Below are 57,671 nucleotides of genomic sequence, written 5' to 3'. Positions count from 1 at the left end.
CTGGGTCGAAGGTGAGCTGGTGGGAAGCCTGTTCGGCGGGGCCGAGGGCCTCGGCGCGCAGGGCGACCGCACGGACCCGGGCCCGCTGCAGACCGAGCGTCTCGTACAGCCCGTACGCCGTCCCGGTCAGCGCCGCGGAGTGCGCGGTCGGCTCCTTCAGGGTGCGGCTGCGGGTGGTGGAGGCGGGGCTCCCCCCGCTCGGGCCTGTTCGGGAGCGGGGGCCGGCGTAGCGCACGGTGAGGGTCAGGGCGCCGCAGACCTTGCCCGCCGCGCGCAGCCGGACGCCCAGTTCCCCGGCGGCAGAGAGCAGGGCGCGGCGGTGCCGGTCGGAGTCCAGCTCGTCGCGTTCGAAGCGGCGTTCCGCGGCCAGCGACCGTGACACGGAGTTCGGCACCACCCGGCCGCGGTCCACACCGTTCGCCTTCTCGTGCAGCTCCCGGCCCGCCTTCGCGCCGACCAGGCGCTGGAGCGTGGACAGGGGTGCGGCGGCGACCCGCCCGAGGGTGTCGAGGCCGTACTCGCACAGGGTCCGGGCGGTCGCCGTGCCGACCCCGGGCAGCGCGGTGACGGGCTGCCCGGCGAGGAACTCGCGCACCTCGCCCTCGGGGACCGCACAGGTCACCCCGGGCAGGGCGACCCGCAGGGCCGTCCGGGCCGTCAGCGGGCCGGGGCCGGCGCCGATCACGCAGTCGACTCCGTGCAGCGCGAGCGCCCGTACCCGGATCACCGACGCCAGCTCCACCGCGTCGCGCCCGAAGTAGCGTTCGGCGCCCCGCAGATCGGCCAGCGCCCCGTCCGGCGGCAGGGCCTCGACGACCGGTGTGAACTCCTCCAGCAACCCGAGCAGCGCCGGCAGGGCGGCCTCGCGCGCCGGAGGGAGCTGGAAACGTACGCAGAGGATGGTCATCCCGCGCTCCCCGGACTCTGGTGCCACAACTTCCTTCCCACCGCGGGCCCTTCGCCCGCGGGGCGCAGATCGGCCCAGGGGTGCATCTCGTACCCCGTGGGCATGCGGAGGCGCCGCTGCTCCCCCGCGTCCCGGGCGGCCGAGCCCGCCGGCGCGGGCAGCCCGTCCGAACCGGCGAGCCGGCTGCGCGCCGGGCCGTCGCCGTCGTCGGCGCCCGCGTCCGGGGCGCCGCCCGGTGCGGCCAGCCGGGCCGCGACCCCTTCCAGCCCCTCTTCCCGGCGCACCTCCAGCAGTTCGGCGAGGTTCCAGGCGGCCGAGCCCACCACGCTGAGGCTGCGCGGGCCGCGCCGCTGCACCACCCCGCGCACCAGCAGCAGCCAGGAGTGGAAGACGGTGTGGGCGCAGGCGTCGTGGGAGTCCTCGAAGAAGGCCAGGTCGACCAGGCCGGTGCCGTCGTCCAGAGTGCTGAAGACGACCCGCTTGCCGGACCGGATCGGCGGGGTCTGGGTGGCCGCCTTGGCACCCGCGACCAGCACGGTCTCCCCGTGCCGCGCCTCCCGCAACCGCCGGGCCGAGACCACGCCCAGCTCGGCGAGGAAGTCGCCGTGGTCGTCCATCAGATGGCGCGAGGCGTCCATGGACAGCACGCCCAGCTCGGCGCTGAGCCGCTCGGCGGAGGTCAGGTCGGGCAGGCCGGCCGGGGCGGTCTTGCGCCCGCCCGCCAGCGGGAGCTGGCCGCCGCCCGCGCCGCGCCCGCCCCGGTGCAGCTCGGTCAGGTGCAATTGCAGGTCACGGCGGTTGGCGCCGAAGGCGTCCAGCGCGCCGACCTGGGCGAGCCGCCCGGCCAGCGGCCTGCTCGGGCGCGCCCGCTCCCAGAAGTCCAGCAGCGAGGCGTACGGCTGCCCGTCCGCGATCCGTGCCGCCTCGGCCTCGCTGATGCCGTGCACGTCGGAGAGAGCGAGCCGCAGCCCCCAACGCCCTGGAGAATCCGCCGTATCGGACACCAGTTCGATACAGTGGGCGACGCCCGACCTGTTCACGTCCAGCGGCAGGATCGGCACCCCGCGCCGTCGTGCGTCCGCCAACAGCAGCCGCTTGGGGTACATCCCGGGGTCGTGCGTGAGCAGCCCGGCATAGAAGGCGGCCGGGTGGTGCGCCTTCAGCCACGCCGACTGGTACGTCGGGACGGCGAAGGCGACCGCGTGCGCCTTGCAGAAGCCGTAGGACCCGAAGGCCTCGACGATCTCCCAGGTCCGCTGAATCGTTTCTGCGTCATATCCCCTCGCCGCCGCGTGCTGCGCGAACCACACCCTGATCCGCCCCTGCGACTCCGGGTCGGACAGCCCGCGCCGCACCCGGTCCGCCTCGCCGCGCCCACAGCCCGTCATGATCGCGACGATGTCGATGATCTGCTCGTGGAAGACGACGACGCCGTAGGTGTCCCGCAGCGCTTCCTCCAGATCCGGGTGCGGACACCGGACCGGCGCCCGTCCGTGCCGGGCCTCGATGAACGGCCGCACCATGTCGGCGGCGACCGGCCCCGGACGGAAGAGGGAGATGTCGACGACCAGGTCGTGGAAGGTGGCCGGCTGCAGCCGCCCCACCAGGTCCCGCTGGCCCGGCGACTCGATCTGGAAGCACCCCAGCGTCTCGGTGGACCGGATGAGCCGGTACGTCGCCGGGTCGCCCTCCTCGACCGCGTCCAGGTCGATCCGCTCCCCCGTCGCCCGCTCCACCTCCGCCACCGCGTGCGCCATCGCCGACTGCATCCGCACGCCCAGCACGTCCAGCTTGAGCAGCCCCAGGTCCTCGACGTCGTCCTTGTCGAACTGGGCCATCGGGAACCCCTCGCCGCTGGTCGGCACGACCGGCGTGCGGGAGAGCAGGGAGGCGTCGGACAGGAGCACCCCGCACGGGTGCATGGCAACTCCGCGCGGGAGGGCGTCGAGGGCCTCGACCAGCTCCCACAGCCGCCCGTACCTCTCCTTCTCCCCTGCCAGCGCCTGGAGTTCGGGCAGCTCCTCCAGGGCCGCGCGGGCGTCCCTCGCCCGGATGTGCGGGAAGGACTTGGCGACGCGGTCGATCTCGGCCGGGTCCATGGACAGGGCCGCGCCGACGTCCCGGATCGCGTGGCGGACCCGGTACGTCTCCGGCATCGCGACCGTCGCCACCCGCTCGGCCCCGAAGCGGCCGATGATCGCGCGGTAGACCTCCAGCCGGCGCGCGGACTCCACGTCGACGTCGATGTCGGGCAGCACGACCCGCTCCCTGGACAGGAAGCGCTCCATCAGCAGCCCGTGCTCCAGGGGGTCGGCGTGGGCGATGCCGAGGAGGTGGTTGACGAGGGAACCCGCGCCCGAGCCGCGCGCGGCGATCCGGATGCCCATCTCCCGCACGTCGTCCACGACCTGGGCCACCGTCAGGAAGTAGGAGGCGAATCCGTGGTGGGCGATGATGTCGAGCTCGTCGTGCATCCGCTCCCAGTACGACCGCGCCTTCGCGGACCGGTCGTAGCCGCGCAGCACCATCCCCGCCGCCGCCCGCGAGGCCAGTGTCCGCTGGGCGGTGCGCCGGTCCGCGCCGACGAGACGCGGCTCGGGGAAGTGGACGGCGCCCATGCCCAGGTCGTCCTCGGGGTCGACCAGGCACTCGGCGGCCGCGGCCCGGGTCTGTTCCAGCAGCCGGTGGGCGACGTCCCGCCGGAAGCCCGCGGCCTCCACGATCCGCTCCGCCGCCCCGAGCATGGCCCCTGCGTCCCTGAGCCAGGCCTCGCCCGAGTCCAGCTCCTTGGCGGGGTCGACGGGGACCAGCCGGCGGGCCGCGTCCAGGACGTCGGCGACCGGGCCCTGCCCGGGGTCGGCGTACCGGACGGCGTTGCTGAGCACGGGCCGGATCCGCTGTTCGGCGGCGAAGCCGACGGTGCGGGCGGCCAGCCGCAGGGAACCGGGACCGGTGCCGGTGCGCCCGTGCCAGACGGCCTCCAGCCGCAGGGCGTCGCCGTACGCCTCGCGCCAGGGGGCGAGAAGCCTCACGGCCCGGTCCGGACGGCCCGCGGCGAGCGCGCGGCCGACGTCGGAGACGGGGCCGAGCAGGACGGTCAGACCGTCGCCGTGGTTGTCGGCCCAGGGCAGCGACGGAAGGCCCGCGCCGTCTCCGCCCGCGCGCGCGTGCGCCGCCGTGACCAGTCGGCACAGGTCGGCCCAGCCCCGGGCGCCGTCGCGGGCGAGGAAGGTGACACGGGGCGCCGACTCGTCGACGAAGGCTCCGCCGCGCACCGGAGTGCGGCGGCGGTCCCGCCGTACGGACGCGTCGCCCTGCGGTCGCTCGGGCGCCGTCACCGCCAGGTCCGCTCCGAACAGCGGGCGCACGCCCGCCTTCGCACAGGCCTTGGCGAAGCGGACCGTGCCCGCGAGGGTGTCGCGGTCGGTGAGGGCGAGGGCGTCCATGCCCCGCTCCGAGGCGCGCTCGGCCAGCCGCTCCGGATGCGAGGCCCCGTACCGCAGGGAGAACCCGGAGGCGGTGTGCAGATGCGTGAAGCCGGCCATCCGCACCTCCCGAATCGAACCCGAATCGAACATCAGTTCACTACTCTCCCACCCCCACCATAGACCAAATCCCGAACGTATGTACGACAGCCGTTCGGCCGCCCCCCACCTGCGGAAACACCCCGCGCCCCGGACCGTGGGGACATGACGCAGAGCGCCGGCGCCGACGCGCCCCGCGGCCCTTTCCGCGGCTCCTTCCTCGACGAGGTGAAGGACGCCGTCACTCCGCGGGCCACGCTGCTGGTCGTCGGCGTGGTCGCCCTCCATCTGCTCTTCATCGCCTCCTACGTGGGAGCGCTGCACGACCCCAGACCCAAGGACGTGCCCTTCGGGGTCGTCGCGCCCCAGGCCGTCGCCCGGCAGACGGCGACCCTGCTGGAGCGGCTGCCCGGCGGCCCCCTGGACCCGCGGGTCGTGGCCGACACCGCGACGGCCCGCGAGCAGATCCTCGAACGGAAGATCGACGGCGCCCTGGTCGTCGGCCCGGCGGGCGGCGCCGACACCCTCCTGGTGGCCACCGGCGGCGGCAAGGTGCTGGCCGCCACCCTGGCGACGCTCACCACCACCCTGGAGAAGTCCCGGGCACGCACCCTGCGGACCGTCGACGTGGTCCCGGCCGCCAAGGAGGACGCCAACGGGCTGTCGTCGTTCTATCTGACCGTCGGCTGGTGCGTGGGCGGCTACCTCTGCGCCTCGATCATGGTCATCAGCTCGGGCGCCGGCCGCTCCACCCCGCGGCGCGCGGCGATCCGGCTGCTCGCCATGGCCGTCGTCGGGATCGTCGGCGGACTCGGCGGCGCCCTGATCGTCGGGCCGGTCCTGGACGCCCTGCCGGGCGGCGTCGCGGCCTACTGGGGGCTCGGCGCGCTGACCGTCTTCGCCGTCGGCGCGGCCACGCTCGCCTTCCAGGGCGTCTTCGGGCTCGCCGGCATCGGGCTGGTCATCCTGCTCGTGGTGATCCTGGGCAACCCGAGCGCGGGCGGCGCCCTGCCGCCTCCGCTGCTCCCGCCGTTCTGGAAGGCGATCGGCCCGGCGCTGCCGCCCGGCGCGGGGACCTGGGCGGCGCGCTCGATCGCCTACTTCGAGGGCAACGGCATGACCGCGTCCCTGCTGGTGCTGTCCGCGTGGGCGGCCGGGGGCGTCGTCGTCACCCTGCTGGCCTCGGTCCTGCGGACGCACCGCGCGCAGAGCACGCCGTGACGCGCGGCGGCCGGACGCGGGCAGCGAGGAGCCCCCGCACGGCGGTTCGCGTGCGGGGGCCCGGGGCGAGCTAGAAGACGCTGACGCCGTAGGCGTTCAGGGCCTCCACCACCGGCTGGAAGAAGGTGGTGCCGCCGGAGCTGCAGTTGCCGCTGCCACCGGAGGTCAGGCCGTAGGCGACGCCGCTGGTCGAGTACAGCGCGCCGCCGGAGTCACCGCCCTCGGCGCAGACGGTGGTCTGGATCATGCCGTAGACGACGTCGCCGCCGCCGTAGTTGACGGTCGCGTTCAGCGCGGTGACGCGGCCGCTGTGGATGCCGGTGGTCGAGCCGTCACGGTAGACCGTCGCGCCGACGCTGGGCGTCCCCGCGCTGGTGATGTCCGTGTTGCCCGCGGTGCCGGACTTGGTGACGGAGGTGTTGGTGTAGCGGACCAGCGCATAGTCGTTCGTCGGGAAGCTGTAGCCGACGTTCGTGCCCAGGGTGCTCGTCTGCCCGGAGTTGGAGTACCAGGTCGAGGCGACCTCGCCGCAGTGCCCTGCGGTGAGGAAGTAGTAGGTGCTGCCGCTGCGGACGTTGAAGCCGAGCGAGCAGCGGTAGCCGCCGCCGTAGATGGCGTCGCCGCCGGCGATGAGCTTGGTGATCTTGCCCGGGGTGTGCTTGATCGTGAGCGCGCCGGCGTTGCGGCCCGCCTCCTGCCTGATCTTCGCGATCTCGGACTCGGAGACCGTGCTGTCGACGGTGACCACCAGTCGGTTGGTCTTGGCGTCGACCGCCCAGGCGGTGCCCGGGACGTCCGCCTTGAGCACCGAGGCGTCGGCGCTCTTGAGTTCGGCCGCGCTGAAGGTGGTGTCGTCCGCCGCGCTCGCGTGGGGGATCGCGAGGGCGGCCGCGGCAACGAGTCCGGTGGCGACGGCGGTCAGCCGGATCCGTCTCGAGACGCCGCTCATGGTGGTGGGGGTGGTGCGCTTGATCCTCACGTTTCGTTCCCTCCTAGGGGAAGTCGGGGGCCCGTCGTGTGGGGTCGGGGCCCGTGAGGCGCAGCCAGGACCGACGTTCGTCCGGATTGCGGACACGCCGTGGCCCTGACAAGCGCTGAGGGGGAGTATTCGGCCGAACGGCCGGTAGACGCAAGGGCGCCTTTCAGCCGTCAACCAGTGAGGGGACTACGGGAGTCGAACCCTCTCGCAGTCCTCTTTCCCCAGCTCAGACCGGGTTGCGCTCCTCTTCCTCGACCGCCACGTCCCATGTCTTCCCGGCAGAGGCGGCTGACGGACCGAAGTACCGGCAATGGTGCACGGAGGCAGTACGGCCGCGTCGAGGACCACCGCCGTGCGCCCGTCCGCGTCCGGTCCGCTGCCGCCTGCCGGTCTGCGCGGACAGGCTCCGGACTCGCGCCGGGCCCCGCCCGGGGCGACCCGCGCCATGACGATCCGCCTCGGGCTCCCTCACCTCAGCTTCTTCAGCTCCCTCGGGCTCCCGTCACCCTCGCGCCGCCACCGCCCGATGACCGGGCGCGGCCCGGAACCCGATCACCAGATCCATCAAGGCGCCCAGCACATCCCGCACGGACCCCCGCTCCCGCGCGTCGCACTCGAGCACGGGAACGTCCGCGCCCAATCCCAACGCCTCCCTGACGTCGTCCAGTTCGAACCGCTCCGCCCCGTCGAAGCGGTTGACGGCGAGAACGAACGGCGCGCCCTGCGCCTCGAAGTAGTCGAGAGCCGGGTAGCACTCCTCGATGCGCCGGGTGTCCGCGAGGACGACCGTTCCCAGCGCGCCCTCCACCAGGTCGTCCCACAGGAACGAGAAGCGGTCCTGCCCCGGCGTCCCGAACAGGTACAGCGCGATGGCGGGATCGAGCCTGATGCGCCCGAAGTCGAGCGCGACGGTGGTCGCCGTCTTGGACTCGACGCCGTCGAGCGAGTCGACGCCCACCGACACCTGGGTGATCGGCGCCTCCGTGTCCAGCGGCTCGATCTCGGAGACGGCGGCGATGAAGGTGGTCTTGCCCACCCCGAGCCCCCCGCTCACGACGATCTTCACGGCGAGCGGCACGGTCTGGTCAGAACGCCCGGGCATGGTCCGTGGTCCTTTCGAGCATCCGCATCTTGGCGGGAGATACGTCGCGCGGACCCCCGGCGCTCACCGCACCGGCGGCCGCCACGGACGGCGAGCGTCCCCGCACGGCATGTGACGGCGCGTCAGCAGGAGCAGTCGCAGTCGCAGCACTCGCAGCACGAACACCCGTCGCAGCAGTCGCAGCAGCCGCCGTCACAGCCGCCGCAGTCGCCGCAGTCGTTGCACAGGCCCTCGCGCTTCTTCCTCGACCAGGGACCCTCGAACTCGTCGGCGCAGCACGCCTTGCAGGTGCAGCACAGTCCGATCGCGACCGCGCAGCCGGCCAGGAAGCCCCGCTTCCGCGGCCGGGGCGGCTCACCGCCGTAGGGATTGCCGTACGGATTGCCCGGCGTGTTCGGAGCGTGGGGATCCGCCGGGTTCCGCGGCGCGTAGGGCCCGGTCGGCGGCCCGAACGCCCCCTCGGCGCCGAGCGCGCCCTCGGGCCCGTGGGCGTGCCCGCACGAACTCGTTCCGAACGCCCGGTCCACCGACCGTCCCAGTTCGTGCGCGAGCAGCAGATGCGCCAGCCTGCCCTCCACGAACTCGACGTCCCGCAGGGCGAGCCGGATGCCGTGCAGGGCGTCGTCGGCGAGCCGGCGGGCCTCGGCGAGCGAGGTCCCCGTGGCCGTCAGCGGGTTCCAGGCGCCGGCCGCCGCGTCCGCGGCCCGGTCCTCGACGGCGTCCAGCAGATGCGCCAGCCGTCCGAAGAGGCGGCCGGCCTCGGCGAGCGGCACGGCGTTGGCCGGCCGGCCCGCCAGGACCGCGGTGTGCGCGAAGGCGGCGGCGGTGGCGGTCTCGGTCGGCTCGGTGACGGTCAGCAGCGGAGTGCCCGGACCGGCGAGCGCCTCGATGCCGACCTGCCGGTCCACGGCGTCGACGAGGACGGCGGTGTCGAACCCCACGGCCGCTCCGCCGCGTTCCCCGGCCCGCCCCCAGCTCGCCGCGACCCGACGCGCGGCGACGGCGACCGGCCGCCGCGCCAGCACCCCGTCCCCGTCGGCGACATGGTCACGCACCTTGGCGGAGGCGAGGACCAGCGAGACGGCGGCCGCGAGCCGTGCGCCCTCGCCCTGGGCGACGGAAGCGGTGCGCATGCCCCGCAGCGGGCACGGCCCCGCCGTGCGCCGCCACCCGTCGGCGGCGACGCGCTCGGCCTGAGCCTCCGTCAGGACCGATATGAGCAGACCGTCGTAATTGGTGACGACCCGCGCGAACTGCCCGTGGTCGCCGCGCAGCGCGAGACACAGCCCGCACAGGTGGGCCATCCACTGGGTCTTGAGACTCTCTCCGAGCCGATGGCTGCACGGCCTGACGATTCCGAACACGACAACCCCCGTCGTCCTTGGGACATTGAGCTGCCGCATGCTATCGACCGATTGTCATGGCGGATCGGGGGCACTCGGTTCACCCGGACGCACCGTCCGTCACCCGTCCGCCACAAAGAATCATATTTCACTCACAGTCAGCAGTCCTATGCGGTGCGACCCTTGGGAGACGCGGGCTCTCGACGTATTAGCTGTGCACCAGTACCGTCACAAACCCCCCGCGCGGCGTCTATCCACTTGGCGCGACATCCGCATCATGGACGACCATGGGGAATGCGGAAAGCAGAAAGACCGCTGTGAGAGGAGGCGTCCATGGGATCGGTGCGCAAGGCGAGTGCCTGGCTTGGCCTCGTCGACGACAACGATGACGAGCGTTACTACGACGACGACTATTCCGAGGGGACCGACTCGCAGGACGCCTGGGTCACCGACCCGCGCGTGAAGGTGGCGGCGGACACGGCCGAGGAGAAGGGCCGCCGCATCGGCACCGTCACCCCGGACAGCTTCCGGGACGCGCGGGCGATCGGCGAACTGTTCCGCGAGGGCGTGCCGGTCATCATGAACCTCACCGCCATGGAGGCCGCCGACGCCAAGCGCGTCGTCGACTTCGCGGCAGGGCTGATCTTCGGCCTGCGGGGTTCGATCGAGCGGGTGTCCACCCGGGTGTTCCTGCTGACCCCCGCCAACACGGAGATCGTGAACGGGGACCCGTCCGCGCGTCGGACGGACGGTTTCTTCAACCAGAGCTGAGGCAGGGCCGCTCGTCGGCCCTGCCTCGGCCCCCGGGCCGGGTCAGCGGAAGGCGTCGAGTCCGGTGAGCGCCTTGCCCAGCACGAGCTGGTGCATCTCGACGGTGCCCTCGTAGGTGAGGACCGACTCGAGGTTGGTCGCGTGCCGCATGACGGGGTATTCGAGCGAGATCCCATTGGCGCCGAGGACGGTGCGCGCGGTCCGGCAGATCTCGATCGCCTCCCGCACGTTGTTGAGCTTGCCGAAGCTGACCTGCTCGGGACGCAGGCGGCCGGCGTCCATGCGCCGCCCCAGATGGTGGGCGAGCAGAATCCCTTTGTGCAACTCCACCGCCATGTCGGCGAGCTTGGCCTGCGTGAGCTGGAACCCCCCGATGGGCCGCCCGAACTGCTCCCGGGTCTTCGCGTACTCGACGGCGGTCTCGAAGCACGACCGGGCCGCGCCCATCGCGCCCCAGACGATTCCGTAACGGGCGTGGGACAGACAGCTGAGCGGGCCGCGCAGCCCGGTGACCTCCGGCAGCACCGCGTCGGCCGGCAACCGCACGTCGTCGAGCACGAGTTCGCTGGTCACGCTGGCCCGCAGGGACCACTTGTGCTTGATCTCCGGCGCGGAGAAACCGGGGCTGTCGGCGGGTACCACGAACCCCCGGATCCCCTCCTCGGTCTGCGCCCACACGATGGCGACCCCGGCGACCGACCCGTTGGTGATCCACATCTTCCGCCCGTCGAGCACCCAGTCCGAGCCGTCCCGCTTGGCGTACGTCCGCATGCCGGCCGGGTCGGACCCGTGGTCGGGCTCGGTGAGCCCGAAGCACCCGATGACCTCACCGGCGGCCATGCGGGGCAGCCACTCCCGCTTCTGCTCCTCGGAGCCGAACCGGTGGACGGCGTACATGGCCAGGGACCCCTGCACGGAGACGAGCGAGCGGATCCCGGAGTCGGCCGCCTCCAGCTCCAGACAGGCGAGCCCGTACTGCACGGCGCTCGCGCCGGCGCACCCGTACCCGCTGAGCGACATCCCGAGCGCGCCGATCCCGCCGAGCTCCCGGGCGAGCTCCCGGATGACCGGCAGCTCCCCGCTCTCGTACCACTCGGCGACGTACGGCAGCACCCGGTCCGCCGCCCAGTCGCGCACGGTGTCCCGGATCGCCAGGTCCTCGGCGTCCAGCAGATCGTCGATGCCGAGCGGATCGGCGGGGTCGAACGGGGGCAACTTCGAGGACGCGGACATAGGGCAGCCTCCGACAGAAACCAAAAACTAGCACCGCTAGTAAAATTCTCCCGCCCGACCCTATGATCCGTCGGCCCACACGTCCAGTACCACCCGCGCAGTACCACCCGCGACGTGGACCGCGGGCCCGGCGCACGGCGGCCGCACCGAGAACCTCGCCCGGACCGCACACAGCGAGCCTGCCCCCCGGACCACCGGTGCCGGGCACGGGCGGCCGCGCAACGGGCGGGCGGACGGGCAACAGGCACGGACGGCAGGCAGCGGACGGCCGGGCGGCGGGCGGCGGGCAGCGGGCGGCAGGCGGCAGACACGGACGGCCAGGCTGCAGGCGGCGGGCGACAGGCAGGCCGCCGGGCCGTACGCACAAGCCGCGGACGGCGACGACGCATCACCCCCACGGGCAACGCCCCTGCGCCCATCGCCACGGGCAGCACGCAGGCGGGACGGGAGAGCGACCGGCAGGCCGCGGGTCACCGGGGGAAGGCTCAGGCGGAGACGCGGGACTCCACGACTTCCCGAGGCGCCGGAACCCCCACCCCCGCCGGAGGCGCCTCGCACTGCATGACCCGCGGCAACCGCAACGCCATCACCGCTCCCAGCAGCAGCAACCCCGCGCTCACCAGCAACGTGACATGCAGCCCGTGCACGAAACTGTCCTTCGCGGCCCGCCGCAGTGCCGCCCCGGCCGGCCCGCCCAGTCGGCCGGCCACGCCGTAGGCCTCGCCCAGCGAATGCCCCGCGGCCGCCGACGCCGACGCCGGCACACCGGGCACGGAGGACAGTCCGGGAGCGTACGCCGCGTTCATCACACTCCCCAGGAGCGCGATCCCGATCCCCGCCCCCAGCTGGTACGACGTCTCGCCGATCGCCGCCGCCCCGCCCGCCTGCTCCTGCGGAGCCTCGCTCAGCATCGACTCGTACGCCGCGAACAACGTCGTCTCCAGACCGAACCCGAGCAGCAGGAACCCGATCAGCAGCAGCCCCGCGTTGTCCGACCCGCCCATCGCGGTCAGCACCAGCACGGCCACCGCCGTGAGCCCGAACCCCCCGCACACCATCCGCCGCGGCCCGAACCCCCGCAGCAGCCGCGCCCCCGCCAGCCCCGCCGCCATCGCGGAGAAGGTCAGCGGCAGGAGCCGCAGCCCCGTCTCCAGGGGAGACAGCCCGAGCACGAGCTGCAGGTACTGAGCCGCGATCAGCTCGAGACCGACCAGCGCCAGCATGGCCAGCACGATGCATCCCACCGACGTGCTGAACGCCGGCCGCGCGAACATCCCCAGGTCCACCAGGGGGTGCGTGCGGCGCCGCTGACGTCGTACGAAGAGGACGATCAGCACCGCGCCCACTACCAGCGGCACCACGGTGAACGGCCCCGGCTCCCCGCCGCCCAGCTGCTTCACGCCGAGCACGACGCCGAAGAGTCCCGCCGCGGCCATCAGCGCGCCGACCACGTCCCAGGGACCGTCCCCCGCCCCGCGCGACTCGGGCAGCAGCAGCCGGCCCACCGGCAGGCTGACCAGCATCAGCGGGATGTTGACGAGGAAGACCGAGCCCCACCAGAAGTGTTCGAGGAGGAAGCCGCCGAGCAGCGGGCCGATCGCCGCGCCGACCGCTGCCACCGCGCTCCAGATGCCTACCGCCAGCGCGCGCTCACGCCGGTCCGGGAACACCTGCCGCAGGATCGACAGCGTCGCGGGCATGATCATCGCACCGCCCACCCCCAGCAGCGCCCGCGCCATGATCAGCGTCTGCGCGCTTCCGGCGAACGCCGCCAGCGCGGAGGCGACGCCGAACAGGGCGTATCCGAGGAGCAGGATCCGTCTGCGGCCGACCCTGTCGCCGAGCGTGCCGAACAGGATCAGCAACGAGGCGCAGACCAGCGGATAGGTGTCGACGATCCAGAGCAGCTCGATCGCGCCGGGCCGCAGGTCCTCGGTGACGGCGGGCACCGCCACGTGCAGCACGGTCGCGTCGACGGCGACCAGGAGCAGGCTGACGCACAGCACCACCAGGACGACCCAGCGGTTGGCACCGGCCTGGGCCGTCCTCCGGCGCAGCCCAGCGGCGGCCGTGGTCGTCCCGGACATGTACGTACCTCCCAGGTGATCCCTCGGTCCGGCGGGTTCGCGGGGTGGGGGCTCCCCGCGACTCGGCCGGAGAGGAGCGGTGATCTCCGGCCCGCGCAAACGAACACGAGTGACACGCAGCGTACGCGAGTTCGCGCGGGGGCCACGTGGCGGACATCTCACCGTTCACGAGCGGCCCCTGTGGCGTACGCCACTCCGCCCCCGGCTTCCCACCCCGCCCGCCCTCTCCCGCCTCCGCCCCACGCCCCCGCTCCCCACCCCACCGCACGCCCGCCCGTACCCCTGCCGCCCCCACAGCCCCTGCCCGTCCTCCGTCCCGCACCCACCCCGCACTCCCATGCCGCACCCCGCCCCCGGTCACACTCCGCATCCCCTCCGGCACGCCCCCCGTCGCACTCGGCGGTCCCGGGCTCCGGGCGCCCGTCGATAATCGAGCCCGTGACCGATCTCCAGACCCGCGTGAGGCCCCCCGGCTCCGCGTCCCCGCGCCGGGCGGCGCCCGCCCTGCTGGGGTACGCGGCCGTGCGCGCCCTGGGCCTGCTCGGCCTCGTCCTGTGGAGCGCCGCGCGCGACAAGAGCGCGTACACGCTGCTCACCGCCCGCTGGGACGCCCTCTGGTACGCCAGGGTCGCCGAGCTGGGATACGGCTACGAGGTCCGTCTGCCGAACGGGGACGTGCACTCCGACCTGGCCTTCTTCCCGCTGCTGCCCTGGCTGGAGAAGCTGCTGCACGCGGCCACCCCGCTGTCGTACGCGGACGCCGGTTTCGTCGTGTCCCTGCTCGCCTCGCTCGCGGCGGCCTGGGGGATCTTCGCGGTCGCCGACCACGTCCACGGACGGCGGGCCGGCGTGTGCGCGGTGCTGGTGTGGGCCGTCCTGCCGGTCGGGATCGTGCAGTCGATGGCGTACAGCGAGTCGCTGTTCACCGCGCTGGCCGCCTGGTCGCTGTACTCGGTGCTCACCGGCCGGTGGCTGACCGCGGGAGCCCTGGCGTCACTGTCCGGCCTGACCCGCCCGGTGGGGCTCGCGGTGGTCGCGGCGGTGTGGGCGGCCGGCGCGGCGTCGCTCCTCCGTGACCGTGCGGCGGTCCCGGAGGGCTCGACGGCGACCGGCGCGGAGTCGCTTCTCGCTGACCGTGCGGCGGCCTCCGAGGTCTCGATCGCGGGAACCCGCAGCACAGCGCCCGCGTCCGGCGCGCACACCCGCAAACGCGCCCCCGGTCCTTCCAGCGAAGCCCTCGCGGGGCGCGAACGGAATGCCGTGCACCCCCGCTTCACTCCGCACGCCCTCGCCATACTCCTCGCACCCCTCGGTGCCGCCGGGTACGTCCTGTGGGTCGGGCACCGCACGGGCCGCGGCCCCCTCGGCTATCTCGACGTGCAGGCGGGCTGGCGCAACGGCTTCGACGGCGGTTACGCCTTCGCCCGGTTCGTCGCCGGCAAGTTCACGTCGCTCCCCTCCGCCCTCGCCGGCCTCGGACTGATCGTCGGCGTCGTCCTGCTGCTGTGGCTGTACGCCGTCTGCGTACGGCAGGGCCAGCCGCTGCCGCTGCTGGTGTACGGCGGCGCGGTCCTCGCGCTCGCCCTGTGCGCGTCCAGCTACTTCGGCTCGAAGCCGCGGCTGCTCCTGCCGGCCTTCCCACTGCTGCTGCCGCCCGCCCTGGCCCTGTCCCGGCTGCGCACGAGCAGGGCGGCGCTGGTCGTGGGGTGCGCGGCGACGGCCTCGGCCGTGTACGGGGCGTGGTGGCTGAACGGCTCCGGCCCCCCGTGAGTGATGTCCGGCTTTTCAGTGAAACATTTCATCGGTTCCCTAAAACTATCCCCAGGAATGATCAAAAGAATTGAAGGGAACAGCGTTCGACGATTAGTGATTCCATGGGGATAAACTGCGTTCTGAGAGCAATCCCACATCACATCGTCATCACAAACCAGCGGATTCGGCAGGGTTTCGAGCTCACTCGCTGTAACGTCGTTTGGGTGCGTACCGAACGAAACCCCACCCGTCTGGACCGGGTGTTCGCCAGGCTCGACCGTGAGCCGGAACGACCGGCCCACATCGATGTGCCGAAGATGAGCAGGCACCGGGTCGCCCTGTTGCTGGCGACCCTGGCCTTCTATCTGGCGATCGTATGGCTCGTGGTGATCACGTCGTGGCTGGTCCGCCTCGACTGGCAGGTCATGTTCTTCCGGCCTTACCAGCAGTGGCCTGAGATCCACGCCTTCCTCGACTACTACGTGGTCCTCGGCCAGCGCGGCCCGACCGCCGTGATGGTCGCCGCCTGGCTCGGCTGGAGATCCTGGCGGCAGCACACCCTGCGCCCGCTGCTCACCCTGGGCGCCTCGCTGCTGCTGCTGAACATCACCGTCGGCGCGGCGAAGCTCGGCATGGGCCGGCTGGGGCCGCACTACGCGACCACCATCGGATCGAACGAGATGGGCCTGGGCGGCGATATATTCCCCAGCGGCCACACCGCCAACGCGGTCGTGACCTGGGGAATCCTGGCGTATCTGGCCTCCACGCCGAGGGCCCGGCGCTGGCTGTCCGCCGTGTCCGCGGTCGTCTCCCTGGGCGTCGGCCTGACCACCGTCTACCTCGGTACGCACTGGTTGAGCGACGTGGTGCTCGGCTGGGCCGCCGGGCTGCTGATCCTGCTGGCGCTGCCCTGGTGCGAGCCGCTGATCGCCCGCGCCGAGGTCTCGATCTTCGCGCTGCGCGACCGTCTGCGCGAGCGTCCCAGCCGTGCGGTCGCCGCTCCGGCCCCGGTGCCCTCCACCCCCGTCGCGGCGCACGTGGCGCTCGCACAGGTCCCCGCGGCCCAGGAGGAGGCCGCCACGGTGCGCGAACCGGTCTCCCCGGCCCGCGTGCCGCGCTCGCCCGCCTACCTGGCCCCGGGCCCGCACACGACCCGTTCCGAGCGCACCCCCGTCACCCCGGTCGGCAGCCGCCGTCCGCCGCACGCCGACCGCCTCCCGCGCGGCGCGGCGGCCTCGGCGGCCCGCCCCCTCGCCGGCGGCTGACCACGACGGACGCCGCCGCACGACCGCGGGCCCCCGGTACGCACCCCGGCCCCGCACCCGAAGGCCCCGGTTCCCCCCTTCCGGAACCGGGGCCTTCACCGTGCCCATACCTGTATCGCACCCCGCTCACGTGGCTGTATCGCGCCCGCCCGCGTCCCCGCTCACGGCCCGCCAGGCCCCGCTCACGTCCCCGGCACGCCCCGGTCGCGTCCCCGGCACGCCCCGGTCGCGTCCGTGGCGCGGACGCGTCCGTACCGGCGCCGTGCGGGCCGTCGCGGCCGTCTCAGCCCTTCCAGGCACGGGCGACGCGGCCGTCCCGCACCTCGAGGTTCAGCCGCCCGAAGCGGTACTCCATGGTGACGATCGTCCCGGGGGCCAGCGACCGCACCGTCGACCACCCCCGTTCGCGCGCGAGCCGCTCGGCCTGCCCGGCCTCCAGGCCGACATAGCCGTCCGGACTGTCCTGGGGCTCCGCCGGCGGAGTCGTGTTCGGTGCCATGTCCCCACGCTAGGCCCCGACGCGCCCGGGGAACACCGAACGGGGGATGCGGAACCAGCCGGTCACACTTCTGTCACAGGATCCCGACACGCGTTTCAACCGCCGTACGGCCATCCGTGCACAGCGGACCGTCACACGTACGAGCGGTTTCGAAGGCCTTATCCACATGTTCGAACGCAATTCGCGGCACCCGTCCGAGTGCCGCGAATAAACCGCCGGAAAGAGGTCGGGAACACGTTCCGGGAGACCGATTGATTTCGTTTCCGCCCGACCGCCGAAAGCTGACGGCCCATAGGAAATACACGGCTCCTCCACATGCCCCCCGTGCGGACACGGCGGCCCCGGCCGGTCGTCTCACCGGGCGGGGCCGCCGTGTCGCCGGGCCGGAACGGTCAGAGCGTGAGGCGCTGCCCGGGGACGATCAGGTCGGGGTCGCCGCCGATGACGGCCTGGTTGCCGGCGTAGACCCGCTGCCAGGTCATCCCGTTGCGGGCCGCGATGGCGCTCAGGGTGTCGCCCTGGCGGACGGTGTAGTCGCCGCGGGACGTGCCGCGCGAGGTCTGGCCCGTCGAGCGCTCCGGCGCGGCGGAGGAGCGCGTCCTCGACGACCCGGACCCGGACGACTCCGTGGAGCCGGATCCGGACTTCGTGGAGTTCTCGTACGTCGTGCGGTTCTTGTACTTCCGGCTGTCCGAGGAGGCCGAGGAGTCCGACTTCGAGGAGCCCGACCCGTCCGAGCCGGACGCGGCGGAGGAGGACCGGCCGGCCCCCGGCGCGCTGCCGGCCGCTCCCGCGCGCGCCGAGCAGGTCGGCCACGCACCCCACCCCTGGGAGTTCTGCACCTTGGTGGCCACGGAGATCTGCTGTGCCTTACTGGCCTTGTCGGCGGTCGACGCGTAGGCGGCCCCGCCGTACGCGCGCCAGGTGCCGGCGGAGAACTGCAACCCGCCGTAGTACCCGTTGCCGGTGTTGATGTGCCAGTTGCCGCCGCTCTCGCACTGGGCGATGCGGTCCCACACCCCGCTGTCGGCCGCCACCGCGTCACCGGTGGCGGAGAGCAGCCCGAGAGGGGCGAGAAGAACCGCCCCGGCGAGGACCGCCGTCTTGCGCGACGACTTGCGGTTGTGGTGATCGGCACATTCGGACATGTAGATCCCTCTCTACGTACCCGGGCTCCCCCTGACCGGAGCGCGGCGGCCGCGCAGGGACGCGGTCGGCGCGCTCCGCCCCGTCCGTCGGCGGTCGTGCTGCGCGCTGTCTGGTTCTGCGCGGCCGGCGGACGTTCCCGAGCGGTGCTCGTTGCACACGGCGGAGCAATCTATGGACCTGACGCCCCGTTATCAACCAACTCGCCATTGACGCAGGCCAGTTAACAGTTACCTTGGGTAGCGGCTGTTTCAAGCCACCCATTTCGTCCCTGCTTTTCGTGATGTGTCGACCTCGCCACCGCCCCTCCTGTGAGTCAGCTCACCGCCTCAACTGTCGTGACCTCCCCGTTACTTGACGTGGAGTGTTCGATTCCGCACACAGGGTGACCCTCCGTGCGAGGCGGTTCGATTCCGTTCGCTCTGCAGCGTGACTCCCGCCACAGATCGCCCGTTGTCATCTTCATGAGCCGGGGCCCACCCGGACCACGAGCCGGAGCATCCGGCCTCGCCCACGCACCGCATCCGAGGGAGCCACCCGTGCCGCGCATGCTCGACGTCAGCGACGAGGTACGCGCCGAGATCGGCGACGAAGAAGCCGACCGGCTGCTCGCCGGAGACAACGCCCCGGGCAGTTACGACTGCACGTCCTGCCGCACCCCGGGCGACTCCGAGAACGAGCACACCAGCACCGTCCTGTTCATCGGGGACGAGACCGCCGTCCTGGCCTTCGCCCACGCCACCTGCCTGCCCTCCCAGGTCGTCCAGGTGACCGAGGCGCAACTGCAGGGCGCGGTGCGCTCCATCAGCGGCGACACCGTAGACCTGGACGCCGGCAAGGTCGTGCCCGAGCAGGCGGTGCTCGGCGTCACGAGCGGACTCGTCCTGATCGCCGGGGAGTTGCACCCCGCCCTGGTCGTCGAGCCGACCGCGCCCATCGTGCGGCCCGGCACGACCGGCGCCGGCGACGACTTCCTGCCGCTCCTCATCGAGCAGGGCTTCATGCCGCTGAGCGAACTGACCGAGGTGCCGCCGGTACAGCACGGCTGGTCCGTGCTGCTGGCGATGGGGCAGCTGCACGCCGTGCTGCAGCCGTCGTCCCACGGCGGTCAGCCCGTCGCCTGGTGGCAGGCGCACCAGCCGCTGCAGGTGACGGAGGGATGGCGGGCCGCGGCCAACAAGCACCAGCAGGTGCTGATGTTCGCGGCCCCGGTGGGCTCCATCGGACGCCAGCCCCGGGAGGACCTCCTGCGGGACGCGCTGGACAAGGCCGCCGCGAACGGGCACCTGGTCGGTGCGGCCCTCCCCCTCGCGGGGACCTGAGTCCGCCCCGGCGGCGGGGCCGGGAGCCGCACGGCATGGCCCGGCGCCGCAGTTGTCCGGTGCGCGCAGCGACCGGGGGCGGGGCAGGCGGCCGTCGTCCATGGCCGGCACCACGGAGCCGCGCTCCACGGCGCCACCGCCCTCCTCCGCGGCGGAGGCCCGTGGTGCCGCATCCCTTCCCGTGCCGCGTCGTTTGGACATACGTGCACACCTACGACGTTCCCCGCCGCCCGCCCTACCAGTCGATCCCGTCCGCTCGACCGGCTCGGGACTCCCAGAGCGGCCCCTCGGCCACGCCGATCTACGACGCGCTCTACGCGGAGTACGTCAAGACGTTCCGTTCACTGCCGGGCGACCGCAGCGGCGAGGAGGAACTGGGGTTCACCGCCTTCGGGAACATCCCGTACCGCACGGGCTCGTACACGGTGCCGCGCCCGGGGTCGTTCAGCAGCTCGTACAGCGCCTACAGCGCGGGGGCGCAGAGCGCGCGGCACGGGACCGGGCAGCAGTCCCAGTGGCAGCGGGTCGGACCGATCGGTCAGCAGCAGCCCGGGCCCACCACGATGCACCACGTCCCGGCGGCCCTTCCGCCTGCTCCCCGAAGGACCCGCTGAGCGGCTCCGCACACGGCTGGAGGGCGGCGCCCGCACCGGGCGCCGCCCTCCAGCCGTGTCGTCACTTCTTCTTGTTGCCGCCGCGCTTCTCGCGCACCCGGACCGAGATGTGGATCGGCGTGCCCTCGAAGCCGAACTCCTCGCGCAGCCGGCGCTCGATGAAGCGCCGGTAACCCGCCTCGATGAAGCCGGACGCGAAGAACACGAACCGCGGGGGCTTGGTGCCGGCCTGGGTGCCGAAGAGGATGCGCGGCTGCTTGCCGCCCCGGACGGGGTGCGGGTGGGCCGCGACCAGCTCGCCGAGGAAGGCGTTCAGGCGGCCCGTCGGAACGCGGGTCTCCCAGCCTGCCAGGGCGGCCTCGATCGCCGGGACCAGCTTCTCCATGTGCCGCCCGGTGCGCGCCGAGACGTTCACCCGCGGCGCCCACGCCACCTGCGCGAACTCGGTCTCGATCTCCCGCTCCAGGTAGTAGCGGCGCTCCTCGTCGAGGGTGTCCCACTTGTTGTAGGCGATGACCAGCGCGCGCCCGGCGTCCACGGCCATCGTCACGATGCGCTGGTCCTGTACCGAGATCGACTCGGAGGCGTCGATCAGGATGACCGCCACCTCGGCCTTCTCCACGGCCGCGGCGGTGCGCAGCGAGGCGTAGTAGTCGGCGCCCTGCTGGAGGTGGACGCGCTTGCGGATGCCCGCCGTGTCGACGAACTTCCAGGTGACGCCGCCGAGTTCGATCAGCTCGTCGACCGGGTCACGGGTGGTGCCCGCGATCTCGTTGACGACGACGCGCTCCTCGTTCGCCACCTTGTTCAGCAGCGAGGACTTGCCGACGTTCGGGCGGCCGATGAGCGCGATGCGGCGCGGGCCGCCGACCGCGGCGCCGAAGGTCTGCGCGGGCGCCTCCGGCAGGGCCTCCAGGACGGCGTCCAGCATGTCGCCGGTCCCCCGGCCGTGCAGGGCGGAGATCGGGTGCGGCTCGCCGAGGCCGAGGGACCACAGGTAGGCCGCGTCGGCCTCCGCGCTCGGGCCGTCGACCTTGTTGGCGGCCAGCACGACGGGCTTGCCCGCCTTGCGCAGCAGCCGGACGACCGCCTCGTCGGTGTCGGTCGCGCCGACCTTGGCGTCGACGACGAAGACGACGGCGTCGGCGGCCTCGATCGCGTACTCGGCCTGCGCGGCCACGGAGGCGTCGATGCCGAGGACGTCCTGCTCCCAGCCGCCGGTGTCGACGAGCTTGAAGCGGCGGCCGGACCATTCGGCCTCGTAGGTCACACGGTCGCGGGTCACGCCCGGCTTGTCCTCGACGACGGCCTCGCGGCGGCCGATGATCCGGTTCACCAGAGTCGACTTGCCGACGTTGGGGCGGCCGACGACGGCGAGCACGGGAAGCGGCCCGTGGCCGGCCTCCTCGATGGCGCCCTCGACGTCCTCGACGTCGAAGCCCTCGACCGCGGCGAGCTCCATGAACTCCGCGTACTCGGCGTCACCGAGCGCCCCGTGGTCGTGCTCGAAGGAGTCCGAGCCGTCGGGCTGGATGTGGTCGTTCATGAAGTCCGTACCTCGTCGTTCATTCGTGGTGATCGGTGGAGCACCCGTTCTGTCCGGGTTGATCCACTACTCGGTTGTTCAGTGTCGCTCAGCGTCCCGTCAGGCGCCTGGCGTTTTCCAGGTGCGCGGCGAGCTGCTTCTGAATGCGTTCGGTGGCCTCGTCCAGGGCCTTGCGGGTGCGCCGTCCGCTGCCGTCGCCCGCCTCGAACGCGTCTCCGAAGACGACGTCGACGCGGGAGCGCAGCGGGGGCAGTGCCTTTATCAACCGTCCTCGGCGCTCCGTGCTTCCCAGCACGGCGACGGGCACGATCGGCGCCCCGCCGCGCACGGCGAAGTAGGCGAGCCCGGCGCGCAGGGCGGCGAAGTCGCCGTCGCCCCGGGTGCCCTCCGGGAAGATGCCGAGGACGCCGCCGTTGTCCAGCACACCCAGCGCGCGGGTGATGGCCGTGCGGTCGGTGGTGTCCCGGTCGACCTTGAGCTGGCCGATGCCGGTCAGGAAGGGGTCCAGCGGGCCGATGAACGCTTCCTTCTTGATCAGGAAGTGCGTCGGCCGGGGCGCCACGCCCATCACCATCGGGCCGTCGATGTTGTGCGCGTGGTTGATCGCGAAGATCAGCGGGCCGCTCACCGGCACCTTCCAGGCGCCGAGCACGCGCGGCCTGAACAGCCCGTACATCAGGCCGACGCCGATGCGCCGCCCGACCTCGGCACCCCGCTCCGAGGGCACGGTCGTCGTCGAGGTCACCGCGCGGCCCGCTTCTCCTCGACGAGGGTGACGACGCACTCGATGACCTGGGTCAGCGTCAGGGCGGTGGTGTCCACCTCGACGGCGTCGTCCGCCTTGGCGAGCGGGGAGGTCTTGCGGGAGGAGTCCGCGGCGTCGCGCTTGATCAGGGCCTCACGGGTGCTGTTCACGTCCGCGCCCTTCAGCTCGCCGCTGCGGCGGGCGGCGCGGGCCTCAGGGGAGGCCGTGAGGAAGATCTTCAGGTCGGCGTCGGGCAGCACGGTCGTGCCGATGTCCCGCCCCTCGACGACGATGCCCTGGTCCGCGGCAGCGGCCAGCGAGCGCTGCAGCTCGGTGATCCGGGCCCGCACCTCGGGCACCGCGCTCACCGCGCTGACCTTGGAGGTGACCTCCTGGGTGCGGATCGGTCCGGCCACGTCGACGCCGTCGACCGTGATGGTCGGGTGGGCCGGGTCGGTGCCGGAGACGATCTCGGGCTTGTCGGTGACGGCCGCGATCGCGGAGGGGTCCTCGATGTCGATCCCGTTGTTCACCATCCACCAGGTGATCGCCCGGTACTGGGCGCCGGTGTCCAGGTAGCTCAGGCCGAGGCGGCCGGCCACGGCCTTGGACGTGCTCGACTTGCCGGTGCCGGACGGACCGTCGATGGCGACGATCACGGGCTGGGCGGCGCCGTTTTCCACGGAGGGACACCTTCCTGGTGCGAGGCGGTGGAGGTACGGGGCGCGACTGTGCCCCGTACCAGGTTACCGGCCGCTCGTCACTCGTCCGGCCGCACGGGGGACGCCCGGCCGGCCTCGGCCCCCCGCAGGCCCCGGCAGAGGCCCTCCGGCGCCTCCCGCTTCGGGTTTCCCCACGGCCGGAACGGGCCCCGAGGCGGCGGCCCGCGGCGTCTCGCGCCTACTGACGGATCGCCCAGCCCCGTTCCCGCAACGCCGCCGAGAGGACCGGCGCCGACTTCGGCTCGACCATCAGCTGCACCAGGCCCGCCTGCTGCCCCGTCGCATGCTCGATGCGGACGTCCTCGACGTTGACGCCCGCCTGCCCGGCGTCGGCGAAGATGCGGGCCAGCTGCCCCGGCTGGTCGTCGATCAGCACCGCGACGACCTCGTAGACGCGCGGAGCCGCTCCGTGCTTGCCGGGGACGCGGACCTGGCCCGCGTTGCCGCGGCGCAGGACGTCCTCGACGCCGCCGGCGCCCTCGCGCCGCTTCGCATCGTCGGAGGACTGCAGGGCGCGCAGGGCCTGGACGGTCTCCTCCAGGTCGGCGGCGACGTCGGTGAGCAGGTCGGCGACCGGTCCGGGGTTCGCGGAGAGGATGTCGATCCACATCCGGGGGTCGGAGGCGGCGATCCGGGTGACGTCCCGGATGCCCTGTCCGCACAACCGCACGGCGGCCTCGTCGGCGTGCTCCAGACGCGCCGCGACCATGCTGGAGACCAGGTGGGGCATGTGGGAGACGAGCGCCACGGCGCGGTCGTGGGCGTCGGCGTCCATCACCACCGGGACGGCACGGCAGTGCGAGACCAGTTCCAGTGCGAGGTTCAGCACCTCGGTGTCGGTGTCCCGGGTCGGCGTCAGCACCCAGGGGCGGCCCTCGAAGAGGTCGCCGGTCGCCGCCAGCGGCCCCGACTTCTCGCGGCCCGACATGGGGTGCGTGCCGATGTACGCCGACAGGTCGAGGCCGAGCGCCTCCAGCTCCCGCCGAGGGCCGCCCTTGACGCTGGCCACGTCGAGGTACCCGCGGGCCACCCCCCGGCGCATCGCGTCCGCGAGCACGGCGGCGACATGGGCGGGCGGGGCGGCCACGATCGCGAGGTCGACCGGGCCCTCGGGCTCCTCGTCGGAGCCTGCGCCCAGCGCGGCCGCCGTGCGGGCCTGCTCGCGGTCGTGGTCGGCGAGGTGCACGGCGACGCCCCGCTGGGCCAGGGCCAGGGCGGCGGAGGTGCCGATCAGCCCGGTTCCGATGACCAGCGCGCTCCTCACTGGGCGATGTCCTTGCGCAGGGCGGCCGCGGCGCCGAGGTAGACATGGCTGATGTCGGCGCGCGGGCGGTCGGACTCCACATGGGCGAGGATGCGCACGACCCGCGGCATGGCGCCCGCGATGTCCAGCTCCTGGGCGCAGATCAGGGGCACGTCGACGATGCCGAGCTTGCGGGCCGCGGCCGCCGGGAAGTCGCTGTGCAGGTCGGGCGTGGCCGTGAACCAGATGCTGATCAGGTCGTCGGCGCTGAGCGAGTTGCGCTCCAGGACGGCGGTGAGCAGAGCGCCCACCTGCTCGTCCATGTGGCCGGCCTCGTCCCGCTCGAGTTGGACGGCTCCCCGGACCGCTCGTACCGCCACGGCGCTGCTCCTCGCTGAAGTGTGCTGACGCAGGTGCTCGGCTACGGCACTTGCCGCATCCAGCCTAGTCAGCCCGCGCCGGTCCGGTGCGCGCCGCCCGCGTGCCGAGACGGCGGCGCCCCCGGACGTCCTTCACGACGGGTGCGGCCCGCGCCGGGGCCGGCGTCGGCCGCGATGCTCTTCGCCCGGTCCGGCTCGTCTCGGCGCTGATGCGGTACGGGAAGCTGCCCGCCCCCGCGTGGTCCGCCGCGCCGCACCGCCGGCCGGGCCGGGCCGCCTTTCCGATGGCGGCCCCGGTTGCGGTGCACCGCCCGCACGCGCTTGGGTGGCAGACGTACGGAACACGAGTGATGGGGCACCCCCGTCCTTGCCTGCTTCTCCCGGGGCTTGCTTCTTCCGGGGCTCGCTCCCGGGGCTTGCTTCTTCTCGGGTGCGTTCAGTGCCAAGATGCTGCTGCCCGGCCGGGAGCGACGCCCGGGACGGCTGCTGCCTCGCGTAGGCGGACCCTCTTCGCCGTTCTGACGGTGGTCCGGCTCGCCTGACGCCCTCTGGTTCTTCCGCACGTTCGGAGTGACGACATGACCCTCCCCCCGGCACGACGCACGACACGACGCACGGTTCTTTTGGCGACGGGCGGCGCGGCAGCGGCGCTCACCGCGGCCTGCGGCAAGTACGGCGACAGCGGCTCGTCCTCGTCCGACAGGTCCTCGAACGCCGGCGCCGGCCAGGAGCTGGCGAAGACGGCCGACATCCCCGTCGGCGGCGGCAGGATCTTCGCCGACCGGAAGGTTGTCGTCACCCAGCCGGCGAAGGGCGACTTCAAGGCGTTCTCCGCGATCTGCACGCACCTGGGCTGCACGGTCGGCAGTGTCGCCGACGGCATCATCCACTGCCCCTGTCACGGGAGCGAGTTCCGCATCACGGACGGCTCGGTGGCCGGCGGCCCGGCGCCCAGGCCGCTCCCCGCCGAGAAGATCACGGTCGAGCGCGGCTCGATCAGCCTGGCCTGAGCGCCCGCCGGGTCACCGGCTCACTGGTCCCACAGGGCCCCGAGCGTCACCAGTTCGCCCTGGTACTCGATCCGGTCCGCCCATTCCGACGGCCAGGCGTCGGCTCCGGCGTACGCGCCCGCGAACGCGCCCGCCAGACAGGCGATGGAGTCGGAGTCCCCGGACGAGCAGGCGGCCCGGCGCAGCACGGTCAGCGGCTCGTCGGGGAAGAGCAGGAAGCACAGCAGGCCGGCGGCCAGGGCCTCCTCGGCGATCCACCCCTGCCCGGCCGCGAGACAGGGGTCCGTCTCGGGCGACGGGTGGCGCAGCGTCTCCTGGAGACGTCCCAGCACGGCCAGGCACTCGTCCCAGCCGCGCGCGATGAAGTGCTCCGCACTGGGGTCCTGGCTGCGGGTCCACAGATCGCCGAGCCAGCGCTCGTGGTAGCGGGAGCGGTTGTCGAGGGCGTACGAGCGCAGCAGCCCGACCAGGGCGGCCGGGTCGGCCCCCTGGACGAGGAGGCGTACGGCGTGGGCGGTGAGGTCGGAGGCGGCGAGCGCGGTGGGGTGTCCGTGGGTGAGGGCGGACTGGAGCTGGGCCGCCCCGGCCCGCTGCTCGTCGCTGAGGCCGGGGACGAGACCGATCGGCGCGACGCGCATATTGGCGCCGCAGCCCTTGGAGCCGATCTGGGCGGCGTCCTGCCACAGGCGCCGCTCGTCCTCGAGGAGGTCGCAGGCGGTCATGCAGGTGCGGCCCGGCGCCCGGTTGTTGTCCGGCGACCGGTACCAGTCCACGAACTCCTCCCGCAGCGGCCGCAGCAGCGACGTCGGCACGAGGAGCCCGCGGTCCATGGCGGTCCGCAGGGCGCGCCCCAGCGCGAGGGTCATCTGGGTGTCGTCGGAGACGAAGGCGCGCTCGGGCAGGTCCATCTCCCGCCAGGGCCCGCACTTGGCGAGGATCGAGGGGACGTCGTTGAACTCGGTGGGGAACCCGAGCGCGTCCCCGAGCGCGAGGCCCAGCAGGGACCCGGTGGCGCGCTTTCTGACGGTGGTCGTGGTGGTCATGCGGATCGTCCTTCCCGGGGCGGTCGCAGCAGGGGCGGGTGGAGTGCGGTGGCGGGGCCCGCGCGGTAGAGGGCGGCGGGCTTGCCCCGGCCGCCGGTCAGGCGCGCGCCACCGGGCACGGGCTCGACGAAGCCGGGGGTGGCGAGCACCTTGCGGCGGAAGTTGGGCCGGTCGAGGCCGGTCCCCCACACGGTCTCGTAGACCTGCTGGAGCTCGCCGAGGGTGAACTCGGGCGGGCAGAAGGCGGTCGCGAGGCAGGTGCGCTCGAGGTCGGCGCCGATCCGGTCGTGGGCGTCGGCCAGGATCCGGTCATGGTCGAAGGCGAGCGGCCCGACGTCCTCGTACGGCTGCCAGCGCGCCTGGAGGGCGTCGCCGCCGCCGGTGGGCTCGGGGGCGTGGGGCAGCAGGGCGGCGAAGGCGACGGAGACGACCCGCATCCGGGGGTCGCGGCCGGGCTCGCTGTAGGTGCGCAGCTGCTCCAGGTGGAGTCCGGAGACGTCCTTCAGGCCGGTCTCCTCGGCCAGTTCGCGCCGGGCGGCGGTCTCCGCGGACTCGTCCGGCAGCACGAAGCCGCCGGGCAGCGCCCAGCGGCCGGCATAGGGCTCCTGGCCGCGCTCGACGAGCAGGACGTGCAGGGCGCCCGCGCGGAGCGTGAGGACGGCGAGGTCGACGGTGACGGCGAAGGGCTCGTAGGCGTACTTGTCATAGGCGTGCCGGTCGTGGCCCCGCATGACAGCCACCCCCTTTTTATAGTCATCACGACTATAAAAAGGGGGTGGCCGCGCGCACAAGCCCTGGGAGGCTCAGAAGTGGAGCCTCAGGAGTTCCTAGAGGTCGACTTCCTTCATCAGCATGCCGACCTCGGTGTTGGACAGCCGGCGCAGCCAGCCCGACTTCTGGTCGCCCAGGGTGATCGGCCCGAAGGCGACGCGCACCAGCTTGTCGACCGGGAAGCCGGCCTCGGCCAGCATCCGGCGCACGATGTGCTTGCGGCCCTCGTGCAGGGTCACCTCGACCAGGTAGTTCTTGCCGGTCTGCTCGACGACGCGGAAGTGGTCCGCCTTCGCGTAGCCGTCCTCCAGCTGGATGCCGTCCTTGAGCTTCTTGCCCAGGTCGCGCGGGATCGGGCCGACGATGTGCGCGAGGTAGACCTTCTTCACGCCGTACTTGGGGTGGGTCAGCCGGTGGGCGAGCTCGCCGTGGTTGGTGAGCAGGATGACGCCCTCGGTCTCGGTGTCGAGCCGGCCCACGTGGAACAGCCGCGTCTCACGGTTGGTGACGTAGTCGCCGAGACACTGACGGCCCTCGTTGTCCTCCATCGTGGAGACGACGCCGGCCGGCTTGTTCAGCGAGAAGAACTGGTACGACTGTGTCGCGACGGTCAGGCCGTCGACCTTGACCTCGTCCTTCTCCGGGTCGACCCGCTTGCCCTGCTCCAGGACGATCTCGCCGTTGACCTCGACGCGCGCCTGCTCGATCAGCTCCTCGCAGGCCCGCCGGGAGCCGTAGCCCGCGCGCGCGAGGATCTTCTGCAGCCGCTCGCCCTCCTGCTCGGCGCCCGGGAAGGTCTTGGGCAGCTTGACGTCCTTCTTGCCCGCGTAGCGCTCGCGGTTGCGCTCCTCCGCCCTCGCCTCGTACTCCCGGGAGGTCGCCGGGACGGAACGGCCGCGCCCGGTGCCCTGACCCTGCTTGGGGCCGCCCTTGGCGCCGCCGCGCGCGGACGCGCCCCGACCGGACTTCGGACCCTCGTGGGTGCCGCCGGGGCCGACGTCGTAGCGCCGCTCCTCGGGGCGGGGGTTCTTCGGCCGCCCGCCCTGCTTGTCGTCGCGGGCGTTCCCGGCGCCGCGGTGGTTACCGCGGCCGCCGCTGCTCCCGCCGCGGCCGCCGCTGTTGCCACCACGGCTCCCGCCGTTGTTTCCGCTGCTGTTCCTGCCGCTGCTGCTTCGCATCAAAGTTCCGTCTTGTCGTCTGCGTCCTCGGAATCCGGAGCGTCCGGATCGAACGACGGCACGCCCTCCTGGGTCTCGGCCTCGATCGCCGCCGCCTCCGGAAGGAAGGGCGCGAGCTCCGGGAGCTCGTCCAGACCGCGCAGGCCCATCCGCTCCAGAAAGTAGTTCGTCGTCACGTACAGGATCGCACCTGTTTCGGGTTCCGCGCCCGCCTCCTCCACCAGACCGCGCTGGAGCAGGGTGCGCATCACACCGTCGCAGTTCACCCCGCGCACCGCGGAGACCCTGCTGCGGCTGACCGGCTGGCGGTAGGCGACGACCGCGAGGGTCTCCAGCGCCGCCTGGGTGAGCCGGGTCTGCTGGCCGTCCAGGACGAAGCCCTCGACGGCCGCCGCGTACTCGGGGCGGGTGTAGAACCGCCAGCCGCCCGCGACGAGCCTGAGCTCGAAGCCGCGCCCCTGCACGGTGTACTCGTCGGCCAGCTCGCGCAGCGCGTCGGCGACCTGCCGCCGGGGCCGCTGGAGGATCTTCGCGAGATGCTCCTCGGTCGCGGGCTCGTCGACGACCATCAGGACGGCCTCCAGGGCCGGCTTCAGATCCAGCGCGGCTACGGTCTCCTCGCTCACTTCCGCGTCTCCTTCCCGGGCTCCTCCGGCGGCCGGTCGAACTCGTCGGTGACCGTCGGCTGCGCGTTCCCGTCCCCGCCGGTCCAGCGCACCAGCAGCTCGCCCAGCGCGGTCTCCTGGTCCAGGGCGACGGCCTTCTCGCGGTAGAGCTCCAGCAGCGCGAGGAAACGGGCCACCACGGTGAGGGTGTCGTCGGTGTCCTCGACCAGCGACCGGAAGCTGGCCTCGCCGAGCTCCCGCAGCCGGGCGACGACGATCCCGGCCTGCTCCTGCACGCTCACCAGCGGTGCGTGGATGTGGTCGACGTACACCTGCGGCTTGGCCCTGGGCTGCATCGCCTTGACCGCGAGCTTCGCGAACCCTTCCGCGCCGATGCTGATGACCACCTCGGGCAGCAGCGCGGCGTGGTGCGGTTCGAGGCCGACGGTACGGGGGTAGCGGCGGCCCTCGCTCTCCAGCCGGTGCGCGAGGATGTCGGCGATCTGCTTGTAGGCCCGGTACTGGAGCAGGCGGGCGAAGAGCAGGTCGCGGGCCTCGAGCAGCGCGAGGTCGGCCTCGTCCTCGACCTCGGCGGCGGGCAGCAGCCGGGCCGCCTTCAGATCGAGGAGCGTGGCGGCCACGACGAGGAACTCGGTCGTCTGGTCGAGGTCCCAGTCGGGGCCCATGGCCCGGATGTGGGCCATGAACTCGTCGGTGACCTTCGACAGCGCGACCTCGGTGACGTCCAGCTTGTGCTTGGAGATCAGCTGGAGGAGCAGGTCGAAGGGCCCCTCGAAGTTCGCGAGCCTGACCTTGAAGACTCCGTCGGGCGCGTCCTGCGGCACGGGACCGGACTCCGGGACAGCCGCCTTCGCGGCTTCCCCGCCGGCGACCGTGTCCGCGGCCGCTCCGACGGCCCCCGACGCCACCGCATCCGTGCCCGCCGCTTCCGGTCCCGTGGCGCCCCGATCCGCTGCCCCGGCATCCCGGGCATCCCCGCCCGGGGCTTTGGGCCCCGCCGCGGCCGGCTCACGGGCCTTCGGCCCCGGCCCGCCCGGGGGCGCCGGTGCGGGCGCCTCGGGCGTCGGTCCGCGCGACGGCCCCGATCCCGGTCCGCGCCCCAGCGCACGCCTGCGACCGGCTGAGCCGCCGGAGACAGGTGGGGAGGCGTCGTTCGAGGTCATCGCCCTCGCAGGCTACCGCTACCGCCCGCGAAGTCGTCGGACGAGGATGCTGGCGTCCCCGCGGCTCTCCAGGTCGGCGAGGACCACGGCGACCGCCTCGCGGACGATGCGCCCCCGGTCCACGGCCAGTCCGTGCTCGCCGCGGAGCACCAGACGGGCGTGCTCCAGGTCCATGAGCTCCTCGGCGGAGACATAAACGGTGATCTTCTCGTCGTGACGCTCGCGCCCGCTGGGCCGGCGAGCCGCCGCCCGCCCGCGCTTGCGCGACTGGCCGTCGTCCGGAGCGCCCGTGGCAGAACCTTCCTGCGCACCCTGACGCTCCCCCGGGCCGCCCCTGGTGCGGGACTCCCCGGCGTCGGCCGCCGCGTGCTCGGCGCCCCCGCCGTCGCCGCCCTGCGCGGGCACGGCCTGCGGCGCGTGCTCCGCGCCGGCGGCCGCCGCCCCGTCGCTCTCGCCGGCCGGCGCCGGCACCCGGGCCTCGCCGCCTGCGGGACGCCGGGGCGCGGACGGCTGAAGCGCCGTTCCCCCTGTCGTACGGAAGAGTTCGTCGGCCCCCGGCAGACTCACTCGGCGTGACACCGGGCGAGCACCTCCCTGGCGAGCTGACGGTAGGCGGCGGCGCCGACGGAGTTGGAGGCGTACGTGGTGATCGGCTCACCGGCGACCGTGGTCTCCGGGAAGCGGACCGTGCGCCCGATGACCGTGTGGTAGACGTGGTCGTCGAAGGCCTCGACGACCCGCGCGAGCACCTCACGGCTGTGCACGGTGCGCGAGTCGTACATGGTCGCCAGGATCCCGTCGAGCTCCAGCTCCGGGTTGAGCCGCTCCTGGACCTTCTCGATCGTCTCGGTCAGCAGCGCGACACCGCGCAGCGCGAAGAACTCGCACTCGAGCGGCACTATCACCTTGTGGGCGGCCGTGAGGGCGTTGACGGTGAGCAGGCCGAGCGAGGGCTGACAGTCGATGACGATGTAGTCGTAGTCGTCCATCAGCGGCTTGAGCGCACGCTGGAGCGTGGACTCGCGCGCGACCTCGGAGACCAGCTGGACCTCGGCGGCCGACAGGTCGATGTTGCTGGGCAGCAGGTCCATGTTGGGGACCGCCGTCTTGAGGAGCACCTCGTCCGCCGCCATGCCCCGCTCCATGAGCAGGTTGTAGACGGTGAGGTCGAGCTCCATCGGGTTGACGCCGAGACCGACCGACAGCGCGCCCTGCGGGTCGAAGTCCACGAGCAGTACCCGCCGGCCGTACTCCGCGAGCGCGGCACCCAGGTTGATGGTCGACGTCGTCTTGCCCACGCCGCCCTTCTGGTTGCACATCGCGATGATCTTCGCGGGGCCGTGCTCGGTCAGCGGGCCCGGGATCGGGAAGTACGGCAGCGGGCGTCCGGTCGGACCGACGCGCTCACGGCGCTGTCGGGCCGCGTCGGGCGCGAGCGTGGCCGCGTATTCCGGGTCCGGCTCGTACTCGGCATCGGGATCGTAGAAGTGCCCGTCGGGCAGTTCGTCGTAGTCGGCGAAGTGGTTGTGGGGCGCGCCACTTCCGTCGCCGGCCATGGCGTTCACGTGATGGCCATCCATGCTCTGGTGTGCTGACAGAGCCATACGGGGGCTGCGCTGGCTCTGGTGGGCTGCGAAGGTTCGGACAGCGACGGAGCCGACAGCCTCGAGCCCCGCGGAATCCGGGTCCCGCGTAGGCATTCCTGGTTGACCACCCCCGGGAGCAAATGTCGACTCATTCACAAGTCGTCTTACCTCCTTGGTGACCAGGAAACTTCTAGACAAGGTCAGCGTGGCACCATGCCGACGGTTGGCGACTCTATGGCGTGTCGGGCGTCCGCAGCAACACAATCCGCCGTACCCGGCCCGATGTGTCGGCAATGAAACATCCCTCTGTCAAGGGCGTACGGCCGTCGCACGGCAGGTCCCACCGGTGCGCGAATCGGTCGAAGAGTTACGTTCGAGGCGAGTTGACCGAGAGCCGCAAAGTGACCATACACACATCCGGCCGGACCTTGTCGGCAAGGTCCGGCCGGGTGGACGCGGTTGACGCGCCTTGTTGACGTATCGCCTTTACGGAAGGGCGACTTGGCCTCCCGGTGACCCCGGGAGCCGCCCCGCTCAGCCGAGCAGGGAGTCGAGCTCCACGTGCTCCAGGCCGTGCGCCTCGGCGACCTCGCGGTAAACGACCTTGCCGTCATGGGTGTTGAGGCCCTTGGCCAGCGCCGGGTCGCGGCGCAGCGCCTCCACCCAGCCCTTGTCGGCCAGTTCGACGATGTAGGGCAGCGTGGCGTTGGTGAGCGCGTAGGTGGAGGTGTTGGGGACCGCGCCGGGCATGTTGGCGACGCAGTAGAACACCGAGTTGTGGACCGGGAAGGTCGGTTCGGCGTGCGTGGTCGGACGGGAGTCCTCGAAGCAGCCGCCCTGGTCGATCGCGATGTCGACAAGGACACTTCCGGGCTTCATCCGGGACACCAGCTCGTTGGTCACCAGCTTCGGGGCCTTGGCGCCCGGGATGAGGACGGCGCCGATGACGAGGTCAGCCTCCAGGCAGGCCTTCTCCAGCTCGAAGGCGTTGGAGACGACCGTCTGGATCTTCGTGCCGAAGATCTTGTCGGCTTCCTTGAGCTTGTTGATGTCCTTGTCGAGCAGCGTCACGTGGAAGCCCATGCCGATCGCGATCTGCGCCGCGTTCCAGCCGGAGACGCCTCCGCCGATGACGACCGCCTTGGCGGCCAGCACGCCCGGGACCCCGCCCGGAAGCACACCGCGGCCGCCGTTGGCGCGCATCAGGTGGTAGGCGCCGACCTGGGGGGCCAGCCGGCCCGCGACCTCGGACATCGGGGCGAGCAGCGGCAGCGCCCGGCTGGGCAGCTCGACGGTCTCGTAGGCGATGGCGGTGGTGCCGGACTCGACCAGGGCGTCCGTGCACTCCTTGGACGCGGCCAGGTGCAGGTAGGTGAAGAGCGTCTGGTCCTTGCGGAGGCGGTGGTACTCCTCGGCGATGGGCTCCTTGACCTTCAGCAGAAGGTCGGCCGTGGCCCACACCTCGTCGGCGGTCTCCAGAATCTGCGCGCCGGCGGCCACGTACTCCTCGTCCGTGATGGACGAGCCGACGCCGGCGGCTCGCTCGACGACGACCTGGTGGCCGTGGCGCACGAGCTCGTGCACACCGGCGGGGGTGATGGCCACCCGGAACTCGTTGTTCTTGACCTCGCGGGGGATGCCGACCTTCACGTCGATCACGGTCCTTGGCTCAGAGGGTGTGGGGGTACAGCGAAGACATTCCCGAAGTACAGGGCACACCGGGACGCACCGCAGGAGAACGTGCGGCAGAGCCAGTCTAATGAAGGTGTTCCCGCTGTCTAGCCTTTCATTGCATCAACCTTCAGCGGATGTACTACGGATTTCGCAGGTGTTAGCGGCGTGTTCCGGCTGTGCGGGCCCCGTATCGCCGTCCGCGGGCTCCTCTTCCAGGATGCGCTCGGCCGCTCTCCGGTGCAGGCGGGCCGCCGCCGGGTCGCCCAAGCGCTCCAGGGTGTCGGCCAGCCGCAGCTGCACCGCGGCCTGCAGCCGGGTGTCCTCGGCACGGGTCGCCCACTCCACCGCCTCCTGGCAGGTGCGCAGCGAGTCCTCGGGGCGGCCCGCGTACTCCTGGACGCGGGCCAGCTCGCTCAACGCCCGTGCGTGCGCGGCCACATCGCCGTTCTTGCGGTGCCCCGCGGCGGCGGCCCGCCAGGCCCGCTGGGCCTCGCCGTAGCGCCCCGCGTAGGTGTGCGCGGTGGCGATGCGGCCGTACAGCCGCGCGGCGTCCGCGCGCTCGTCGCGGGCCAGGCGCTGGGCGAGGGCCCGGCCGAACCAGTCGGCCGCCCGCTCGTAGTCCCCGAGCTCCAGGTGCGCGCCGCCTACGGATTCCATCGCGCGGCCGATCGCGTACGGGTCGTTCGCCTCGCGTCCGGCGTCCAGTGCGGCCCGGTAGCGCACCAGGGCCTCCGCCGTGCGTCCCGTCCTGGCGTCGACGTCGGCCAGGTTCAGCAGGGCCGCCGCCTTCTCCCGGGGCAGTCCCCGGCGCTCGGCCACGTCCAGGACGAGCTGGTGCACGCCGTACAGGTCGGGGGCGGCCGCCCGGGTGCCGACGTGCGCGACCATCGCCCGCACCAGCTGGGACATCAGCCGGCGGGCCAGCGTGTCCAGCTCCCCGTCCGCGACCGCGAGGCGGGCCGAGGCCAGCAGGGCGGGCCGGCGCACGCTCAGCCAGTCGGCGGCCGCGCGCGGGGTGGGGAAGCGCAGTCCCCGGGGCATGCCCTGGAGCTTCTCGCGGGCCTGGGGGCTGTCGGTCTCGGTGATGGCCCGGCAGGACTGCAGCAGCCGCACCGTGCGCTCCAGCATCCGGGCGCGGGCCAGCTGGAGGTCGGCCGGGCGGTCGTGGGCCTCGGCGGCGGCGCGCAACAGGGGGTGGAGACAGCCGGGGATCTCGTACTGGGGCAGCGGGGAGTCCACGACCCGCAGCAGCCCGAGGGCGGTGAGGTCGTCCAGGGCGGTGCGGGCGGCGTCCACCGAGCAGCCTGCCAGCGCGGAGGCGGTGTGCGGGTCGGCGAGGCCGGCCGGGGCGAGGCACAGCAGTCGCAGGACCCGGGCGGCGGAGGCGGGCAGCGCGGCGTGCACCAGCCCGAACACCCGGCTGAGCGGTGAGCCCTCGTCGCTCTCCGCGTTCAGCTGCCTGCCGAGGTCGGCGACGGCGGCCTGGGGGCGGGCGGCGAGCCAGCCGCCGGCCAGCGTCAGGGCGGCGGGCTCGCCCTGACATGCCTCCACGAGCCCCTCGGCGGAGCGCGGGTCGACGGTGATGCGGACGGAACCGGTGTACCGGGTCAGCAGTTCGAGGGCGGACTTGGTGTCCAGGCCGCCCAGGGTGCAGGGGCGGACGTCCGCGATGCCGGTGAGGGGCCCGGAGGAGACTGCGACGAGCAGGCACTGCGGGGCGTCGGGAAGCAGCGCGTCGACCTGTTCGGCCCCGGCCGCGTCGTCGAGCAGGAGCAGCGCCCGCCGCTGTGCGAGGGCCTCGCGCAGGAGGGCCGCCAGCTCGTCCTCGTCGGCGCCGGCGGGGGCCGGCACGTCCAGCGCGGCGAGCAGATCACGGGCCGCGCGCTCGACCGGCACGGGCGTGCCGTCGGGTTCGGCGAGCCGGGCGCGCAGCACGCCGTCCGGGTAGCGGCCGGCGACCTGACGGACGAGCTCCTCGGCGAGCGCGGTCCGCCCGGATCCGGGCCGGCCGGCGATCAGGAGCACGCGTGCGCGAGGAGCCTTCCGGCCGGAGATGGTGTCGAGCCCCGCACGCTCGATGTCGGCGCGCAGTTCCTTCAACTCCCGGGTGCGGCCCAGGAAATGGCCCTCTGTCGCAGCGTGTCCGGACAGCTGCACGCCGCCTGTGTCCACTGCCTGATCCGTCACGGGCCACACTCCCGTCCCACCGCACGCGCAACCCGCCGGGACTCCGGATCGGGTGATTCCAGAGCCTAGTTCACGCTCTGCGACGTGCCGGGAGGAGCAGGGCGGCGCGCGGCCGGGACTCCCCCGATCGGATCAGCCGATCGTCACACCGCGAGCTGTGCGGAGGGGCCGCGGAGCGCGGTCGGCGCGGTCGGCGGCAGGTGCGCGCAACGGGAGGCGCCGTGCGGGTGGCGGGTGAGTCCCGGCCTGTGAGGGGGTGACGCGGGACGGGGGCGGATTCAGGCCTGTGCGCGGGGACCGGTGACGGGCGTCAGGCCTGTGCGCGGGGACCGGTGACGGGCGGATTCAGGCCTGCGACGGGCGACGGGCTGCCGGCGGTTTCAGGCCTCGAACGGACGGGCCGGCCAGGGGGCCTCCGCCGGACGCAGCGCGTCGACGCCTTCCCCGGCGCGGGCGGCCGCCAGCGACAGCACGCCGACCACGAGACAGTTGTTGTGCACGTCGCCCGCCAGGACCGCCCGGACCAGGTCGGCGACCGGCACGCGCGCGTGCTCCATGTCGGCTTCCTCGTCCTCCACCGCGAAGCGCTGCCCGTCCGCCTCCGACAGTCCCCGGGCCAGGAAGACCCGCACGGACTCGTCACAGCCGCCCGGCGTCGTGTACACGTCGGTGAGAACCCTCCAGTCCTCGGCCTTGACGTGCGCCTCCTCGTACAGCTCGCGCCGGGCCGCGTGCAGCGGGTTCTCGCCGGGCACGTCGAGCAGGCCGGCCGGGATCTCCCACAGCTTGTGCCGCACGGGATGACGGTACTGCTTGATCAGCAGCACGCGGTCCTCGTCGTCGATGGCCAGCACCGCCACGGAGCCGGGGTGGACCTGGTAGTCCCGCCGGACCACCGATCCGTCGGGCATGACCACCTCGTCGGTGCGCACCGACGTCTTGTTGCCCACGAAGGGGGTCTGGGTGGCCCGGATCTCCCACGCCTGGGGAGTGTCCTTGATCGTCATGCCATGCGTCCTTCCACCGTGCCACCTGCGCAAAAGAAAACCGGGGTGCACCCCTTGAAGGTTTGCACCCCGGCCACCGTACAACCGGTGTGTCACTTCGCGATCTGTCCCCCGGCGACCTTCCGCTCGACCGCCGCCTTCACCAGGCCGGCGAACAGCGGGTGCGGACGCGTGGGCCGCGACCGCAGCTCGGGGTGGGCCTGCGTGGCCACCAGGTAGGGGTGGACGTCGCGCGGGTACTCGACGTACTCGACGAGCTTGCCGTCCGGCGAGGTGCCCGAGAACAGGATGCCCGCCTTCTTCTCGAGCTCGGCGCGGTAGGCGTTGTTCACCTCGTAGCGGTGCCGGTGCCGCTCCTCGACGTACTCCTTGCCGTCGTACACCTCACGGACGATGGAGCCCTCGGCCAGCTTCGCCGGGTACATGCCCAGGCGCATCGTGCCGCCCATGTCGCCCTCTCCGGCCACGATGTCGAGCTGCTCGGCCATCGTGGAGATGACCGGGTGCGCGGTGGCCGGGTCGAACTCGGTGGAGTTGGCGTCGCCGATGCCGGCGAGGTTGCGCGCGGCCTCGATCACGATGCACTGCAGGCCCAGGCACAGGCCCAGCAGCGGGATCCTGTTCTCCCGGGCGTAGCGGATCGCGCCGACCTTGCCGAGCACGCCGCGGTCGCCGAAGCCGCCCGGGATGCAGATCCCGTCGACGTCGTCGAGCTGGGCCTTGGCGCCCGCCGGGGTCTTGCAGTCGTCCGAGGTGACCCACTTGATCTTCACGCGGGCCTTGTTGGCGAAGCCGCCGGCGCGGAGCGCCTCGGTGACCGAGAGATAGGCGTCGGGCAGGTCGATGTACTTGCCGACCAGCGCGAGGGTGATCTCGTGGTCGGGGTTGTGGACGCGGTCGAGCAGGTCGTCCCACGTCGTCCAGTCCACGTCGCGGAACGGCAGGTCCAGCTTGCGGACGACATAGGCGTCCAGCCCCTCGCGGTGCACGGTCTTCGGGATGTCGTAGATCGAGCGGGCGTCGGGGCAGGCCACCACGGCGTCCTCGTCGACGTCGCACATCAGCGAGATCTTGCGCTTGATCGCGGTCGGCACCTCGCGGTCGCAGCGCAGCACGATCGCGTCCGGCTGGATGCCGATGTTGCGAAGCGCCGCGACGGAGTGCTGGGTCGGCTTCGTCTTCAGCTCGCCCGAGGGGCCGATGTACGGCAGGAGCGAGATGTGCACCACGAACACGTTGTCCCGGCCGACCTCGTGCCGGACCTGGCGGACCGTCTCGAGGAACGGCAGCGACTCGATGTCGCCGACGGTGCCGCCGACCTCGGTGATCACGACGTCGACCTCGTCCGTCGCCATGCGGCGGATGCGGTGCTTGATCTCGTTGGTGATGTGCGGGATGACCTGGACGGTGTCGCCGAGGTACTCGCCGCGCCGCTCCTTGGCGATCACCGTGTTGTAGACCTGGCCGGTCGTGACGTTGGCGGAGCCGTCGAGGTCACGGTCGAGGAAGCGCTCGTAGTGGCCGATGTCCAGGTCGGTCTCGGCGCCGTCGTTGGTGACGAACACCTCACCGTGCTGGAAGGGGTTCATCGTGCCCGGGTCGACGTTCAGGTACGGGTCGAGCTTCTGCATCACGACGCGCAGTCCCCGCGCCTTGAGCAGCATGCCGAGGCTGGAGGCCGTCAACCCCTTGCCGAGCGAGGAGGCCACACCCCCGGTGACGAAGATGTGCTTGGTCGTCGTGGATTTGGGCGTCATGGCCAAGAGGGGGCTCCCGTGGTCGCGATTCGGAGGTGCGGTTCGGGGGCTTCGAGACCACCGGTCCACGGGCTACCAGGGTATCAGCGCCTCGGATGGACGGCTTCCGGCCACGCTCCGCGCACAACCCGACACGGAAGGCCGGTTCCGCACCGGTTCCTCACCTGTTGCTCACCCGTTCGGCCCAGCCGCGTTGTCGGGAGCGGCACGCAGATCATCTACGTGCGTCGTATCCTGCTCGGACACTCACTGCCGAGCCCGGTCGGCAAGACGGCACACCCCCGCCCGTCCCCCACCGGCACAGCGAGAGCTCGTCGGTTCGTTGAGCAATAATCGGCGTTTTGCCCTGAGGGCCGAGCTGCTGCTTTGCTTCAGCGCTCAACAACGCATGACAAACGATCCCTTGACCGCACTAGCGACAGCCCCCGTGTCCCATGGGGGTGACGTGGCCGTTCGACTGGAGTTGCACGTGGCCGGGCGCATCGAAGACTACGCACTCATCGGAGACATGCAGACCGCCGCCTTGGTCTGCCGTGACGGGACAGTGGACTGGCTGTGCCTGCCCCGCTTCGACTCGCACGCGATCTTCGCCGGTCTGCTCGGCACCGAGGAACACGGGTTCTGGCGCCTCGGTCCGGCGCACGCCTCCGACGCGCCGCCGCCGCGTGCGGCCCGGCGCACTTACCGCGGCGACTCGCTGATCCTGGAGTCCGAGTGGGACACCCCGCGCGGCACGGTCCGGGTGACGGATTTCATGCCTCCCCGCGACGGCGCGCCCCAGCTGATCCGGATCGTCGAGGGCGTATCGGGCCGGGTGCCGATGCGCTCGGTCCTGCGGATGCGGTTCTCCTACGGCCGGGTGGTGCCGTGGGTGCACAAGCACGAGGGCCGCACGGTGGCCGTGGCGGGCCCGGACTCCGTGTGGTTCGACACCGACTGCGAGACCTACGGAAAGTCGCTCACCACGTACGCCGACTTCACGGTCGCGCCCGGCGACCGGATCGCGTTCACGATCTCGTGGGAGCCCTCGCACAAGCAGCCGCCCCCGCTGCCGGAGCCGGAGCAGTCCCTGGAGGCGACCGAGGAGTTCTGGCGCGAATGGGTCGAGCACTGCACGTACCACGGCCCCTACCGTGAGGCGGTGATCCGCTCCCTGATCACGCTCAAGGCGCTCACGTACGGCCCGACCGGCGGCATCGTCGCCGCCCCCACGACGTCCCTGCCGGAGGACATCGGCGGCGTCCGCAACTGGGACTACCGCTACACCTGGCTGCGCGACGCGGCCATCACCCTGTCCTCGCTGCTGCGCACCGGCTACCGCGAGGAGGCCCGCGCCTGGCGCGAGTGGCTGCTGCGCGCGGTCGCCGGCGACCCCGAGAACCTGCAGATCATGTACGGCATCGCCGGCGAGCGCGAGCTCGGCGAGGCCGAGCTGGACTGGCTGCCCGGCTACGAGAACTCCGGCCCGGTCCGGGTCGGCAACGGCGCAGCCCACCAGCTCCAGCTGGACGTCTACGGCGAGGTCACCGAGGCCCTGCACCTGGGCCACATGACCGGTCTGGCCCGCAACGACTACGCCTCCCTGCTCCAGCTCAAGCTGATCCGCTACCTGGAGCAGCACTGGGACGAGCCGGACGAGGGCATCTGGGAGGTGCGCGGCCCCCGCCGCCACTTCGTGCACTCCAAGGTCATGGCCTGGGTCGCGGTCGACCGCACGATCAAGCTGATCGAGTCCGGCGACGCGGACGGCCCGCTGGAGAAGTGGCGCGAGCTGCGCGACGACATCCACCGGGACGTGTGCGAGAAGGGTTACGACAAGGAGCGCAACACCTTCACCCAGTCCTACGGTTCCAAGGAACTGGACGCCTCCCTGCTGCTCATTCCGCAGATGGGCTTCCTGCCCCCGGACGACAAGCGGGTGATCGGCACCATCGAGGCGATCCAGCGCGAGCTGTCCACCCCGGACGGCTTCATCCTGCGCTACCCGACCTCGGGCGGCGACGAGGGCGTGGACGGCCTCCCGGGCGACGAGGGCGCGTTCCTGGCCTGCTCGTTCTGGATGGCGGACGACCTCGCGATGATCGGCCGGGTGGACGAGGCGCGCAAGCTCTTCGAGAAGCTGCTCTCCCTGCGCAACGACCTCGGGCTGCTCGCCGAGGAGTGGGACCCGCGCCTGCAGCGCCAGGTCGGCAACTTCCCGCAGGCCTTCAGCCACGTCCCGCTCATCGACACCGCGCTGCGGCTGACGGCGTCGGGCGCGTACGGCGGCTGACCCGGCCCTCGGCGGGGCGGCGGCGTCCGGCGGCACGACAGGCCCGCCGGACGCGTCGCGCCTAGGCTGGTCCCATCAGCCCCTGCACGGAAGGGGGTGCCACCATGGCCTCCCCATCGACGACGGAGGCGGCTCTGACCGCGCTCCGCGAGGATCTGGCCGGCGACGTGTTCACACCGGGGGACTCGGGCTACGACGAGGCCCGCACGGTGTTCAACTCGATGATCGACCGCCGTCCGACCGTGATCGCCCAGTGCACGGACGTCTCCGACGTGGTGCGCGCGGTGCGCTTCGCCCGCGACGACGACCTGCCCGTCGCGGTGCGCGGCGGCGGTCACAGCGTCGCCGGCATGGCCCTGGGCGACGGGGCCGTGGTGGTGGACCTGCGCCACATGCGCGCCGTCACCGTCGACCCCGTGGCCCGCACGGTCCGGGTTGCGGGCGGGGCCACGATGAGCGATCTGGACCGCGCCTGCGCGCCCTACGCCCTCGCCACCACCGGCGGCCGGGCCTCCACCACCGGCGTCGGCGGCTACCTGCTCGGCGGCGGCACCGGCTGGCTGGACCGCCGGTTCGGGTTGGCGGTCGACAACCTCGAGGGCGTCGACCTGGTCACCGCCGAAGGCCGGCAGGTCCACGCCGGCCCCGACGACGACCCCGACCTGTTCTGGGCGCTGCACGGCGGCGGAGGCAACTTCGGCGTCGCCACCGCCTTCACCCTCGCGCTGCACGAACTGCCCGAGTTCTCCATCGCGCTGCTGTTGTACCTGCCGGAGCACGGCCACGAGGCGGCCCGCACCTACCGGGACGTGATCGCCTCCGGCCCGGACGAGGCGGGCGGCGCGGTGCTCTATCTCACCGGCCCGCCGGCGGAGTTCGTCCCGCCCCACCTCGTCGGCACGCAGCTGTGCGGTGTGCTGCTGACGTACACGGGCGCCGAGGCCGACCTGCGCAAGCTGGCCGAGCCGCTGCTGGCGCTGCCGCACGAGGCGGAGGTCGTCGGCGCGATGCCGTACGCGGACGTGCAGTGCATGCTCGACGACCCGCCCGGTATGCGCAACTACTGGTCCGCGGAGTACCTGACCGGCGCGCCGGACGACTTCGTGGACGCCTTCTGCGGCCTCGCGCAGACGCTGCCCGTGCCGACCGGCACCATGCACGCGCTGTTCCCGCAGGGCGGCGCGATCGCCGCCGGTCCGCACGAGTACCCCGTGCCCTACCGCGACGCACCGTGGGCCGTGCACCCCTTCGGGCTCTGGGAGGACCCGGCGGACGACGAGCGGTGCATCCGGTGGGTGCGCGACGTGCGGGCCGCGGTGCAGCCCTGGAGCACGGGCGCGGTCTACCTCAACTTCATCGGCGACGAGGGAGCCGACCGGGTCGTGGCCGGCCTGGGCGCCCGCAACGCCCGGCTCCTCGCGGACGTGAAGCGGCGGTACGACCCGGACAACGTGTTCCGCTTCAACCACAACATCAGGCCGGCCTGAGCGCGGCCGGCATCGGCGCAGGTAGCGTCCGCTGCATGGACAGCCGCGCGGACCACCGATTCGACAGCCGGAGCGCCGGCATCACCGTGCGGCGGGCGCTGGAGCTGCCCGGACTGCGCAGCGGGCTGCCCGAGGTCCTCGCGGGCGGCGAGCGGCTGGACCGCACGGTGCGCTGGGTGCACGCGGGCGAGGTCCCGCACATCGCCTCGCTGCTCAAGGGCGGGGAACTCCTGCTGACGACGGGCTACGGTCTCGGCACCCGTCCGGCGGAGCAGCGGGCGTTCGTCCGCACCCTGGCCGAGCGGGGCATCGCGGCCCTGGTGATCGAACTGGGACCGCGCTTCGACCGGCTGCCCGCCGCCCTGGTCGAGACCGCGCGCACGACCGGGCTCCCGCTCGTCCAACTGCACCGCGAGGTGGCGTTCGTGACGGTCACGGAGGAGGTCCACACCGAGATCGTCAACGGGCACTACGCGCTTCTCCAGCAGGCAGAGGAGGTGCACCGGCGCTGTACGCAGGCCCTCCTCGGCGGCGGCGGGATCCCGCAGGTGCTGGGCATCCTGGCCGACTTCGGCGACAACCCGGTGTTCCTGGAGACGACCGACGGACGGCTGCTGTACGCGGCCGGGGAAGGCCCCCAGGGCGCGGATGCCCTCCAGGTGTGGGAGGGGCTGCGCGGCCCGCACAAGGACGCGCCGCCGCCCGCCGGTTCGGTGCTGGTGGACGTGCCCGGGGGCGGGCCGGGGGCGGGCGCGGTGCGCGCCAGGCTGGTGCAGCTGCCCGTGCGCGGCCCGCTGGCCCCCGTGCACCGGATCGCGGCCGAACAGGCGGCCGGGATCCTGGCCGTGGTGCTGATGCAGGCCCGCCAGGAGGAGGAGCTCGCCGCGCGCGGCCGGGGCGACTTCCTGACCGACCTCGCCGAGGGCCGGATCGCCGCGGAGGACGCTCCGGCGCAGGCGCGGGTCCTCGGTTTCAGGCCGGTCGCCGGCCCGCTGCTGCCGGTCGTCATGCGGCTGGGTGACGGCGTCTCCCCCGGCGGGGGCTGGGCGGTGCTGGCGCGGGCGGTCGCGGAGGAGCTGGCGTCGGTGGGCGTGCCGGTGCTGCTGGGCGTCCGGCCGGTCGAGGGCCGGGTGCCGGTGCTGCTGGGCCTGCGCTCGGAGTCGGAGCGGCCCGCGGTGGCGGACCGGGTGGCGGCGGCGCTGCGGGCCGGGGTGGAGCGGGCCGGGATGCAACGGCCGGGGGCCGCGCCCCCGGTGGTGGTCGTGGGGGTGGCGGGCGGCTGGGCGGCCGCCTCGGCGGGGCTTCGACACGCCGCGGAGGCGGCGACGGCCGCGCACGGCCTGCCGGACCGCCCCTGGTACGACGCCCGCCGCCTCGACATCGACCTGCTCCTGTGGCGGCTGCGCGACCACCGCGACCTGGCGGCGTTCGTGGACCGCGCGATCGGCCCGGTCCGCGATCACGACCAGCGCTCCAGACCGCCGCTGCTGCCGACCCTGGAGACGTATCTGGCGCACGCCGGCCGCAAGGCGGAGACCGCCCGCGAGCTGCATCTGAACCGTCAGACCCTCTACAACCGCCTCGCCCGCATCGCCGAGTTGCTCGGCACCGACCTCGACGACCCCCAGACGGTCCTGGCGTTGAGCCTGGCGCTACGGGCACGACGGCACGTGCCGTGACGCCGGGAAGGAGCCGCCGCACCGCCGTCCACCGGCGGCCCTCCACCGTCTTCGGCCGCCCGCAGACGGCCGGGCGTCGGCGGCGGACTGCTTCCGGGCCGTCGACTGCGCGCGGTCGACGGCCCCCGCCATCGGACCCGATGCCCCGTGCCCGTGCCCGATGGCCCATGCCCGACGCCCGTGGGCTCTCTCTCGGCGCCGGTCGTCCGTCGCCACGGATCCTCGGGCCCGACGGCCGGTTCCCGCGTCTCAGATCATCGGGCGGGGCTGCGTCAGCTCGTCGTACACGCTGAGCACCTGGGCGACGGTCTCGTCCTCGGTGGGCCAGGTGGCCGCCTGCCGGGTGCCCATGTCCCTCAGGCGTTCGGCCCGTTCGGGATCGCCGAGCAGCCGGACGACGGCGGCGCCGAAGGCCTTCGCGTCGCCGGACGGCACCAGCTCGGCCGCGTCGCCGACGAGCTCTCGAACGCCTCCGGCCGTAGCCGCGACGAGCGGCACACGCGCGTGCAGGGCCTCCTGCGCGAGCACCGACCGCGACTCCCCGCCGCCGGGCAGCAGCGCCAGGTCGGCGGCGGCGAGCAGTTCGCTCACGTCGTCACGCGGCCCGACGAGTCGCACCGGCAGTTCCTCGTCCTCGATGCGCCCCTGCAACTCGGCCCGCTGCGGCCCCTCCCCCACGATCACCACCAGGGGCGCCGGATCCAGCTCGCGCCACGCGCGCGAGGCGTCCAGCAGAAGGCCGTGACCCCGGTGCCGGTCCAGTGGGCCGACCGCCATGAGCAGCGGACGGCCGATCGCGCCGAGTTCGGCCCGCAGCTTGGACGGCGGCTGCTCGCACTCCTCCCGCGGACTCCCGCCCGGCCGGGACCGGGGCAGCGTCACCGCGGCGAGCCGCGCGTCACGGGCGCCGGTGCGACGGGCCCGGTCGACGAGGTCGGAGGTGGTGCCGAGGACCACAGCGGCCGTCCTCGCGACCCGTCGCTCCAGCAGCCGCAGCAGGTGGGCTCGGGCGCCCTCGGCGTGCGCGCGGTTGTGCCAGGTGACGACGAGCGGGGTGCGCCGGCCGCTGAGCGCGAGGACGGCGCGGAAGGAGGCGTGCAGTCCGTGGGCGTGGACGAGGTCGGCGTTCGTGCAGACCGCGCGGAGCGCCGCGACGGAACCTGGATCGCTGCTGCGCGGCACGTGCACGTGTTCGGCGCCCGCGCCCGTGAAGTCGTAGATGTCATCGGATTCGATGGGGGCGCAAACTGTCACCCGCACGCCCCTCGCGACGAGCCCCGCGGCCAGGGAGCGCACGTGCACGCTGCTGCCGGCGTTGCCGCCGCCCAGCACCTGCACGGTGCGCAACGACGACTGGCCGTGCGGTGAGGGGGTGCTCACGTGGCCGGGGCTCCTGGTTCGGCGTCGGACGGTCACGGAGAAACGTACTGGGACCGGGCGGAGGGGTGGACCGCTGACGTTCCTCCACGTGTTACGCCCAAGGATGCCAGGACGTACGGGTGTTCCGTGCCCTCCGGCCTCCGGGCGACGGCCCGTACGCCCCCATGCTTCACCCACGCGAGTGAAGCCGATCGGCCATTTGTTCGATTCTTTGGCGCGGCAGATGGCATGCCGTCAGGGTGTCGAGGGCGGCCCCGGCCGACGGATCCGGTCGACGGATCCGGCGGACGGTCGTGCGCGGCTACCCGTCCGCGCGAGCGGCGGCGAGGAGCTCCTCCGCGTGGGCCCGTGCCGTCTCGGAGTCCTCCTGGCCGGCCAGCATGCGGGACAGCTCGCGGATGCGCTCCTCGCCCTCCAGGACCTTCACACCGGACCGGGTGACCGACCCGTCGTGGGTCTTCTCGACCAGCAGCTGCCGGTCGGCGAAAGCGGCGACCTGCGGAAGGTGGGTGACGACCACCACCTGAGCGGTCCTCGCCAGCCGCGCCAGCCGGCGCCCGATCTCGACGGCGGCCTTGCCGCCCACGCCCGCGTCGACCTCGTCGAAGAGATACGTCGGCACCGGATCCGTCCCCGCGAACACGACCTCGACGGCCAGCATCACGCGCGAGAGCTCACCGCCGGACGCGCCCTTGGCGATGGGCCGCGGCGGGGCTCCCGGGTGCGGGGCGAGCAGCAGCTCGACCTCGTCCACGCCGGCCGGCCCGTAGGCGACCGGACGGCCGCCGACCTCGACGCCCTCCGGGTCCTCGGTCTGCCGGATGTCGAACGACACACGCGCGTGCGGCATGGCCAGCGAGGCCAGCTCGGCGGTCACGGCCGCGGCGAACCGCTCCGCGGCCTCGGCGCGTGCGTCGGTCAACGCCTGCGCCAGCCCGCCGAGCTCGGCCCGCAGCGCGTCCCGCTCGGCGGTCAGCTCGTCGACGCGCCCGTCGTCGCCGTCCAGCTCCGTGAGCCGGGCGGCGCTCTGCTCGGCCCAGGCGAGCACGGCGTTCATGTCCGGCCCGTACTTGCGGGTGAGGGCGGTGAGCGCGGCCCGCCGCTCCTCCACGGCCGACAGCCGCAGCGGATCGGCGTCCAGGTCGTCGGCGTACCCGGCGAGCTCGCCCGCGACGTCGCCCAGCAGGATGCCGATCTCCCCGATCCGGTCGGCGAGCGCGGCCAGCGCCGGGTCGTGCGACCGGACGGCCTCCAGGGCCCGCTGCGCGCCCGCGACGAGCGTCGTGGCGTCGATGCCCTCGGGGTCCTCCGGATTCCCGGCCAGCGCGGCGTGCGCGGCCGTGGCGGCGGACGACAGCGCTTCCGCGTGCCCGAGCCGCTCGGCCTCCTCCGCGAGCTCGACGTCCTCGCCGGCGCGCGGTTCGACGCCGGCGATCTCGTCGAGCCCGAAGCGCAGCAGGCCGGCCTCCTGGGCCCGCTCCCGCGCGCGGGTGACGATCTCGTCCAGCTCGACGGACACCGCCCGCAGGCGCCGGTAGGCCTCGGTGTACTTGGCGAGCGGCACGGTCACCGCGTCGCCCGCGTACCGGTCGAGCGCCTGCCGCTGCCGGGACAGCTTGAGCAGTCCCTGCTGGTCGGTCTGCCCGTGCACGGCGACCAGTTCGTCGGCGAGCTCGGCGAGCACGCCCATGGGCACGCTCCGCCCGCCCACATGCGCCCGCGACCGTCCCTCGGCGGAAACGGTACGGCTGATGAGCAACGCCCCGTCGTCGAGCTCGGCGCCCGCCTCCTCGGCCCGCAGGGCCACGGCGGCGCCCGGAGGCACCGTGATCCGCCCCTCCACGACCGCCTTCTCCGCGCCGATCCGCACGAGCGCGGGATCAGCGCGTCCGCCCAGCAGCAGTCCGAGGCTGGTGACCACCATGGTCTTGCCCGCGCCCGTCTCACCGGTGACGGCGGTGAAGCCGGGCGACAGCTCGACGACAGCGTCGTCGATGACTCCGAGCGACCGTATCCGCATCTCCTCCAACACGGAGAAGACCTTACGAGGTCGGGGAGGGAAAGTGCGAGGCACCCTGTCACCCGGGCGAGTGGACGGTCCCCGTTCCCCGCGGACCGCCGACTCCCCTCCCCGCGGGCCGCTAGCTCCGCGCCCCGCGCCATCCCGCGACGGGCAGGGCGAACTTCGCCACCAGCCGGTCGGTGAACGAGGCGTGGTGCAGCCGGGCGAGCCGCACCGGCACCGCGCCCCGCCGCACCTCGACCCGGGCCCCCGGAGGCAGCTCGAAGGTCCGCCGTCCGTCGCACCACAGCACGCCAGGCGGGATGTGCGGCAACAGTTCCACCGCGAGCACCGAGTTGGGCGAGGTGACCAGCGGCTTCGCGAACAGCGCGTGCGCGCTGATCGGCACCATCAGCAGCGCCTCGACCTCGGGCCACACCACGGGCCCGCCGGCGGAGAACGCGTACGCGGTGGAACCGGTCGGCGTCGACAGGACGATCCCGTCGCAGCCGAAGCCGGTGACCGGCCGCCCGTCGATCTCGAGCACCACCTCGAGCAGCTTCTCGGCGCCCGCCTTCTGCACGGCCGCCTCGTTCAGCGCCCAGTCGGTGTGGACGATGTCCCCGTTGCGGTGCACCACGACGTCGACGGTCATGCGCTCCTCGACCTCGTACGCCCTGGTCACCACCCGGTCGACCACCTTGTCGAGGTCGTCGCGCTCGGCCTCCGCGAGGAAGCCGACGCTCCCGAGGTTGACGCCGAGCATCGGCACCCCGGACGCCCGCGCGAACTCCGCGCCGCGCAGCAGCGTGCCGTCACCGCCGAGGACGATGAGCAGCTCGCACCCCTCCAGGCACTGTGGGGTGGCCTCGGCGACCAGTTCGACGTCGTCGGGCACATGCAGGTCGGATGCCTCGTACTCCAGGACGCGCACCCCGATGCCCTCGCGCAGCAGTCCCTTGACCACCAGTTCGGCGCTGCGGATGGCTGCGGGCCGCCCGGTGTGGGCGAGCAGGAAAACAGTACGAGCTCGGTTCTGACTCAACGCGGCCCCTCCGCTACTGCACGGTCGACGTCGGCCGGGTCCGGGGCAGGCGCCCCGGCCCGAAGCCACAGAAAGTACTCGACATTGCCCGAAGGCCCGGGCAGGGGACTGGCCGTGACGCCCCGCACCCCGAGTCCCAGGTCCCACGCCTTCGCGGCCACGCCCCGCACGGCTTCCGCCCGCAGCTGCGGGCTGCGCACGACGCCCCCGCTGCCGAGCCGTTCCTTCCCCACCTCGAACTGGGGCTTGACCATCATCACCAGGTCCGCGTCCGGTCCGGTGCACCGCGTCAGGGCTGGCAGCACCAGCCCGAGCGGAATGAAGGACAAGTCCCCCACGACAAGATCCACAGGCTCCCCATCGATCGCTTCAAGCGTCAACTCGCGTACGTTCGTACGGTCCTTGACGGTGACGCGTTCATCGCTCTGCAGAGACCAGGCGAGTTGTCCGTATCCGACGTCCACGGCGACGACGTGCGCGGCGCCCGCCCGCAGCAGCACGTCCGTGAACCCGCCGGTGGAGGCGCCGGCGTCGAGCGCCCGCCGGCCCCGCACCACGAGCCCCTGGGGCACGAACGCCTCCAGGGCTCCGGCGAGCTTGTGCCCGCCCCGGGAGACGTAGTCCGGGTCGTCGGCGTCGACGGAGACGACGATCGCGGCGGCGGTCTCGACCTGCGTGGCCGGCTTCGTCGCGACGGTCTTGCCGACGCTGACCCGGCCGGCGGCGATCAGCTGCCCGGCGTGCTCACGCGAGCGCGCGAGCTTGCGGCGGACCAGCTCCGCGTCCAGACGGCGACGTGCGACTCCTGCCACGTTCGGTTCAGCTCCTACTGCCATACGAGGGTGAATGCGTCCGCCGGTCGGGCGACGGTGCGGGCGCCGGGGGTCCCGGGCGGGCGTCGAGCGCGGTGAGCGCGTCGCGCAGCCCCCGGTGTACATCCTCGTACACCTCGACGTGTCCGTCGGTGGCGAGGTGGTCGGCGTCGGCCAGCCGCTCCAGACACGCGTCCACCTCGGCGTGTCCGGTGGCGGCCCGGGGGACGGCCAGCGGCGCGGGAGCGGCCGGATCGTGCGCCCGCACCGGCTCCCGCTCGTGCGCCCGCTCGTCCTCCTGCCCGCGCTCCTGCTCCTGCCCGCGCTCGTCGGGCACGGTCGCCGCCTCCGCCTCCGCCCCCGTCTCCGGCACTGTGTCGCTCATGCCCAGACGCTACCTCGAACGCCTGGGGTACCGTCGTGCGCGATGGCCACGATCGAGGAGTGCCGCGCCGCACTCGAGAAGCTCTCCGACTCCATGCAGAGCGCCCAGGGGGACGTCCGCACGGCGACGGCCCTGGACCGCTCGGTGAGCTGTCGGATCACCGACCTGGACGTCACGTTCGCGGGCCGTATGACGGGCGGCCGGATCGTGGTGCAGGACACCTTGCAGGGCCCGCCCGCGGAGAAGGCGCAGATAAGACTGGCCATGACCGGCGACGACCTGGTGGCGCTGGTCGCCGGCGAGCTGAACTTCGCCAAGGCGTGGGGCTCGGGCCGGGTGAAGCTGGAGGCCGGCTTCAAGGATCTGTTCCAGCTCAGGAAACTTCTGTAGCCGCGGCCCTCCCGGCTCGCGCCCGCCCCCTGCGCGCCGCCGGCACCACCAGCGGCGTCCCCGTCTCGGGGTCGTCGATGACCTGGCAGCGCAGCCCGAAGACCTCCTCGACCAGTCCGGCGGTGACGACCTCGTCCGGCGCGCCCTGAGCGATGACCTCGCCGCCCTTCAGGGCGATCAGATGCGTCGCGTACCGGGCCGCGTGGTTGAGGTCGTGCAGCACGGCGACGAGCGTGCGCCCCTGTTCCTCGTGGAGCTCGGCGCACAGGTCGAGGACGTCGATCTGGTGCTGGATGTCGAGGTACGTGGTGGGCTCGTCGAGCAGCAGCAGCGGGGTCTGCTGGGCGAGGGCCATCGCGATCCACACGCGCTGGCGCTGCCCGCCGGACAGCTCGTCGACGTACCGGTCGGCGAGCTCGGCGACCCCGGTCCGCGCCATGGACTCCCGCACCACCCGCTCGTCCTCGGCAGACCACTGCCGCAGGACGCCCTGGTGCGGGTAGCGGCCACGGCCGACCAGATCGGCGACGGTGATCCCGTCGGGCGCCACGGACGACTGCGGCAGCAGACCCAGCGTCCGCGCCACCTTCTTCGCGGGCATCGACTGGATGACCTGTCCGTCCAGCAGCACCCGGCCCCGGCTCGGCCTCAGCATCCGCGACAGCGCGCGCAGCAGCGTCGACTTGCCGCACGCGTTCGGGCCGACGATCACGGTGAAGGAGTGGTCCGGTATCTCCACCGACAGCTGTTCGGCGATGACCCTCTGGTCGTAGGCCAGGGTGACGTCCTCGGCGGACAGGCGGTTCACGGCGCTCCTTGGATTGTTCCGTTCGGCCGGGCGGCTGTGGTGGTCGTCCGGCCCGGTCATACGCGGCCCGGTCATACGCGGCCGGGTCATATGCGGCCCGCCTTGCGTTCGGTGACGAGGAGCCACAGCAGGTAGACCCCGCCCAGCACGCCCGTGACCACGCCCACGGGCAACTGCCCGTCGCCGAAGAGCCGTTGCGAGGCCCAGTCGGCGGTCACCAGCAGGGCCGCGCCCATGCACAGGGACGCCACCAGGTTCGGTCCGGGCGAGCGGGTCAGCCGGCGGGCGAGCTGCGGCGCGGTGAGCGCCACGAAGCTGACCGGCCCCGCGGCGGCGGTGGCGGCCGCGGTCAGCAGCACGGCGGACACCATGAGCACCAGCCGTACGCGCTCCACGCGCACGCCCAGCGCGTGGGAGACGTCGTCGCCCATCTCCATCATCCGCAGCCCGCGCGCGTGGGCGAGGACGAGAGGCACGAGCACTCCGGCAAGCACGAGCAGCGGCCGGACCTGCTTCCAGTCGCGGCCGTCGAGGGTGCCGGTCATCCACACCACGGCGCGGGCCGCGTCGACGAAGTCGGCCTTGGTGAGCAGGTATCCGTTGACCGCGGTGGCGACGGCCGAGACGCCGATGCCGACGAGGACCAGCCGGTATCCGTGGACGCCACGCCTCCACGCCAGCAGATAGATCAGGGCCCCGGTCACCAGCCCGCCGACGAGCGCGCCCACGGTCACCTGGGCGGTGCTCCCGGAGAACAGCACGATCATCACGAGCGCGCCGGCCGTCGCCCCCTGCCCGAGCCCCAGCACGTCCGGACTGCCGAGGGGATTGCGCGACACGGCCTGGAACAGCGCCCCGCCGAGTCCCAGCGAGGCCCCCACGAGCAGCCCCACGAGCACACGCGGCAGCCGCAGTTCGTTGACGATGAACTCCTGTCCGGGTTCGCCGTCGCCGAACAGCGTCCGCACGACGTCGCCCGCCGAGATCGGGAAGTCGCCGGTGCCGATCAGCACCACGCTCGCGGCGAGCGCGGCGACCGCCAGCAGCACCACGACGATCAGCGCCCGCGGGTCGAGCCGGACGGACAGGCCGCCCGGGGTGCGCAGCGCACGGGGGCCGCGGGGGGTCTTCTGCGCGCTCTTCACAGCTGGGCCGTCCTCCGCCGTCGTACGAGAAAGATGAAGACCGGCCCGCCCACGATCGCGGTGACGATGCCGACCTGGACCTCCGACGGCCGTGCCACCACGCGGCCGACGACGTCGGAGCCGAGCAGCAGGACCGGCGACAGGATCGCCGCGTACGGCATGATCCAGCGCAGGTCGGGTCCGGTGAACGAGCGGACGACGTGCGGGACCATCAGCCCGACGAACACGATCGGCCCGCAGGCCGCGGTCGCCGCGCCGCACAGCACGGTCGCGGCGAGCATCGACAGCGCCCGGGTGCGGTTGAGGTTCGCGCCGAGCGCCGTGGCGGTGTCGTCCCCCATGGCCACGGCGTTCAGCGGCCGGGCGAGGACGAAGGCCAGGAGCGTGCCGGCCACGAGGAAGGGCAGCACCTGCCGGATGGTCTCGCCGGTCGCCGAGGACAGCGAGCCGACGGTCCAGAAACGCATCCGGGCGAGCGCCGCGCCGTCCAGGATCATCACGGCCTGGAGATAGCCGTAGAGCGCGGCGCTGATCGCGGTGCCGGAGAGCGCGAGCCGCACCGGAGTGGCCCCCCGGCTGCCGCCCAGGAACCAGACCAGCGCGCCGACCGCGGCCGCTCCGCAGAACGCGAACCACACATAGCCGCTCAGGCTGGTGACGCCGAAGAAGGAAATGGCGGTGACGACGGCGGCCGACGCGCCCGCGTTGAGGCCGAGCAGTCCGGGGTCGGCCAGCGGATTGCGCGTCAGCGCCTGCAGGACGGCCCCCGACAGGCCGAGCGCGGCCCCGACGAGCAGTCCGAGCACGGTCCGCGACAACCGCTCGTCGACGACGACGTCCGCGTACGTCCCCGAGTCCTGGAACAACCCGTGCCAGACCTGCGCGACCGACAACTCCTTGGCCCCGACGGCGATGCTCGCCACCGCGACCAGCATCAGCACCGCCACGGCGGCCAGGAGTCCGGCGGAGCGGACCGCCCGGCGGTTCGGGGGCACGGAGGCGGGCTCCGCGCGCGCTACGGGAACACTGTCGACCAACACGCAGTTAGGTTAGCCTACCCTCGCAACGACGCCAGGCCCCCGGGCCCCCGGCCCTCACATCCTCCGGCCCGTCAAGCGCCCTTCACGCCCCCGCGCCCCCACGCCTCACAGGCCGAGCCGTGCCAGCGCCTTCCCCGCGTCCAGCGCACAGGCCCCGTCCCCGGCCGCCGTCCAGGCCGCCGCGCACAACGCCCGCAGCCCGTCCAGCGCTTCGCCCTCACCCGCGAGCTCCAGCCGCTCCGACCCCGCGGTGGCCGTCCAGCCGCCGCACCGGAACCCGTCCCCCTCCACCGCGACCTCCGGCTGCCCGGCGAGCAGCCCACGCAGATCGGCGTCGACATACGTCGGCCGGTGCTGCGGCGGCGCGGCGAGCAGCTGCGGCCCGTCGGTGACACCGGTGAGGACGAGCAACGAGTCGACCTCCCCGTTGAACGCGCCCTCGATGTCCGTGTCCAGCCGGTCCCCGACGACCAACGGCCGCTCCGCACCGGTGCGCAGGATCGTCTCCCGGTGCATGGGAGGCAGCGGCTTGCCCGCGACCTGCGGCTCGGCGCCGGTCGCGATCCGCACGACCTCCACCGCGGCGCCGTTGCCCGGCGCGATGCCCCGCCCGCTGGGAATCGTCAGATCCGTGTTGGACGCGAACCACGGCACCCCGCGCGCGACGGCGTACGAGGCCTCCGCGAACCGCCCCCACGGCAGGTCCGGACCGCCGAAGCCCTGCACCACGGCCGCCGGTTCGTCGTCCGCCGACTCCACGGGCACGAGCCCCCGCTCACGCAGTGCGACCCGCAGCCCTTCCCCGCCGATCACCAGCACCCGCGACCCCGCCGGCACCTGCTCGCTGATCAGCCGCGCGACCGCCTGCGCCGAGGTGATGACGTCCTGCGCGCCCGTCGGTATGCCCAGCTCCGTCAGATGGGCGGCCACGGCGTCCGGCGTGCGCAGCGCGTTGTTGGTGACGTACGCGAGGCGCATGCCGCCCGCCCGCGCGGAGGCGAGCGAGTCGACGGCGTGCACGATCGCGTTCCCACCCGCGTACACCACCCCGTCGAGGTCGAGCAGAGCCGTGTCGTACGCCTCGCTCAGGGCCTGCCCACTGGCCTCGGGCCTCGTCCTGACGCTCCGGCTCATTTCCACATCTCTCCTCGCTCGATCCGCTTTCCCTCGATCATCCCGCACGCCACCGACACACGTACGATGCCGGGATGAACACAGCAGGTCCCTCCGAGGCGACGGCGCCCAGAGGCCTGGAACTCACCCCGTTCCGAGGCCTGCGCTACGACCCCGACCGGGTCGGCAGCCTCGCCGCCGTCACCTCCCCGCCGTACGACGTCGTGGTACGCCCCGACGGCCTGCACCACCTCCAGGACGCGGACCCGTACAACATCGTCCGGCTGATCCTCCCTCAGGCCGCCACGCCCGCCGCCCGCAACGAGCAGGCCGCCGGCACCCTGAGCCGCTGGCTGTCCGAGGGCGTCCTGAGGGCCGACCCCGAGCCCGCCCTGTACGTCTACGAGCAGCGGCACGGCGACGGCATGCTCCAGCGAGGGCTCATCGGCGCCCTGCGCGTCTCGGAACCCTCGGAGGGCGTCGTCCTGCCCCACGAGGACGTCATGCCGCACATCGTCGCGGATCGCGCCGCCCTGATGCGCGCCACCCACGCGAACCTCGAGCCCCTCCTGCTCACCTACCGGGGCGGCGGCGCCGCGGCCGAGGCCGTGGACCGCGCGGCCGCCCGCCCCCCGCTCCTGTCCACCACCACCGAGGACGGCTACAGCCACCGCCTCTGGGCGATCACCGACCCCGCCGAGACGGCCCGCGTCCAGCAGGACCTCTCGCGCCGTCAGGCCCTGATCGCCGACGGCCACCACCGCTGGGCGACCTATCTCCGGCTGCGCGCGGAGCACCCCGAGCCCGGCCCCTGGGACCACGGTCTCGTCCTCCTGGTGGACACCGCGCGCTACCCCTTGCGCGTGCGCGCCATCCACCGCCTCCTGTCCGGCCTGCCCGTCGCCGAGGCACTGGCCGCGCTCGACGGGCACTTCCGCGTCCGGTCCCTGGACGTGGAACTCTCGCAGGCCCTGGACATCCTGGCCGACGCCGCCTGCGCGGGCAACGCGTTCCTCCTCGCGGGCGACGGCGCCTTCCACCTCGTCGACCGCCCGGACCCGGCCCTCCTCGCCCGCACGGTCCCCGCCGACCGTCCGCAGGCCTGGCGCACCCTGGACGCGACGGTGCTGCACGCCACGCTCCTCGACTGCATATGGGGCATCCCGGAGGACGACCCCGCCCGCATCGCCTACATCCACGACACCGCCGCGACCGTGCGGAAGGCCGAACGCGACGGCGGTACGGCGGTCCTGCTGCACCCCGTCCGCGAGGAGGTGGTCCGCGACCTGGCCCGCCAGGGCGTCACCATGCCCCGCAAATCGACGTCGTTCGGCCCGAAGCCGGCCTCGGGACTGGTCCTGCGCGCACTCGACGCCTGAGCCTGAACGCGACGGAGGGGCGGGATCCGGTGTCACCGGGTCCCGCCCCTCGTCATGCGTCAGACCTCGTCGCGGTCGGCCTTCGCCTCGGCGTCGGACTCGGACTCGGACTCGGCCGCAGCCTCGTCTTCGTCCTCGACGTCCACCGCAGCCTCCTTCACGACGACCTCGTCGACCTCCTCGGCGCCGTCGGCCTCGTCGGTCTCCTCGGCGCCGTCGGCAGCTTCCTCGTCCAAGGCGTCGACGAAGTCCACCCCGTCCAGCTCGGCGAGCCGGTCGGAGGCATCGGTGCTGCCGTCCCGGTCCGCCTCGACGGCCTTGGCGAACCACTCCCGCGCCTCGCCCTCGCGCCCGGCGGCGAGCAGGGCGTCGGCGTACGCGTAGCGCAGCCGCGCGGTCCACGGCTGGACGGAACCGGCCGCCAGCTCGGGGCTCTGCAGCGTCACGATGGCAGCGTCCAGCTGTCCCATGTCACGACGGGCGCCGGCCGCGACGAGCCGCATCTCCACCTGCCCGGCCTTGTCCAGCTTGTGGACCTCGGGGGCGCCGGCCATGTCCAGGGCCTTCTCCGGCCGCCCGAGCCCTCGTTCGCAGTCGGCCATGACGGGCCACAGCTCCACGGAGCCGCTCATCCGCCGGGCCGCCCTGAACTCGGCGAGCGCCTCGCTGTACTTCTGGTTGGCGTACGCGGCGAACCCGCCGGCCTCCCTGACTGCGGCGACACGCGAGGCGAGCCGCAGGGCCACCTTCGAGTACGCGTAGGCGCGCTCGGGGTCCTCGTCGATCAACCGTGCGACCATCACCAGGTTCTTGGCGACGTCGTCGGCGAGCGTCTTGGGCAGGCTCATCAGCTCCTGCCGTACGTCCTTGTCGATCTCCTCGCCCGTGACGTCCTCCGGGATCGGCAGCCGCTTGATCGGCTCGCGGTCGCGGTCCCGGTCGTCGCGGAATCCGCCACCACCACGCCGGTCGTCCCGACGGTCGTCGCGCCCGTCCCGGCCACGGAAACCACCGGGCCGTCCGCCACGGTCGTCCCGACGGGGACCACGGGGGGCAGCACCACGGTCGTCCCGCCCACGGAACCCACCACGGTCGTCACGCCGGTCATCACGCCGGTCATCACGGCGATCATCCCGGCGGAACGCCGGACGGTCCCCCCGGTCGTCCCGGCGGAAGCCGGGACGGTCGCCCCGGTCACCGCGGTCGTCGCGCCGGAACGCGGGACGGTCACCGCGGTCACCGCGCTCAGCACGGTCGTCGCGACGGAAGCCCGGACGGTCACCGCCACGGTCGTCACGGCGGAAGCCCGGACGGTCACCGCGGTCGTCGCGACGCGGCCCCCGGTCCCCGCGGTCATCGCGCTGGAACGCCGGACGGGACCCCCGGTCCCCCTCGCGCCGGTCATCCCGCCGGTCGTCACGACGATCATCCCTACGGCCGAAACCCCCACTGTCACGGTCGCGGTCGCGGTCACGGCCACCGAAGCCACCACCACGATTGTCGTCGCGGCGGAACGCCGGACGGTCCCCCCGGTCGTCCCGGCGGAAGCCGGGACGGTCGCCCCGATCTGCACGGTCGTCGCGCCGGAACACGGGACGGTCACCGCGGTCACCGCGGTCACCGCGCTCAGCACGGTCGTCACGGCGGAAGCCCGGGCGGTCTCCGCCACGGTCGTCGCGACGGAAGCCCGGGCGGTCTCCGCGGTCGTCGCGACGCGGCCCCCGGTCCCCGCGGTCATCGCGCTGGAACGCCGGACGGGACCCCCGGTCCCCCTCGCGCCGGTCATCCCGCCGGTCGTCACGACGATCATCCCTACGGCCGAAACCGCCACCACCACGGTTGTCGTCGCGGCGGAAACCACCACGGCTGTCGTCCCGACGGTCATCGCGGCGGTCGTCCCGACGGAAGCCCCCACGATCGTCACGGCCGCGCTCGTCACGACGGTCGTCGCGGCGAGCGAATCCCCCACGGTCACCGCGGTCGTTGTCGCGGCGGAAGCCGCCACGGTCGCCGCGGTCACTGCGGTTGCCGGCACGGTCCCCACTGTCCCGTCGCCGCTGGTCGCGCTCAGGTCGGTCGTCGGGAGAGTTGGTGGACATGGGTGACTCCTGTCATCGGTACAGCAAACATTCTCGCGCACCCGTGTACCCGGCGCGCTCCAGAAAAGCAAAAAGGACCCTTGGTCCCAGCTGAACGCTGGGACCAAGGGTCCTTTCCAAAGATTGTTCGGCGGCGTCCTACTCTCCCACAGGGTCCCCCCTGCAGTACCATCGGCGCTGTAAGGCTTAGCTTCCGGGTTCGGAATGTAACCGGGCGTTTCCCTCACGCTAT

48 protein-coding genes and 1 rRNA gene (1 of these 49 running past the window's edge) are annotated in these 57,671 nt (G+C 72.9%); 13 read left to right on the top strand and 36 right to left on the bottom strand.

Annotation, left to right across the window (positions count from 1 at the left end):
• Positions 1–907 carry the 5' portion of a DNA polymerase Y family protein gene (locus tag IE239_RS08230; protein ID WP_190148613.1) on the bottom strand. 95 nt of this gene lie to the left of the window's left edge, so the window shows 907 of its 1,002 coding nt (coding positions 1–907); the start codon lies at positions 905–907; its stop codon lies off the left edge, out of view.
• Positions 904–4,452 (bottom strand): DNA polymerase III subunit alpha, encoded by a 3,549-nt coding sequence (locus tag IE239_RS08225; RefSeq protein WP_190148612.1) that lies wholly within the window; start codon positions 4,450–4,452, stop codon positions 904–906. Before IE239_RS08225 ends, IE239_RS08230 begins: the two co-directional genes overlap by 4 nt.
• A gap of 144 nt (positions 4,453–4,596) precedes the next feature.
• On the opposite strand from IE239_RS08225, the gene IE239_RS08220 reads away from it, so the two are divergent.
• Entirely contained in the window at positions 4,597–5,652 is a 1,056-nt protein-coding gene (locus tag IE239_RS08220; protein WP_190148611.1) for a DUF3533 domain-containing protein, read from the top strand.
• Positions 5,653–5,722: 70 nt separating this feature from the next.
• Here IE239_RS08220 and IE239_RS08215 read toward each other — a convergent pair whose 3' ends face one another.
• The 3 genes from IE239_RS08215 to IE239_RS08205 form a co-directional block, all read right to left on the bottom strand.
• On the bottom strand, positions 5,723–6,631 hold the full coding sequence (locus IE239_RS08215; protein WP_190148610.1) for a S1 family peptidase: 909 nt from the start codon (positions 6,629–6,631) through the stop codon (positions 5,723–5,725).
• A gap of 502 nt (positions 6,632–7,133) precedes the next feature.
• Complete coding sequence (locus IE239_RS08210) at positions 7,134–7,733, bottom strand: GTP-binding protein (protein WP_190148609.1); 600 nt, start codon at positions 7,731–7,733, stop codon at positions 7,134–7,136.
• A gap of 122 nt (positions 7,734–7,855) precedes the next feature.
• Entirely contained in the window at positions 7,856–9,097 is a 1,242-nt protein-coding gene (locus IE239_RS08205; RefSeq protein WP_190148608.1) for a DUF5685 family protein, read from the bottom strand.
• Between the two features lie 312 nt (positions 9,098–9,409).
• Here IE239_RS08205 and IE239_RS08200 point away from each other — a divergent pair, with 312 nt between their 5' ends.
• Positions 9,410–9,847 carry a cell division protein SepF gene (locus tag IE239_RS08200; protein ID WP_190148607.1) on the top strand — a complete coding sequence of 146 codons (438 nt, stop codon included), beginning with the start codon at positions 9,410–9,412 and terminating at the stop codon, positions 9,845–9,847.
• A gap of 42 nt (positions 9,848–9,889) precedes the next feature.
• Here the strand turns inward: IE239_RS08200 and IE239_RS08195 are convergent, their stop codons facing one another.
• Positions 9,890–11,080, bottom strand: a complete 1,191-nt coding sequence (locus IE239_RS08195; protein WP_190148606.1) for an acyl-CoA dehydrogenase family protein — start codon at positions 11,078–11,080, stop codon at positions 9,890–9,892.
• 485 nt (positions 11,081–11,565) lie between these two features.
• Positions 11,566–13,167: an MFS transporter gene (locus IE239_RS08190; RefSeq protein ID WP_190148605.1), complete on the bottom strand. Its 1,602-nt coding sequence runs from the start codon at positions 13,165–13,167 to the stop codon at positions 11,566–11,568.
• Positions 13,168–13,605: 438 nt separating this feature from the next.
• Between IE239_RS08190 and IE239_RS08185 the strand changes: the two genes are divergently transcribed.
• Together IE239_RS08185 and IE239_RS08180 are read left to right on the top strand one after the other, a co-directional pair.
• Positions 13,606–14,937: a mannosyltransferase family protein gene (locus IE239_RS08185; protein WP_190148604.1), complete on the top strand. Its 1,332-nt coding sequence runs from the start codon at positions 13,606–13,608 to the stop codon at positions 14,935–14,937.
• 206 nt (positions 14,938–15,143) lie between these two features.
• Positions 15,144–16,184, top strand: a complete 1,041-nt coding sequence (locus tag IE239_RS08180; protein ID WP_190148603.1) for a phosphatase PAP2 family protein — start codon at positions 15,144–15,146, stop codon at positions 16,182–16,184.
• Positions 16,185–16,467: 283 nt separating this feature from the next.
• Here the strand turns inward: IE239_RS08180 and IE239_RS08175 are convergent, their stop codons facing one another.
• Together IE239_RS08175 and IE239_RS08170 are read right to left on the bottom strand one after the other, a co-directional pair.
• Positions 16,468–16,683, bottom strand: a complete 216-nt coding sequence (locus tag IE239_RS08175) for an I78 family peptidase inhibitor (RefSeq protein WP_190148602.1) — start codon at positions 16,681–16,683, stop codon at positions 16,468–16,470.
• 392 nt (positions 16,684–17,075) lie between these two features.
• Complete coding sequence (locus tag IE239_RS08170; RefSeq protein ID WP_190148601.1) at positions 17,076–17,831, bottom strand: LysM peptidoglycan-binding domain-containing protein; 756 nt, start codon at positions 17,829–17,831, stop codon at positions 17,076–17,078.
• Positions 17,832–18,368: 537 nt separating this feature from the next.
• On the opposite strand from IE239_RS08170, the gene IE239_RS08165 reads away from it, so the two are divergent.
• On the top strand, positions 18,369–19,151 hold the full coding sequence (locus IE239_RS08165; protein ID WP_190148600.1) for a DUF8842 C-terminal domain-containing protein: 783 nt from the start codon (positions 18,369–18,371) through the stop codon (positions 19,149–19,151).
• Positions 19,152–19,354: 203 nt separating this feature from the next.
• Positions 19,355–19,765: a hypothetical protein gene (locus IE239_RS08160; RefSeq protein WP_190148599.1), complete on the top strand. Its 411-nt coding sequence runs from the start codon at positions 19,355–19,357 to the stop codon at positions 19,763–19,765.
• Between the two features lie 61 nt (positions 19,766–19,826).
• Here IE239_RS08160 and der read toward each other — a convergent pair whose 3' ends face one another.
• From der to aroH, 5 genes are all read right to left on the bottom strand, one after another.
• Positions 19,827–21,311 carry a ribosome biogenesis GTPase Der gene (gene der / locus IE239_RS08155; RefSeq protein ID WP_190148598.1) on the bottom strand — a complete coding sequence of 495 codons (1,485 nt, stop codon included), beginning with the start codon at positions 21,309–21,311 and terminating at the stop codon, positions 19,827–19,829.
• A gap of 88 nt (positions 21,312–21,399) precedes the next feature.
• Entirely contained in the window at positions 21,400–22,095 is a 696-nt protein-coding gene (locus tag IE239_RS08150; RefSeq protein WP_190148597.1) for a lysophospholipid acyltransferase family protein, read from the bottom strand.
• On the bottom strand, positions 22,053–22,739 hold the full coding sequence (gene cmk / locus IE239_RS08145; RefSeq protein ID WP_190148596.1) for a (d)CMP kinase: 687 nt from the start codon (positions 22,737–22,739) through the stop codon (positions 22,053–22,055). Before cmk ends, IE239_RS08150 begins: the two co-directional genes overlap by 43 nt.
• A gap of 217 nt (positions 22,740–22,956) precedes the next feature.
• Positions 22,957–24,042, bottom strand: a complete 1,086-nt coding sequence (locus tag IE239_RS08140; RefSeq protein WP_190148595.1) for a prephenate dehydrogenase — start codon at positions 24,040–24,042, stop codon at positions 22,957–22,959.
• Positions 24,039–24,401 (bottom strand): chorismate mutase, encoded by a 363-nt coding sequence (gene aroH / locus IE239_RS08135; RefSeq protein WP_190148594.1) that lies wholly within the window; start codon positions 24,399–24,401, stop codon positions 24,039–24,041. Before aroH ends, IE239_RS08140 begins: the two co-directional genes overlap by 4 nt.
• A gap of 209 nt (positions 24,402–24,610) precedes the next feature.
• Here aroH and IE239_RS41910 point away from each other — a divergent pair, with 209 nt between their 5' ends.
• Both IE239_RS41910 and IE239_RS08130 read left to right on the top strand, forming a co-directional pair.
• Positions 24,611–24,943, top strand: coding sequence for a DUF6529 family protein (locus tag IE239_RS41910; protein WP_373308071.1), 333 nt, complete (start codon positions 24,611–24,613; stop codon positions 24,941–24,943).
• Positions 24,944–24,979: 36 nt separating this feature from the next.
• Positions 24,980–25,411: a Rieske (2Fe-2S) protein gene (locus tag IE239_RS08130; protein ID WP_190148593.1), complete on the top strand. Its 432-nt coding sequence runs from the start codon at positions 24,980–24,982 to the stop codon at positions 25,409–25,411.
• A gap of 20 nt (positions 25,412–25,431) precedes the next feature.
• Here the strand turns inward: IE239_RS08130 and IE239_RS08125 are convergent, their stop codons facing one another.
• The 11 genes from IE239_RS08125 to pyrG all read right to left on the bottom strand — a co-directional run bounded on the left by IE239_RS08125 (position 25,432) and on the right by pyrG (position 38,403).
• The gene (locus IE239_RS08125; RefSeq protein ID WP_190148592.1) at positions 25,432–26,454 is read right to left on the bottom strand and encodes an ADP-ribosylglycohydrolase family protein; all 1,023 of its coding nucleotides are present in this window, start codon (positions 26,452–26,454) and stop codon (positions 25,432–25,434) included.
• On the bottom strand, positions 26,451–27,185 hold the full coding sequence (locus tag IE239_RS08120) for an NUDIX hydrolase (RefSeq protein ID WP_190148853.1): 735 nt from the start codon (positions 27,183–27,185) through the stop codon (positions 26,451–26,453). Before IE239_RS08120 ends, IE239_RS08125 begins: the two co-directional genes overlap by 4 nt.
• A 96-nt stretch (positions 27,186–27,281) precedes the next feature.
• Complete coding sequence (locus IE239_RS08115; RefSeq protein ID WP_190148591.1) at positions 27,282–28,403, bottom strand: pseudouridine synthase; 1,122 nt, start codon at positions 28,401–28,403, stop codon at positions 27,282–27,284.
• A complete protein-coding gene (gene scpB / locus IE239_RS08110; RefSeq protein WP_229877961.1) occupies positions 28,403–28,972 on the bottom strand; it encodes an SMC-Scp complex subunit ScpB in 570 nt (189 codons plus the stop codon). Before scpB ends, IE239_RS08115 begins: the two co-directional genes overlap by 1 nt.
• Before the next feature lie 53 nt (positions 28,973–29,025).
• Complete coding sequence (locus IE239_RS08105; RefSeq protein WP_190148589.1) at positions 29,026–30,192, bottom strand: segregation and condensation protein A; 1,167 nt, start codon at positions 30,190–30,192, stop codon at positions 29,026–29,028.
• Positions 30,193–30,210: 18 nt separating this feature from the next.
• A complete protein-coding gene (locus IE239_RS08100) occupies positions 30,211–30,771 on the bottom strand; it encodes a hypothetical protein (protein WP_190148588.1) in 561 nt (186 codons plus the stop codon).
• Positions 30,756–31,892, bottom strand: a complete 1,137-nt coding sequence (locus tag IE239_RS08095; RefSeq protein WP_190148587.1) for a ParA family protein — start codon at positions 31,890–31,892, stop codon at positions 30,756–30,758. Before IE239_RS08095 ends, IE239_RS08100 begins: the two co-directional genes overlap by 16 nt.
• Before the next feature lie 420 nt (positions 31,893–32,312).
• Positions 32,313–33,437, bottom strand: a complete 1,125-nt coding sequence (gene ald / locus IE239_RS08090) for an alanine dehydrogenase (protein WP_190148586.1) — start codon at positions 33,435–33,437, stop codon at positions 32,313–32,315.
• A 135-nt stretch (positions 33,438–33,572) separates the two neighbouring features.
• Positions 33,573–35,639 (bottom strand): tetratricopeptide repeat protein, encoded by a 2,067-nt coding sequence (locus IE239_RS08085; protein ID WP_190148585.1) that lies wholly within the window; start codon positions 35,637–35,639, stop codon positions 33,573–33,575.
• Between the two features lie 380 nt (positions 35,640–36,019).
• A complete protein-coding gene (locus tag IE239_RS08080) occupies positions 36,020–36,646 on the bottom strand; it encodes an NUDIX domain-containing protein (RefSeq protein WP_190148584.1) in 627 nt (208 codons plus the stop codon).
• Positions 36,647–36,738: 92 nt separating this feature from the next.
• The gene (gene pyrG, locus IE239_RS08075) at positions 36,739–38,403 is read right to left on the bottom strand and encodes a CTP synthase (RefSeq protein ID WP_190148583.1); all 1,665 of its coding nucleotides are present in this window, start codon (positions 38,401–38,403) and stop codon (positions 36,739–36,741) included.
• A 469-nt stretch (positions 38,404–38,872) separates the two neighbouring features.
• Between pyrG and IE239_RS08070 the strand changes: the two genes are divergently transcribed.
• From IE239_RS08070 to IE239_RS08060, 3 genes are all read left to right on the top strand, one after another.
• On the top strand, positions 38,873–40,675 hold the full coding sequence (locus IE239_RS08070; protein ID WP_190148852.1) for a glycoside hydrolase family 15 protein: 1,803 nt from the start codon (positions 38,873–38,875) through the stop codon (positions 40,673–40,675).
• Positions 40,676–40,779: 104 nt separating this feature from the next.
• Positions 40,780–42,162, top strand: coding sequence for an FAD-binding oxidoreductase (locus tag IE239_RS08065; protein WP_190148582.1), 1,383 nt, complete (start codon positions 40,780–40,782; stop codon positions 42,160–42,162).
• Positions 42,163–42,197: 35 nt separating this feature from the next.
• Positions 42,198–43,841 carry a PucR family transcriptional regulator gene (locus IE239_RS08060; protein ID WP_190148581.1) on the top strand — a complete coding sequence of 548 codons (1,644 nt, stop codon included), beginning with the start codon at positions 42,198–42,200 and terminating at the stop codon, positions 43,839–43,841.
• A 249-nt stretch (positions 43,842–44,090) separates the two neighbouring features.
• Here IE239_RS08060 and IE239_RS08055 read toward each other — a convergent pair whose 3' ends face one another.
• From IE239_RS08055 to IE239_RS08035, 5 genes are all read right to left on the bottom strand, one after another.
• Positions 44,091–45,221, bottom strand: coding sequence for a glycosyltransferase family 4 protein (locus IE239_RS08055; RefSeq protein ID WP_190148580.1), 1,131 nt, complete (start codon positions 45,219–45,221; stop codon positions 44,091–44,093).
• 301 nt (positions 45,222–45,522) lie between these two features.
• The gene (gene recN, locus IE239_RS08050) at positions 45,523–47,241 is read right to left on the bottom strand and encodes a DNA repair protein RecN (RefSeq protein ID WP_190148851.1); all 1,719 of its coding nucleotides are present in this window, start codon (positions 47,239–47,241) and stop codon (positions 45,523–45,525) included.
• Positions 47,242–47,362: 121 nt separating this feature from the next.
• Positions 47,363–48,268, bottom strand: a complete 906-nt coding sequence (locus IE239_RS08045) for an NAD kinase (protein ID WP_190148579.1) — start codon at positions 48,266–48,268, stop codon at positions 47,363–47,365.
• Complete coding sequence (locus IE239_RS08040) at positions 48,265–49,080, bottom strand: TlyA family RNA methyltransferase (protein WP_190148578.1); 816 nt, start codon at positions 49,078–49,080, stop codon at positions 48,265–48,267. The genes IE239_RS08045 and IE239_RS08040 overlap by 4 nt, the downstream gene beginning before the upstream one ends.
• A 7-nt stretch (positions 49,081–49,087) precedes the next feature.
• The gene (locus tag IE239_RS08035) at positions 49,088–49,465 is read right to left on the bottom strand and encodes a hypothetical protein (RefSeq protein WP_229877945.1); all 378 of its coding nucleotides are present in this window, start codon (positions 49,463–49,465) and stop codon (positions 49,088–49,090) included.
• A 42-nt stretch (positions 49,466–49,507) separates the two neighbouring features.
• Between IE239_RS08035 and IE239_RS08030 the strand changes: the two genes are divergently transcribed.
• On the top strand, positions 49,508–49,855 hold the full coding sequence (locus tag IE239_RS08030) for an SCP2 sterol-binding domain-containing protein (protein WP_190148577.1): 348 nt from the start codon (positions 49,508–49,510) through the stop codon (positions 49,853–49,855).
• On the opposite strand, the gene IE239_RS08025 is transcribed toward IE239_RS08030, so the two are convergent.
• The 4 genes from IE239_RS08025 to IE239_RS08010 form a co-directional block, all read right to left on the bottom strand.
• Positions 49,839–50,723 carry an ABC transporter ATP-binding protein gene (locus IE239_RS08025; protein WP_190148849.1) on the bottom strand — a complete coding sequence of 295 codons (885 nt, stop codon included), beginning with the start codon at positions 50,721–50,723 and terminating at the stop codon, positions 49,839–49,841. The two genes, IE239_RS08030 and IE239_RS08025, sit on opposite strands and share 17 nt — an antisense overlap.
• Before the next feature lie 26 nt (positions 50,724–50,749).
• Positions 50,750–51,808 (bottom strand): FecCD family ABC transporter permease, encoded by a 1,059-nt coding sequence (locus IE239_RS08020; protein WP_190148576.1) that lies wholly within the window; start codon positions 51,806–51,808, stop codon positions 50,750–50,752.
• Entirely contained in the window at positions 51,805–52,848 is a 1,044-nt protein-coding gene (locus IE239_RS08015) for a FecCD family ABC transporter permease (protein ID WP_190148575.1), read from the bottom strand. Before IE239_RS08015 ends, IE239_RS08020 begins: the two co-directional genes overlap by 4 nt.
• A gap of 105 nt (positions 52,849–52,953) precedes the next feature.
• Positions 52,954–53,982: an HAD hydrolase-like protein gene (locus tag IE239_RS08010; RefSeq protein ID WP_190148574.1), complete on the bottom strand. Its 1,029-nt coding sequence runs from the start codon at positions 53,980–53,982 to the stop codon at positions 52,954–52,956.
• Positions 53,983–54,056: 74 nt separating this feature from the next.
• Here IE239_RS08010 and IE239_RS08005 point away from each other — a divergent pair, with 74 nt between their 5' ends.
• Positions 54,057–55,340 carry a DUF1015 domain-containing protein gene (locus tag IE239_RS08005; RefSeq protein WP_190148573.1) on the top strand — a complete coding sequence of 428 codons (1,284 nt, stop codon included), beginning with the start codon at positions 54,057–54,059 and terminating at the stop codon, positions 55,338–55,340.
• A gap of 59 nt (positions 55,341–55,399) precedes the next feature.
• Here IE239_RS08005 and IE239_RS41650 read toward each other — a convergent pair whose 3' ends face one another.
• A complete protein-coding gene (locus IE239_RS41650; protein WP_229877943.1) occupies positions 55,400–56,188 on the bottom strand; it encodes a tetratricopeptide repeat protein in 789 nt (262 codons plus the stop codon).
• Between the two features lie 1,376 nt (positions 56,189–57,564).
• Positions 57,565–57,671 (bottom strand): 5S ribosomal RNA (gene rrf / locus IE239_RS07995); the annotation flags it as partial.

The organism is Streptomyces humidus (assembly GCF_014649655.1).
Lineage (GTDB): Bacteria > Actinomycetota > Actinomycetes > Streptomycetales > Streptomycetaceae > Streptomyces > Streptomyces humidus.
The sequence above is the reverse complement of the archived record's forward strand: the minus strand, read 5'-3'. Positions and strand labels throughout refer to the sequence as shown.

Excerpts from the sequence above, each read along its gene's own strand:
- IE239_RS08225 (WP_190148612.1), bottom strand. The coding sequence starts at position 4,452 with ATGGCCGGCTTCACGCATCTGCACACCGCCTCCGGGTTCTCCCTGCGG.
- IE239_RS08220 (WP_190148611.1), top strand. The coding sequence starts at position 4,597 with ATGACGCAGAGCGCCGGCGCCGACGCGCCCCGCGGCCCTTTCCGCGGC.
- IE239_RS08210 (WP_190148609.1), bottom strand. The coding sequence starts at position 7,733 with ATGCCCGGGCGTTCTGACCAGACCGTGCCGCTCGCCGTGAAGATCGTC.
- IE239_RS08200 (WP_190148607.1), top strand. The coding sequence starts at position 9,410 with ATGGGATCGGTGCGCAAGGCGAGTGCCTGGCTTGGCCTCGTCGACGAC.
- IE239_RS08195 (WP_190148606.1), bottom strand. The coding sequence starts at position 11,080 with ATGTCCGCGTCCTCGAAGTTGCCCCCGTTCGACCCCGCCGATCCGCTC.
- IE239_RS08190 (WP_190148605.1), bottom strand. The coding sequence starts at position 13,167 with ATGTCCGGGACGACCACGGCCGCCGCTGGGCTGCGCCGGAGGACGGCC.
- IE239_RS08175 (WP_190148602.1), bottom strand. The coding sequence starts at position 16,683 with ATGGCACCGAACACGACTCCGCCGGCGGAGCCCCAGGACAGTCCGGAC.
- IE239_RS08170 (WP_190148601.1), bottom strand. The coding sequence starts at position 17,831 with ATGTCCGAATGTGCCGATCACCACAACCGCAAGTCGTCGCGCAAGACG.
- der (WP_190148598.1), bottom strand. The coding sequence starts at position 21,311 with ATGAACGACCACATCCAGCCCGACGGCTCGGACTCCTTCGAGCACGAC.
- IE239_RS41910 (WP_373308071.1), top strand. The coding sequence starts at position 24,611 with ATGCGGTACGGGAAGCTGCCCGCCCCCGCGTGGTCCGCCGCGCCGCAC.
- IE239_RS08130 (WP_190148593.1), top strand. The coding sequence starts at position 24,980 with ATGACCCTCCCCCCGGCACGACGCACGACACGACGCACGGTTCTTTTG.
- IE239_RS08125 (WP_190148592.1), bottom strand. The coding sequence starts at position 26,454 with ATGACCACCACGACCACCGTCAGAAAGCGCGCCACCGGGTCCCTGCTG.
- IE239_RS08120 (WP_190148853.1), bottom strand. The coding sequence starts at position 27,185 with ATGCGGGGCCACGACCGGCACGCCTATGACAAGTACGCCTACGAGCCC.
- IE239_RS08115 (WP_190148591.1), bottom strand. The coding sequence starts at position 28,403 with ATGCGAAGCAGCAGCGGCAGGAACAGCAGCGGAAACAACGGCGGGAGC.
- scpB (WP_229877961.1), bottom strand. The coding sequence starts at position 28,972 with ATGGTCGTCGACGAGCCCGCGACCGAGGAGCATCTCGCGAAGATCCTC.
- IE239_RS08105 (WP_190148589.1), bottom strand. The coding sequence starts at position 30,192 with ATGACCTCGAACGACGCCTCCCCACCTGTCTCCGGCGGCTCAGCCGGT.
- IE239_RS08095 (WP_190148587.1), bottom strand. The coding sequence starts at position 31,892 with ATGCCTACGCGGGACCCGGATTCCGCGGGGCTCGAGGCTGTCGGCTCC.
- IE239_RS08080 (WP_190148584.1), bottom strand. The coding sequence starts at position 36,646 with ATGACGATCAAGGACACTCCCCAGGCGTGGGAGATCCGGGCCACCCAG.
- pyrG (WP_190148583.1), bottom strand. The coding sequence starts at position 38,403 with ATGACGCCCAAATCCACGACGACCAAGCACATCTTCGTCACCGGGGGT.
- IE239_RS08065 (WP_190148582.1), top strand. The coding sequence starts at position 40,780 with ATGGCCTCCCCATCGACGACGGAGGCGGCTCTGACCGCGCTCCGCGAG.
- IE239_RS08060 (WP_190148581.1), top strand. The coding sequence starts at position 42,198 with ATGGACAGCCGCGCGGACCACCGATTCGACAGCCGGAGCGCCGGCATC.
- recN (WP_190148851.1), bottom strand. The coding sequence starts at position 47,241 with ATGCGGATACGGTCGCTCGGAGTCATCGACGACGCTGTCGTCGAGCTG.
- IE239_RS08035 (WP_229877945.1), bottom strand. The coding sequence starts at position 49,465 with ATGAGCGACACAGTGCCGGAGACGGGGGCGGAGGCGGAGGCGGCGACC.
- IE239_RS08030 (WP_190148577.1), top strand. The coding sequence starts at position 49,508 with ATGGCCACGATCGAGGAGTGCCGCGCCGCACTCGAGAAGCTCTCCGAC.
- IE239_RS08025 (WP_190148849.1), bottom strand. The coding sequence starts at position 50,723 with ATGACCGGGCCGGACGACCACCACAGCCGCCCGGCCGAACGGAACAAT.
- IE239_RS08010 (WP_190148574.1), bottom strand. The coding sequence starts at position 53,982 with ATGAGCCGGAGCGTCAGGACGAGGCCCGAGGCCAGTGGGCAGGCCCTG.
- IE239_RS08005 (WP_190148573.1), top strand. The coding sequence starts at position 54,057 with ATGAACACAGCAGGTCCCTCCGAGGCGACGGCGCCCAGAGGCCTGGAA.
- IE239_RS41650 (WP_229877943.1), bottom strand. The coding sequence starts at position 56,188 with ATGAGCCTGCCCAAGACGCTCGCCGACGACGTCGCCAAGAACCTGGTG.